General features: G+C 40.4%; 38 protein-coding genes. 19 read left to right on the top strand and 19 right to left on the bottom strand.

Annotated elements, in window-relative coordinates:
* Positions 1-652 precede the first annotated feature (652 nt).
* The 10 genes from HMPREF1321_RS08630 to HMPREF1321_RS08590 all read left to right on the top strand — a co-directional run bounded on the left by HMPREF1321_RS08630 (position 653) and on the right by HMPREF1321_RS08590 (position 15,363).
* The gene (locus tag HMPREF1321_RS08630; RefSeq protein ID WP_009417090.1) at positions 653-901 is read left to right on the top strand and encodes a ferrous iron transport protein A; all 249 of its coding nucleotides are present in this window, start codon (positions 653-655) and stop codon (positions 899-901) included.
* A 133-nt stretch (positions 902-1,034) separates the two neighbouring features.
* Positions 1,035-3,197 carry a ferrous iron transport protein B gene (gene feoB, locus HMPREF1321_RS08625; protein ID WP_009422240.1) on the top strand — a complete coding sequence of 721 codons (2,163 nt, stop codon included), beginning with the start codon at positions 1,035-1,037 and terminating at the stop codon, positions 3,195-3,197.
* 71 nt (positions 3,198-3,268) lie between these two features.
* Positions 3,269-4,144, top strand: coding sequence for a hypothetical protein (locus tag HMPREF1321_RS08620; protein ID WP_009422224.1), 876 nt, complete (start codon positions 3,269-3,271; stop codon positions 4,142-4,144).
* A gap of 31 nt (positions 4,145-4,175) precedes the next feature.
* Complete coding sequence (locus tag HMPREF1321_RS08615; protein WP_232205441.1) at positions 4,176-5,975, top strand: O-antigen ligase family protein; 1,800 nt, start codon at positions 4,176-4,178, stop codon at positions 5,973-5,975.
* 280 nt (positions 5,976-6,255) lie between these two features.
* Positions 6,256-7,065 carry a hypothetical protein gene (locus HMPREF1321_RS08610; RefSeq protein WP_009422233.1) on the top strand — a complete coding sequence of 270 codons (810 nt, stop codon included), beginning with the start codon at positions 6,256-6,258 and terminating at the stop codon, positions 7,063-7,065.
* Positions 7,062-7,568 carry a hypothetical protein gene (locus HMPREF1321_RS08605; protein ID WP_034575949.1) on the top strand — a complete coding sequence of 169 codons (507 nt, stop codon included), beginning with the start codon at positions 7,062-7,064 and terminating at the stop codon, positions 7,566-7,568. The genes HMPREF1321_RS08610 and HMPREF1321_RS08605 overlap by 4 nt, the downstream gene beginning before the upstream one ends.
* 28 nt (positions 7,569-7,596) lie before the next feature.
* Positions 7,597-7,815 (top strand): PLDc N-terminal domain-containing protein, encoded by a 219-nt coding sequence (locus tag HMPREF1321_RS12450; protein ID WP_083832745.1) that lies wholly within the window; start codon positions 7,597-7,599, stop codon positions 7,813-7,815.
* A gap of 52 nt (positions 7,816-7,867) precedes the next feature.
* Positions 7,868-9,808, top strand: a complete 1,941-nt coding sequence (locus HMPREF1321_RS08600; RefSeq protein ID WP_034575948.1) for a hypothetical protein — start codon at positions 7,868-7,870, stop codon at positions 9,806-9,808.
* A gap of 133 nt (positions 9,809-9,941) precedes the next feature.
* Entirely contained in the window at positions 9,942-12,206 is a 2,265-nt protein-coding gene (locus HMPREF1321_RS08595) for an NADP-dependent malic enzyme (protein WP_009419984.1), read from the top strand.
* An 865-nt stretch (positions 12,207-13,071) separates the two neighbouring features.
* Positions 13,072-15,363, top strand: a complete 2,292-nt coding sequence (locus HMPREF1321_RS08590; protein ID WP_009422236.1) for a TonB-dependent receptor — start codon at positions 13,072-13,074, stop codon at positions 15,361-15,363.
* Positions 15,364-15,580: 217 nt separating this feature from the next.
* On the opposite strand, the gene HMPREF1321_RS08585 is transcribed toward HMPREF1321_RS08590, so the two are convergent.
* From HMPREF1321_RS08585 to HMPREF1321_RS08505, 17 genes are all read right to left on the bottom strand, one after another.
* Positions 15,581-16,747, bottom strand: coding sequence for a cell division protein FtsB (locus tag HMPREF1321_RS08585; RefSeq protein WP_009422223.1), 1,167 nt, complete (start codon positions 16,745-16,747; stop codon positions 15,581-15,583).
* Between the two features lie 588 nt (positions 16,748-17,335).
* The gene (locus tag HMPREF1321_RS08580; RefSeq protein WP_009422217.1) at positions 17,336-17,752 is read right to left on the bottom strand and encodes a CBS domain-containing protein; all 417 of its coding nucleotides are present in this window, start codon (positions 17,750-17,752) and stop codon (positions 17,336-17,338) included.
* Between the two features lie 278 nt (positions 17,753-18,030).
* The gene (locus HMPREF1321_RS08575) at positions 18,031-18,288 is read right to left on the bottom strand and encodes a DUF6952 family protein (protein WP_002674192.1); all 258 of its coding nucleotides are present in this window, start codon (positions 18,286-18,288) and stop codon (positions 18,031-18,033) included.
* Positions 18,269-18,580 carry a thioredoxin family protein gene (locus HMPREF1321_RS08570; protein ID WP_009409976.1) on the bottom strand — a complete coding sequence of 104 codons (312 nt, stop codon included), beginning with the start codon at positions 18,578-18,580 and terminating at the stop codon, positions 18,269-18,271. The genes HMPREF1321_RS08575 and HMPREF1321_RS08570 overlap by 20 nt, the downstream gene beginning before the upstream one ends.
* A gap of 132 nt (positions 18,581-18,712) precedes the next feature.
* Positions 18,713-19,348 carry a peroxiredoxin gene (locus HMPREF1321_RS08565; RefSeq protein ID WP_002674187.1) on the bottom strand — a complete coding sequence of 212 codons (636 nt, stop codon included), beginning with the start codon at positions 19,346-19,348 and terminating at the stop codon, positions 18,713-18,715.
* Positions 19,349-19,467: 119 nt separating this feature from the next.
* Positions 19,468-19,686: a YgjV family protein gene (locus tag HMPREF1321_RS08560; RefSeq protein WP_009417104.1), complete on the bottom strand. Its 219-nt coding sequence runs from the start codon at positions 19,684-19,686 to the stop codon at positions 19,468-19,470.
* Positions 19,686-19,868 (bottom strand): hypothetical protein, encoded by a 183-nt coding sequence (locus HMPREF1321_RS08555; protein WP_009409979.1) that lies wholly within the window; start codon positions 19,866-19,868, stop codon positions 19,686-19,688. The genes HMPREF1321_RS08560 and HMPREF1321_RS08555 overlap by 1 nt, the downstream gene beginning before the upstream one ends.
* A 14-nt stretch (positions 19,869-19,882) precedes the next feature.
* Entirely contained in the window at positions 19,883-20,455 is a 573-nt protein-coding gene (gene lptC / locus HMPREF1321_RS08550) for an LPS export ABC transporter periplasmic protein LptC (protein WP_009422225.1), read from the bottom strand.
* A 5-nt stretch (positions 20,456-20,460) separates the two neighbouring features.
* Positions 20,461-21,804, bottom strand: a complete 1,344-nt coding sequence (locus HMPREF1321_RS08545; protein WP_009422220.1) for a hypothetical protein — start codon at positions 21,802-21,804, stop codon at positions 20,461-20,463.
* Between the two features lie 14 nt (positions 21,805-21,818).
* Positions 21,819-23,099 (bottom strand): membrane protein, encoded by a 1,281-nt coding sequence (locus HMPREF1321_RS08540; protein ID WP_009422227.1) that lies wholly within the window; start codon positions 23,097-23,099, stop codon positions 21,819-21,821.
* A 6-nt stretch (positions 23,100-23,105) separates the two neighbouring features.
* The gene (locus HMPREF1321_RS08535) at positions 23,106-23,870 is read right to left on the bottom strand and encodes a type III pantothenate kinase (RefSeq protein ID WP_009422218.1); all 765 of its coding nucleotides are present in this window, start codon (positions 23,868-23,870) and stop codon (positions 23,106-23,108) included.
* A gap of 71 nt (positions 23,871-23,941) precedes the next feature.
* Positions 23,942-25,096 carry an ABC transporter permease gene (locus HMPREF1321_RS08530; protein ID WP_009422239.1) on the bottom strand — a complete coding sequence of 385 codons (1,155 nt, stop codon included), beginning with the start codon at positions 25,094-25,096 and terminating at the stop codon, positions 23,942-23,944.
* Positions 25,097-25,213: 117 nt separating this feature from the next.
* On the bottom strand, positions 25,214-25,924 hold the full coding sequence (locus HMPREF1321_RS08525) for a Fic family protein (RefSeq protein ID WP_009422216.1): 711 nt from the start codon (positions 25,922-25,924) through the stop codon (positions 25,214-25,216).
* Position 25,925: 1 nt separating this feature from the next.
* Positions 25,926-26,924: a virulence RhuM family protein gene (locus HMPREF1321_RS08520; protein ID WP_009422242.1), complete on the bottom strand. Its 999-nt coding sequence runs from the start codon at positions 26,922-26,924 to the stop codon at positions 25,926-25,928.
* Between the two features lie 32 nt (positions 26,925-26,956).
* Complete coding sequence (gene rbfA, locus HMPREF1321_RS08515; protein ID WP_002674172.1) at positions 26,957-27,349, bottom strand: 30S ribosome-binding factor RbfA; 393 nt, start codon at positions 27,347-27,349, stop codon at positions 26,957-26,959.
* Positions 27,350-28,095: 746 nt separating this feature from the next.
* Positions 28,096-28,719: a beta-phosphoglucomutase gene (gene pgmB, locus HMPREF1321_RS08510; protein WP_009422222.1), complete on the bottom strand. Its 624-nt coding sequence runs from the start codon at positions 28,717-28,719 to the stop codon at positions 28,096-28,098.
* An 8-nt stretch (positions 28,720-28,727) separates the two neighbouring features.
* The gene (locus HMPREF1321_RS08505) at positions 28,728-29,612 is read right to left on the bottom strand and encodes an NAD kinase (RefSeq protein WP_002674060.1); all 885 of its coding nucleotides are present in this window, start codon (positions 29,610-29,612) and stop codon (positions 28,728-28,730) included.
* A 321-nt stretch (positions 29,613-29,933) separates the two neighbouring features.
* Between HMPREF1321_RS08505 and HMPREF1321_RS08500 the strand changes: the two genes are divergently transcribed.
* From HMPREF1321_RS08500 to HMPREF1321_RS08460, 9 genes are all read left to right on the top strand, one after another.
* The gene (locus tag HMPREF1321_RS08500) at positions 29,934-31,517 is read left to right on the top strand and encodes a hypothetical protein (protein ID WP_009422232.1); all 1,584 of its coding nucleotides are present in this window, start codon (positions 29,934-29,936) and stop codon (positions 31,515-31,517) included.
* A 19-nt stretch (positions 31,518-31,536) separates the two neighbouring features.
* Positions 31,537-32,097 carry a calycin-like domain-containing protein gene (locus tag HMPREF1321_RS08495; protein WP_009422229.1) on the top strand — a complete coding sequence of 187 codons (561 nt, stop codon included), beginning with the start codon at positions 31,537-31,539 and terminating at the stop codon, positions 32,095-32,097.
* A 175-nt stretch (positions 32,098-32,272) separates the two neighbouring features.
* Positions 32,273-32,824: a four helix bundle suffix domain-containing protein gene (locus tag HMPREF1321_RS08490; RefSeq protein ID WP_009413984.1), complete on the top strand. Its 552-nt coding sequence runs from the start codon at positions 32,273-32,275 to the stop codon at positions 32,822-32,824.
* A gap of 67 nt (positions 32,825-32,891) precedes the next feature.
* A complete protein-coding gene (locus tag HMPREF1321_RS08485; RefSeq protein ID WP_009422230.1) occupies positions 32,892-33,992 on the top strand; it encodes a DUF4903 family protein in 1,101 nt (366 codons plus the stop codon).
* Between the two features lie 4 nt (positions 33,993-33,996).
* Positions 33,997-36,339: a TonB-dependent receptor plug domain-containing protein gene (locus tag HMPREF1321_RS08480; protein ID WP_009422226.1), complete on the top strand. Its 2,343-nt coding sequence runs from the start codon at positions 33,997-33,999 to the stop codon at positions 36,337-36,339.
* A gap of 77 nt (positions 36,340-36,416) precedes the next feature.
* The gene (locus HMPREF1321_RS08475) at positions 36,417-37,964 is read left to right on the top strand and encodes a leucine-rich repeat domain-containing protein (RefSeq protein ID WP_050977213.1); all 1,548 of its coding nucleotides are present in this window, start codon (positions 36,417-36,419) and stop codon (positions 37,962-37,964) included.
* A 12-nt stretch (positions 37,965-37,976) separates the two neighbouring features.
* Positions 37,977-39,080, top strand: a complete 1,104-nt coding sequence (locus HMPREF1321_RS08470) for a DUF4903 family protein (RefSeq protein ID WP_009422234.1) — start codon at positions 37,977-37,979, stop codon at positions 39,078-39,080.
* Positions 39,081-39,159: 79 nt separating this feature from the next.
* On the top strand, positions 39,160-39,849 hold the full coding sequence (locus HMPREF1321_RS08465) for an HmuY family protein (protein ID WP_034575951.1): 690 nt from the start codon (positions 39,160-39,162) through the stop codon (positions 39,847-39,849).
* 72 nt (positions 39,850-39,921) lie between these two features.
* A complete protein-coding gene (locus HMPREF1321_RS08460; protein WP_009422244.1) occupies positions 39,922-41,181 on the top strand; it encodes a putative DNA modification/repair radical SAM protein in 1,260 nt (419 codons plus the stop codon).
* Here HMPREF1321_RS08460 and HMPREF1321_RS08455 read toward each other — a convergent pair whose 3' ends face one another.
* Complete coding sequence (locus tag HMPREF1321_RS08455; RefSeq protein ID WP_009422235.1) at positions 41,182-42,570, bottom strand: RagB/SusD family nutrient uptake outer membrane protein; 1,389 nt, start codon at positions 42,568-42,570, stop codon at positions 41,182-41,184.
* 59 nt (positions 42,571-42,629) lie between these two features.
* Positions 42,630-45,935 carry a SusC/RagA family TonB-linked outer membrane protein gene (locus HMPREF1321_RS08450; RefSeq protein WP_009422219.1) on the bottom strand — a complete coding sequence of 1,102 codons (3,306 nt, stop codon included), beginning with the start codon at positions 45,933-45,935 and terminating at the stop codon, positions 42,630-42,632.
* Between the last annotated feature and the right edge of the window lie 216 nt (positions 45,936-46,151).

Genomic DNA, 46,151 nt, shown 5'->3' with positions numbered 1-46,151 from the left:
TTAATCAACTTTTTACATACCCTTTCTATACCAATCGTCCAAGATTCGTATAAGCTTCCTATAAGCTCTCTATAAGCTACCCCCACCCTCCTTACACCCTTTTTTCACCAAAATCTCTCCCTCCCTTCTTCCGAACTTCTCCGTTTCCTTCCGAATTCTCCTAACAGTCCCAACGCATCGCTTTTTCATCTCAAACTTTGGCAAAGTTGAATAAACTAACAAAACCTCCGCTTGTGCTTTTCTTGTAGCTCGCACCCCATTTGCTAATTCCCTCATTTCCAAATTCTCTAATTTTCCTCTCCTGTGCGGCTCGCACCTTTGCCAAAGTTGAATAAACTGACAATACCTCCGCTGGTTTACAAAGCGTAGCCTTGATTTTGTTTAAAATTTGTTTGATTTCTGACGCACAGCCTCATTTCCCTAACACAACCTCACACCCCATTTACCAATTCCCTCATTTTCTAATTCCCTCATTCTCTAATTCTCTAATTTTCTAATTTCCTCTGTCTGTCGCTTTTGCGTCGCCATTCCTAGTGCCTATGGCCTATGCCCTAAGGCCTCACATCTAAAAACCTAAAATAATTTTGTCAATTCAATAAAAGTTTGTAATTTTGCTTGTCTAAAAATATATTTTGATAATACAAACGCTTATATGACCATTACCTTAGCCTCACTGAAAATAGGACAAACCGCTGTCATTACCGGATTTATCCCTGAATGCCGACAAGAAGTAAGGCAACGCTTGCTCGACTTAGGTTTCGTACGCGGGTCAAAAATCAAGATAGAAAACGTCAGTCCTCTATCCGACCCCGTTGCGTATAGCATTCACAACACCCAAATCGCCCTCCGCAAAACCGATGCCCTCTGTGTGCTGATTCAAGTGGCAGGAGATAGAGGTTAGGTGTCAGATGTGCTACACTTTACCAAAGTTTTTGCCTGTGTGGCTCGCACCTTTGGCAAAGTTGATAATCCTTGTAAATAAGAAAAAATAAATATAAACAAATCAAACAAGCGTTCGGCTTTATACTACAACTATGAAAAACACTTGCGATATTTGTGCCCTCAACCCCTCCGCTTCCCTAAAACCCTTAGGCGAAGAGGCAGGCACTTATAACTATACCATTGCTCTCGCAGGGAATCCTAATACCGGCAAAAGCACCGTCTTCAACGCTCTTACTGGCTTGCGCCAACACACCGGCAACTGGCCTGGTAAAACCGTAACACGTGCCGAAGGCAGTTTCTCATTCCATAAGGAACGATATCGCATCATCGACCTACCTGGCACCTACTCTCTGCTTTCTACTTCCGAAGACGAAGAAGTAGCACGCGACTTTATTCTCTTTGGCAAACCCGATGTAACAGTCATCGTAGTAGATGCAAGTCGTTTAGAACGCAACCTCAGCTTGGCACTCCAAATACTCGAAATCACCGATAAAGCAGTGCTTTGTCTCAACCTGATGGACGAGGCGCGCCGGCATCACATCAATATCGATACCCGCACCCTTTCACGCGATTTGGGCATTCCCGTAGTGGCAACATCTGCACGTACCAAAGAAGGTATCGCCGATTTGCTCTTTGCTATCGAAGAAGTGGTAAGGGGTAAATTCCAAACGAAAAAACAAACCTTTATCGACCTTCCTAAGCAAAATGCCGAAGCCATTGCTGAGTTACAGTTGGAACTTTCTGAACTAAATCCCGATTTACCGAATACACGTTGGCTCTCAATGCGACTCATCGAAGGCGATGAGAGCGTGCAAAAAGGTATAGAAGAAGGAGCTTTTTCTGCTGAAAATAACCCCGAAAGGCAGTCGCGTATCTTGCGTATTGCCGAAGAATATCACCATCTCTTAGGCGATACGTACCGCAACGATTTGGTAGAAGCAATCTACGCCCAAGCTACTGCCCTTACCAATGCCTCCGTCAGTACCGATTTTACTGCGCGCTCTTTCCGCATCGACCGCGCGATAGATAAAATCGTAACACATAAAATTTGGGGTTTCCCTATTATGTTTCTGCTCTTGGCAGGTGTGCTGTGGATTACCATTATCGGGGCTAATTACCCTTCGCAATGGCTCTCCGATTTATTTATAGGGTGGCTCTATCCGCTCTTGAAAAATGGAGCGAATGCCTTGCATTTCCCTTGGTGGCTCAGTGGTTTCCTTATCGATGGAGTGTACTTGGCTACGGTATGGGTCATTTCAGTGATGTTACCCCCAATGGCTATATTCTTTCCGCTGTTCACCCTCCTCGAAGACTTTGGCTACCTACCTCGTGTAGCTTTTAATCTCGATAAGCTCTTTCGCACAGCAGGCGCTCACGGCAAGCAAGCCCTCACAATGAGTATGGGCTTTGGTTGTAATGCCGCAGGAGTGGTAGCAACGCGTATTATCAACAGTCCGCGTGAAAAACTCATTGCTATTATCACCAATAACTTTTCGCTTTGCAACGGTCGTTGGCCTACCCAAATACTCATCGCTACATTGTTCATCGGGGCTTTAGTGCCCAAGCAGTGGAGCGATACAGTAGCAATGCTTGCTGTCATAGGCATAGCCGTGTTGGGGATTGTCTTTTCATTTTTTACCTCGTGGCTGTTGAGCAAGACACTTCTCAAAGGCGAATCGTCGTTCTTTGTATTGGAGTTGCCTCCCTATCGTCCACCGCGTTTCTTTCAAACGCTCTACACATCGCTTATCGATAGAACCCTTATTGTACTCTGGCGCGCTGTTGTATTTGCTGCGCCTGCGGGAGCAGTAATATGGCTGATATGCAATCTCCAAATAGCTCACCAACCCATTGCTCTCTGGCTCATTCAAGGGTTAAACCCCATAGGCGTGTTTATAGGCTTAAACGGCGTAATCCTGCTTGCCTATATCGTTGCCATTCCAGCCAACGAAATCGTCATTCCCACCGTGCTGATGCTCACCACTATGGTCTTAGGGCAAACAGCAGTAGGCGAGGGGGCAGGCGTACTGATGGAAGCCTCAACCTCTCAAGTAGGTACCTTGCTACACGCTGGGGGTTGGACGCTCCTCACCGCCGTAAACCTAATGCTCTTCAGCTTGTTACATAATCCTTGTAGTACTACTATCTACACGATATACAAAGAAACCCATAGCAAGAAATGGACGCTCATTGCTACACTCTTGCCCGTACTATATGGCATAGTAGTGTGTTTTTTGGTGGCAAAACTGTGGTAATAACCTAAAAAACATTTGCTTTTTTAGTTAAAACAGGCTATCTTTGCACAGATATTTTAATAAGCAATGATATGAAACGCTTTCTTTTACTCTTTACACTCCTAACTGCTACAACTTATGCGCAACTCTCTTCTTACACCTATAAGCAAGAACTGAAAGGTGTAAAGGGGAACGCTTGGCATAAACTTATTCTACCCGACCACATCTTTGCACAATTCCAAAGTTATGGCACAGACCTCCGTATTTATGGCGTATCGGCTACTGATACCATCGAAGTCCCTTATACAGTAATCGACACTAATAACATCGTAAAACACAAGGTCAATTTCTCAGTAATAAACAGTAAAGAAACCAAATGCAGTTACATAAACTTCAGTCTGCCTCAGGCTCTTCGCATCTGTAAGATACGCGTTGTCCCTCAAGCCTCTTATGATTATTACAGGAAGCTAAATCTCGCTACTTCTGTTACCGAATCGTATGCGCAAAAACGTTGTGATAGTTATTGTTCTTACGATTTAAGAGAAGCGCCACTTAGTTCTAAAACCAATAATACCTTCTCCTTTGATGATATTCTTGTGAAATACGGACAAATAATAATAGAAAACGGAGATAACGAGCCTCTTCCTATTAGCGAAGTCGTAGTGTATGCAATACGTTATACCTTAGCGGCACGTTTTTTAGACCCTAATCGCACCTATTATTTAGCTTATGGCAAAGAAGATGATTATACCCCCGAATATGATATAGAGCACTTCATAACCGATATCCCAAAACAACTCACCGAATTGCAATATGGCGAAGTGCTCAAACAACCCCAAACAGAAAGCGCTTCTGTAAAAGCATCTTCCACTCCTGCCGAAAAATCTCATCAGCAACTCCTTTGGTGGGTAATGGGAGTGATTGTACTGCTTATTTTTATATTTTCAGCAAAGATGATGAAGAAATAAGCAGAACTCCAAGCAAAAAAAAGAATACAAAATGCGCATAACACTAAGTAATTCGTTTTTGATAACTACTTTAGTAAGTTTAGTTACTTTTGACTGCTATCAAAATAATACTTTCGCTTCTAAAACAATAGTTTTTACAATTCTCTCTGTAGGATTCATTTTTTACTTCATTTGGCAAATAATCTTGTCAAAAAAGAATTTATTTGTCTCATCGATAGATCTTGTTGTATTTGCACTGCTAGTTCATATCATTTCTAATGCCCTTATAAAAGGTACAATCAACTCATTGCGTTATTACGACCTTATCAGCTGTTATGCTTATTATTTGTTCTTGAGGAATGTCATAAGAGCAGAAAAGACAATATTAGCTATTGTATTAGGAGTCAGTTTAGCTATTTTTGTCAATACACTATACGGGTGGGGACAATATTTTTATGTATTTGAGTCTTTCCATTCTAACTATGCACTTACAGGTAGCTTTTTCAATCCTGCTCCTTTCGCTGGACTTATTGCGGTAGGTAGTATGTTTAGTGTATTTCTAATATTGTACAGAAAGAGTCTTTATAGATATATTACCAATATAAAAGCACGAAAAACAATTGTAAAATTCCTGTATTATCTTACTGTTTTAAACATTTTATTGAGCATAGGTGTACTCATTATCCTGCAGTCAAGAGCTTCGTGGTTAGCTTTTATTATAGGGACGTCTTATATGGTTTATACAAAGGTAACTCAAAAGATAAAATTCTCTATCAAGCGATATGGATATATTGCAACAGCATTTGTGCTTATAGCCGTATGTACTTTCTTTTTCTACACTATGCGAAAAGACTCTGCCGATGGACGCGTATTAGTATGGAAAATAAGTACTGAAATGCTCAAAGATTTTTCTCTCACAGGCACAGGTCTTGATGGTTATAAAGCTCATTATATGGATTATCAAGCGCAGTATTTCGCTAAAAACAAAGCTTCTAAACAAGAAATTGCTTTGTCTGACAATGTAGTATATGCCTTTAATGATTTTCTGCAGTTTTTTATAGAAGAAGGCATTCTAGGATTTTTGTTGCTCGTAACGCTTATATGGTTCATATTCAAACAGCCTAAAAGTATAGTTCGTAACATAAGTACTTGCCTTATACTTGTTTTATCAGCATTTGCGTGTTTTTCATATCCTTTACAGATTCTCCCCCTTAAACTGATAGCTTTCACCGCAATAGCATTTATTGCTTTTGGCGCAAAAAACAAACAAGAATTCAAACTGCCTTATGCTTTTATGCGTTGGCAAATCCTTTCAATAACCATTGCTTGGATAGGGTTACAACTCTATAATGCTCACAGTTTGCATATGGGTTATAGTATTTGGAAGAAAGCATTCGATGCTTATCAAGAAATGAATTTTAAAGAAAGTATATCATTATATAAAAGCTCTTGTAAATATTTAAAAACAAATGGTGAGTTTTTAATGCACTACGGAAAGGCTTTAAGCTTAGCAGAACAACCTCAATGCTCCAATTTTGTGCTTCACCAAGCAGAGCAATATTTAAACAATACGGTTGTTCAAACCTCTTTAGGCGATAATTACACAGCTTTGGAAGGCTATCCACAAGCTATACAACACTATCAAAAAGCCTGTGATATGATACCTAACCGTCTCTATCCTCACTACTTATTAGCAAAGATGTATGAGAAACAAGAAAACTTTACCAAAGCAAAGCAAGAAGCTACTATCATATTGCAAATGCCTGTAAAAATACCTTCTATCGCCACTTATCAAATACGAGAAGAGATGAAAGAACTATTAAAAATGAATGATAAACCAGACACAAAATAACTATTTGTTGTTAATTTAATAACACAATAAATAATTAATATTTAGAAGGAATAAGAGCTGTATTTAAAAATATTTTATAATTTATTTGGAAGTTATCATTTTTTGTAGTATGTTTGTGCCGTAAAAACCAATAAATATTATACCGCAAACATTCACATTAGCTAAACAAGGATTTATATTTGTCTTTTAAGAAGACAAATAAATAACTAAGCTACGAGTTATTTCCTTATACGAAAACAGTGCAGAAATAAAACTAAGTAATTAATCAAATAAACTAAAGATGAAAAAAAATGTTTTTAAAATTGTAATTGCCTCATTAATTATTATAGGAGGTTTAGTATTCTATTCTTGTCAAAAAACAGAGGAAGACACTTCTCTTATTGAACAAGACTATTCAAAAGAAATCGCTGTAGCAGGAGAAAACTTCGCTAAACAACTACGAAAAATTATTACTGAAAAACAATTTCGTCGTGAATCTTTAGATTTTAATAGGAAGATATCAAAATCATTGGAGATTAAAAACAGTTCTATCGAAAAATTTAGCACAAAGCAACTTACAATACTATCAAAAATTGCATTGGCTAAACAGGAAAGCAAATCATATATTACTTTTTCCAATGAGTTATCAGAAATTAATAAGGAAATATTGAATCTACCCAAGACAGAGCAGACAGATTTACTATATATCACTTCTATTCTTTATTACGGATTAAGAGAAATTAATGAAATGGCAAAAGAAGGTCTAATCACAGGAGCACCAGAAGGAAAGAACAACTCTCTTACTTTAGCTCGTTTGAAAAGAGGATTAATAGCAGCTAATTTTGAAAATCCAGAGAATGGAGATAATAATAGTTGGTGGGATAATAATAGTTGGCTTGGTGCTGTATGGGGTGTTGCATTAATTGAACCGACTCCTATTGGAGAAGCAGTAGCAGGAGCTATAACAGGAGTAGTTGCTAGCTATTATGTATTGACTCGTGCAGAATGTATTGCTAAATATGTAGATTGTAGGAATTATGACAGTTATAAAAAACCTTGTAGTGATTGCCTTCATTATTGTATTGTACAAGGAAATTGGAATTGCCAATGATAGGATTTGAAGTTATCATTAATAAAAAATCTCTTGTAGGAGGAATTCAAGAAGGGATCACTTCTGTCATTGTAGACAGATTACTTTTAGACGCTCGTAATGAATTAACCATAAGCTTTGGAGGATATGATACTAAAACTAATAACTCTATTCATTGGTTAAAAAAGGAACTATTTATAGGAGATAGAATAACCATAAAAGTTATAGAAGTTATGGACAATATTTCTATTCCTTTTGAAATTGAGAGTTATAGAGAAACAAATTCTAAGCTTACTTCAAATATAAGTCTTTGGTTATTTGTCAAAGGAGAGGTTATACATGCTAATATAGCCAAAGGGAGTATCCACTTGATTGCAACAGTTCTAAATGAAAAAAATAAATCTGAAATAGAATTAGATTTTATAATAGTTGAGTACATAGATAATGAGGATACACCTAAAAAACATTGCTATAAAAATACTTTAGTATTAGGTGATGCACTTACCATTGAAGTAAAAGAATAATAAAAGATTATATTTAATTTATTATATTATGGAACCATTTTTAACTACAACTTTTTTAATTCTGCTTTTCCTTTTAATACTTTGGGGACTGTTAGATATTTTCTATCGTCATTATAAGAAAGACCCGAGCGTAGAAATGTATTGGATATTTATTATCTTATTATTTCCTTTTTTAGGTGCGCTCTTATATTTTCATAGAAAACACAGCCAGAGACGGAAAAACTGTCTTTTCTCACAGCGTATTTAATAAACCTTTAAAACAAGCCCTTGCCTTAAAGTAGGGGCTTTTGTACCTTTTTATGAAATATCTTATATTCGTTACTCTGTTTTTTCTTTTATTTTCTTGCTCCACCAAAAACGAGGCTTTAGAACTTGCTTTACAACAGGCGGGGACTAACCGCCCCGAGTTAGAAAAGGTATTAGCTCACTACCAAAACGACAGCTTAAAATATCAAGCAGCTGTGTTCCTTATAAAAAATATGCCTTATTATGAGTATCAGGTGAGCCCTGAGATAGATAGTATAAAAACGCTCTTAACACATATCTTAAAAAAAGGAGACTTAACTGAAGCGGAACGCCAAAAAGGAATAAACTGGCAAGAGGAGACCTCTAATGTTACTTATAAACAAGATATCAAAGAAGTAAAAGCCTCTATGCTTATTGAAAATATTGACTATGCGTTTAAAGTTTGGAAGGAAAAACCTTGGAATAAAAATCTCTCTTTTGAAGATTTTTGTGAACTCATATTGCCTTACCGTATTGCTCAAGAACCATTAACCAATTGGCGAAAACAATATTATCAAAAATATAACTATATCTTAGACTCTCTCTATCAAGGTACAGATGTAGTAGAAGCTTGCAATATATTGTGCCGTTATTTGAGAGAAGAAAAATATTTTTACTACTTTGATGATTTAAAAACTCCTAGGCAAGATGCTATTTTTCAATTAAATAATAGAATAGGCACTTGCCGTGAATCTTGTGATGTTGCTACTTATGTAATGCGTGCAGTAGGAATCCCCGTTACTACTGATATCTATCTTTATTCTCCTGAATTTCAACATAATCATCAATGGAATGTAGTTCGTGATACCACAGGTAAATATCTGTCTTTTTGGTATGAAAATTTTGATGCCACACGCGATTCCTCTTTTACTGATGAACGTAAAAAAGCAAAGGTTTTTAGAATGACCTATGGAATCCAACGCCCCTTTGAAGAGTTATCTCAACTACCTCCCTCATTGCAAAATCCTTTCTTAAAAGATGTTTCCCAAGAATACTTTGGTAAAAACAGAGCTATTATTTCGCTACAAAGCGAAGCTAAAAATGCTTTTATTGGGGTCTTTACCGCTCGTATGGGGTGGTTAGTCGTAGGACAAGGTAAAGTAACAAATAATACAGCCACGTTTGAAAATATAGAACCTTTTGTGATTTACCAGCCTCTGAGCTATGAAAACGGCGAACTCACGCCTATAGCCTACCCTTTTATGCTTCAAAAAGATAAGGTACACAGTCTTATTCCTCAAGAAAAGCAAGAAATAGTGTTAACCCGTAAATATCCTCTTAGAAAAGGGCATTCAGCTAATTACAAACAATGGTTACTCCTTTCTCGACTCAAAGCAAGTAATAATGTTAGTTTTTCTCCTTTTGAAACCTTGCATATAATGAAGTCTTTGCCTGCTCAAAATGTAATAGAAGTACCTATTCACTCTCAAAAAGCCTATCGTTATTTTCAATATGAAGTGCCCAAAGATTCCGTTCTTTCTATTGCTGAAATTCATTTCTTCGGGAAAGATAACAAAGAAGTTATCTTCGATACTATCTATAGCAATGGCAAACCTTGGAAAAATATTGCACTTTTTCAACTTAAAAATTGTTATGATAACGACCCAATTTCATTTTTTTGCGCAAAAGAAAAAGGCACAAGTCTATTCTTTAAATCCAGTACACCACAAAGCATTACAAAAGTAATACTCATTCCCCGTAATGATGATAATTTCATCAGAGAAGGTGATGTATATGAACTCTTCTATAACAAGGGTATTAAAGGGTGGGTGTCATTAGGCGAACAAAAAGGCACTAAAACAGAAAAACTATACTATCAAGCACCTAAAAATACGGTATTATGGCTTAAAAATAAAACCAGAGGCAAGGAAGAACAAATCTTCTTATATCAAAACAACCGACAGATATTCCCTATTTTTGAAGAAGAAAAAAACGTATCTCAAAATCTAAATTAAATAACTTTCTCACTATTCCTCATTCGTCATTCGTAATTATTTATTACCTTTGCCCCCTAAACAAATAATAGGTAACACGTAATTAGGTAACAAATGCCGTTACCTCTTACCTCTTACCTCTTACCTAAATCAAATGGATCAAAGAAAAAAAGAAGAGGCACTACATTATCACGAGTTTCCACAACCTGGTAAAATCGCTATTGTGCCTACCAAAAAACATTCTACACAACACGACCTCGCGTTGGCTTACTCTCCTGGAGTAGCCGAACCTTGCTTGGCAATTGCCGAAGATAAAAGCAACGCCTATAAGTATACTGCCAAGAGCAACCTCGTAGCCGTAATTTCCAACGGAACTGCCGTGCTCGGTTTAGGCGATATAGGCGCTGATGCCTCTAAACCTGTAATGGAAGGAAAGGGTTTGCTTTTCAAAATATTTGCAGGTATCGATGTGTTCGACATCGAAGTAGATGCCACCGATGTCGATAAGTTCGTAGAAACCGTAAAAGCTATTGCTCCTACCTTTGGGGGTATCAACCTCGAAGACATCAAAGCGCCTGAGGCTTTCGAGATTGAACGTCGCCTAAAAGAGGAATTGGATATCCCTGTAATGCACGACGACCAGCACGGTACAGCTATCATCTCGGCAGCAGCCCTTGTCAATGCTTTAGAAATTGTAGGTAAGGACATTGCCAAAGCGCAGATAGTAGTAAACGGCGCAGGAGCCGCCGCTATCTCTTGTACACGCTTGTACGTGGCTTTGGGTGCCAACCCTAAGAACATCGTAATGTGCGACAGTAAGGGTGTGATTCGTAAAGACGCTCCTAACCTCACCGAACAAAAAGCCGAATTTGCTACCGACCGCAATCTTCGTACTCTCGAAGAAGCAGTAAAAGGTTCTGATGTATTTATTGGTCTTTCTAAGGGAGATGTACTCACCCCCGAGATGTTGCTCTCTATGAATAAGGACGCTATTGTATTTGCAATGGCAAACCCTATTCCTGAAATCGATTACGATTTGGCGGTGAAAACCCGCAAAGATATCATTATGGCTACAGGTCGCTCCGACTTCCCTAACCAAGTGAACAACGTGCTCGGTTTCCCTTATATCTTCCGCGGAGCGTTGGACGTTCGCGCTACTAAAATCAACGAAGAAATGAAACTCGCTGCGGTACGTGCTATCGCCGATCTTGCCAAGAAAACTGTACCTCAGCAAGTAAGTTTGGTATACGGAGGTGAAAATCTCACCTTTGGTCGCAACTATATTATTCCTAAACCGTTCGACCCTCGTTTGATATACGAAGTACCGCCCGCTATTGCCAAAGCCGCTATGGAATCAGGGGTAGCACAAAAGCCTATTACCAACTGGGAAGCCTATAAAGGCGAACTAATGGACAGAATAGGTGTAGGTAGCAAAGAAATACGCCTATTGCAAGACCGTGCCAAACGAAATCCTAAACGCGTAGTATTTGCTGAAGCCGACCAATTGGAAGTGCTTAAAGCTGCTCAACGCATTTATGAAGATGGTATCGGTATTCCTGTGCTTTTGGGTAATAAAGAAGTGATAAAAGCGCTCAAATACGAAATAGGTTTCACCGGTCGTGTAGATGTAATCGACCCTAAAAGTGATGCCGAAAAAACACGTCGTGAGAAGTTTGTAAAGCATTATTGGAAACTGCGCGAACGTCGTGGTATCACCTACGAAGTAGCCGAACGCCTAATGCGCGAGCGCAATTATTTTGGTACGATGCTCGTAGAAACCGGTCAAGCCGATGCAATGATTACTGGTTACTCTCACGCTTATCCTAATGCGATTCGTCCAGCACTCGAAATCATCAAAAAAGACGAAGGTGTAGAGCGTATCGCAGCCACCAGCATTATGCTCACCAAGCAGGGGCCTTTATTCCTTTCAGATGCTACTATCAATATCGACCCTACTGCCGAAGAGTTGGCTAACATCGCCTTGCTTACGGCTCGTGCCGTGAAGTTCTTCGGTTTAAAACCTTCGGTAGCGATGTTGTCGTATTCTAACTTTGGTTCGGCAGTATCCGAAAGTAGCCTGAAAGTACGTGAGGCAGTAGCTTACCTCCACAAGCACCACCCCGATTTAGTAGTCGATGGTGAAATCCAAGCCGATTTTGCTCTCAATCCTGAGAAGATTGCCAAGAACTATCCGTTCTCTAAGCTCAACAAGGGCAAAGGGGCTAATGTACTCATCTTCCCTAACCTCGAAGCAGCAAATATCAGTTACAAGCTTCTCAAGGAAACGCAACACTTAGATACCATAGGCCCTGTGATTTTAGGTCTTTCTAAACCTATTCACATCACCACTATCGGTTCTACTGTCGACGAAATGGTAAATCTCGCTACCCTTGCAGTAATTGACGCTCAACAAAAATAGTACGAGTCGCACAAACAATTAGTGCAAAGTTATATAAACAATAAAAAAATGTTGTTTTCATATTATAAAAAAGGCTGTTCAATATTATTGAACAGCCTTTTTTATACAGCATCTATTTACAATTGCTTCCCGTTACTGTTCCGTGAAATTACTCAGCTTTAGCTGAGTAATCCGTGAAACGATAATGTTTTACAAAAAAATCATCTCTGCTAAATCCGTGTAATCCGTGCAATCCGTGCGAGATTTCCAGAAAGTTTCCTATCTATTTGTCCAATTTGTAAAGATTTGTAAGATTTCTGTAGCGTAAGTCACACTTCTCTTACATCAAACCTACGTTACTCCAAAGTATAGTAGCAAAGCCCCCTATTTTCTTCATAAACTCAATTAATCTTCAATTGTAATTTATTGTAGACCCACTGTAGACCCACTGTAGAGCCACTGTAGAGCCACTGTAGAGCCACTGAAAACCCACTACACTTCCGTTTAAAGTTTATTTAAAGTCCGTCAGAGGTCTCACAGAACAATTGCGCAAAATTATGAACTATAACTCAGTTCGATATGTACAAAGCGAATTAAGAGTTATGTTCTTTGTCTATGATAAGCATCGCTACTTCCCCCTTTGAAGGAAGTCAGCGAGCTGGCGTAGCTGAGTATGTGAATAGGGAGAAATGTTTATAATCGGCTAATATAGATGTAACCACACACAAGGTATATTTCGCAAAATGTAAACAACTACTGTTGATTTTCAGCCTCTAATGTTCTCTCTTTAATTATTTTTACATAAACCTAAAAATAATTTTTAATTTGTTTTCGTATAATCTAAAAATATACTACCTTTGCCCCAAAATAATGATATTAGTAATATATGAAAACTTTTTTATTAGCTATCTCTTTAGCTTTTAGTATTTTGAGTTTCTCTCAGGAAGGTACTATCAAAGGTACTATCACGGCAGAGGGGCAACCCTTAGAAGCCGTAACTGTTCAACTCGAAGGTAAAACCTTCAAAAAATGGACAACCTCCGACCGCAATGGTCAGTATTCTCTTTCCTTACCCGCTGGCGAATATAGGCTAAAAGTGCGTTCGTTGGGGTATATTCCTTATAACGATAAAGTTGTAATCACAGGAGAAGAGACCCTCTCTCAAGATGTCTCTCTCAAAGAAGATGTAGTCGGAATGGAAGAAGTGGTCGTAACAGCTACCAAAACCAAAGAAAACCGTAAGGACGCACCTGTATTGGTGAGTGTTACTACCAATCGCGAACTAGCAAACGTCAAAGCCCATACCTTGATGGAAGGTCTGGTATTCCAACCGGGTTTGCGCACCGAAGTAAATTGCCAGAACTGTGGTACTTCCCAAGTGCGTATCAACGGCTTAGAGGGTGCTTATTCCCAAATCCTTATCGATAGCCGTCCTATCTTTGGCTCGCTCAATGGTGTGTATGGCTTAGACCAAATCCCTGCCAATATGATTGAGCGCATAGAGGTGATTCGTGGAGGTGGTTCTGCCCTCTTCGGCTCTAATGCCATTGCCGGTACTATCAATGTGATTACTAAAAACCCTACTAAAAACGAGGCACAAGCAGGTATTGTGGGCAACCTCATAGGCGGTAAATCGGGCGATGTGGTGAGCTCTTTTAACGGTTCACTTGTGAGTGAAAACTATATGCGCGGTATCTCTTTCCACGCTATGCAACGCTCACGCCAGTCTTATGATGATAATGGCGATGACTTTACCGAAATCACTCGTTTGCGCAATCTCAATGCGGGTGCAAAACTCTTTAACGATTTCACCGACCGTCATAAGCTCACCGCCGAACTGAACGTGAGCAACGAAAACCGTCGTGGAGGTAATAAACTCGACGAACCTGAACACCTTGCCGACCTTGCCGAGAGTATTCGCACTCAAATGCTTGGAGGGAATGCAAGTTTCGACTACTTTTCGCCTGCTTATAACCATAAGTTCACCGCCTATACTAGTGCCGAACGCACTCGCGCCGATAACTATTACGGCAGCTTCGACGGCACCGATATAGTAGCCTCTTCTGGCAACTATGGGGTTACCAAAGAGAATATTTGGTTACTTGGCGGACAGCATACGGCTTATGTGCCTACGAGCAACGGCAATTTGCAATGGACGTCAGGCGCCGAATATCAATACGACAAGATAGCCGAAAAGCGTCAGAATCCTAATGTGCTTGCCGTAAACCAAAAAGCGAATACATTTGGTCTTTTCACTCAAGCCGATTGGCGTATCTCTCCCAAAATCAAAGTGCTCGGGGGTGTCCGATTCGACAATGTCAATTCCGATATAATGAAGAAAAGTGTTACTGCACTCAACCCTCGTGCGAGTGTCCTCTACAATATCGATGAGAATTTCATTGCTCGGGGTTCGTATTCACGTGGTTTTAGAGCCCCTTTCTTCTATTCAGAAGATGTACACAGCGAATTGCAAGGAGGTGAAGCACGACGCGTAAAACTCGCTGATGATCTTAAAAAAGAGACTTCCGATAGCTTTACTGCTTCTTTTGAGTATAACCACGCTCACGACAATCACCAATTTGTAGCGATGATAGAAGGATTTTATACAGCTTTGCACGACCGCTTTACTTACGAAGATGCAGGTTTAGAAAACGGATTGCCTATCCGTGAGAAACGCAATTCCGATGGTGCCGTAGTGAAGGGAGTAAATATAGAAGTGAAGTACAGCCCCGATCCCAAATTTATGGTTCAACTCGCCACCACTATCCAAAGTTCTAAATACAATAGTGTACAAAACCCCGAAGAAAACGTCTATACCGATGAAATTCTTCGCACGCCAAGTGTGTATGGCAACCTGATGGCAACCTATAAACCACGCCCTAATTGGGATATCAACTTTGTAACCGTATATACAGGTAGTATGAAAACCACTCACTTAAAGGGATATATTCCTAATACGCGTTTGGAGACCACTCCTGCAATGTGGGACGTAGGCGTGAACACCGCTTATGAGTTTAAATTCCAAACTTTCTTCCCCTTAGAAGTGAGTTGTGGTATCAAAAACCTCTTCAACCAATATCAAAAAGATTTCGACAAAGGTGCTGAACGCGACGCCGATTACATCTATGGTCCTTCGCTACCTCGCACTGTGTTTGTAGGTTTGAAAGTGAAGATTTAGTATTCGTTATCAACCTTACCAAATTTTCTAATAGCGTGTCGTGCTACGACCTTTGCCAAAGTTTCACACTTTGGCAAAGTTAAATAAACTGATGAATAGTTATATTTATATCGTTTTTGTAGGGGCATTTTGCAAACACTTTTCTAAGATACAAAAAAGCGACTCGAAAAGGAGTCGCTTTTTCATTATTTGTATATTGGAAACTTTGTTACAAATATTAGTAATTCAACTGATAAGTAGTAGTCATATCACTGTTATAACTAATATCAATACCAATATTATCTATTACTTGTGTTCCATTTTTAGTTTTAAGTTTGAAAGTGTGGCGAGCTACTTTATTCACTATTAAGTCGATAGTTTTACCATTCTTATCTTTCTCCACTTTTATAGGGATAATAATATCAAACACTTTTTCATCACTTTTATCGCTTACCAATTGGTACTTTTTGCTTTTCTCAGTACCATTTTGAATGTTAGTAATAAGTGTGTTTAATTTTGTTAAATAATCAACATCAGTAAAATAACCAAGACCTGTATTACTACCAGCTCTTGCATTTCGGGTTTCGTTGATAGTCTTTACAAAACCGTCGTTGTCAAAAGTATAAGTATAGTTATGAGTATAATTTAAAGCCGTGCCATCTTTTGTTAAAACCATTTGTTGTAACAAGTTCTTAGGAGCCACACCTTGTATCCAACCTATTCGAAAGTCAAAATACTGCATATAACTACCCACGATATCCCCTTCAAAGTTGTACAACAAAAACTTATTTTTGTTCAAGTTGTTGTTATAAGAAAGCTGATTTTCAAAGGTGGTAATTTTACCGTCCCAATTTCTCTTTTCACTAATCTTAGTCAAATTGTCATTTGTCCACTCAAAATCCCCTATTTTTGGAACATTTGTCAATCGTTCCTTGCTGTCGTAAGTTCCTAAACCTAACATATTACCAGCGGCATTGAGTCCTACTTCAAAATTTTCTACACCCCCTGTATCTTCATTGGGAAAAGTTATTTTCACAGAGCTATCTCCATAAATAAATGTTTTTACATTATCACTTTTGCCCTCTTCCTTTCTAGTAATCTTTTTGATTCTTCCTTTTTCATCGTATTCATAAGCGAAGTTCAAAGTTTTTGCTACAAATTTTTGACCGTTGAGAGAGGGTTCTAAGGTACTTTCAAGAGAAGGGGCAGGAGCACCACCTGTATAGTCTATTTCCACTATAATGAAGTTACAAGAAATAGTTCTTACTTTTTTAGTAGGCAAGTAGTCACTTTGGGTAGTAGGAGTAGTAGTACCATTACCGCCATTAGGAGGAGTATCATCGTCTTTACTGCCACAACCTACAAGCATTGCTATTGCTACGATACTGAATAAAATTTTTTTCATTGAATGTAATATTTTATGAATTTAGATGCAAAAGTAATAATAAATTGTTAATCAGCAAATTTTATTCATTAGTAGTTAGTTGTTAGAAATGAGAACAGCTGAGGGTAGCGAGGAAGTCAATGAGAGCTCATAGCCGAGAATCAAAAAAGCGACTCATTTTTGAGTCGCCTTTTTGATAAAAACGGTATAGCTATACTTCCCTACTTTCAAAGCACTCCGCAATACCTCAACCCCTTTATAAGGAGCGATTTCTTTCGCCTCGAAACCTCGTTTTTAGCATTTTTAGCCTTGTTGTATTATGGTATGAATCAACCACTTACACACCCTTTCTATACCAATCGTCCAAGATTCGTATAAGCTTCCTATAAGCTAACCCCACCCTTCTTACACCCTTTTTTCACCAAAATTCCTCTCAGCTACCTTTTGAATTTCTCCGTTTCATTCCGCTTCCTCAGATGTGTCACTTTTAGGGGTACACCCTCCGCTGGTGCGAGCTTGTAGCTCCTACTCCATTTACTAATTCTCTCATTTTTTAATTTGCTAATTTTCTCCGCCCGTGTGGCTCACACCGTCTGTGTGGCTCAACACTTAGTATTGTTCCAAAAGATATTTAATAAGGTCAGTGGTTGTAACCAATCCCACTAACCTGCCATTATCCACCACCGGAATAGAGTGAAAACTTTGGTCGGCTAGTATTTCAGCCACTTCTTTAATCGAGGTATCAGCACTTACTGTAAGAGGTGTTTTAGCCATAATTTGCGGAATAGTATACATATCATACACCACCGAAGTAACTTCTTCTTCGCCATCAGTCATATCAGCAAAACTAATGCGCAAAAGGTCAGAATAGCTTACGATACCTATAAGCTTATCTCCTTCTACCACAGGAATATGGCGAATTTTATGCTTCTTAAACAGTCGCTCAGCCTCATAAAGCGATTGAGTAGGAGTAAGAGTTACTAACTCCTTACTCATAATTTGTGATACAGGTACTCTTTGTTTCATAATATATACATTTTTAAAATGAATAATTCCGTTTTGTAATCAAATTACCCTACAAAGGTAGTTATAAAAGAGATATAAAGCAAAGTGTTTAACAAATATTTAACGTTCTAACATACCTCAACTCTCGAGCTTTGACAACTTACTTTAACTCAAACTGATGTTGTGTCGGTCTAATCTTTCTTCGTCTTACCTTCGGAAGTATATAAAATAGAAAAAGCCGTTCAGACATCTCTGAACGGCTCTTTCGTTTCTAGTTAGTGAAAGAAATAATAATAATTTTACTTGTCAATAGACCCTACTACACGCTTCATAAAGCTGTTAAGGGCGTCTTTCTGTGGAGTACCTTGTTTAATCATATTGTCTACCTCGATAGCTCCGTAGAAGTTGGAGAGCAATTCGCCTATTACGTCCAGCTCCTCATCTTTGAGTTGCTCACATTCAATGAGATTTTCGAGCGTTTCTACCGTCTCATTTACGTAATCTTGGTCGTTTGTCTCAATAAATTGAACGATGTGTTTAATTACCGGTAATCTCATCTATAAATAGCTTTAAGAGTTCGGCTTTATTCGTTTGTATTTGGTTCACCAAAGTACCGTTTTTAAAAGCTGCGAAGGTAGGCAAATTATCTACTTTGGCTAATTTGCGCGACTCTGCGAAAGCTTCTGCATCTACATAAATAAAAGTAGCATTAGGAGTTTCGCTGGCATACTTTTTAAACTTTGGTTTCATTATCTTGCAATTACCACACCATCCTGCGCCGTATTGTACGAATACAAGAGGGTTAGAGGCTATTATTTCTTGCAAGTTATCTTGGGTAAGTTCTGTCATTATAAAAATAAAATAGTGATGAGTTTTTTAGAGTGTGATTTTCTCATTCTCATCCCCCCTCTCGCAAAGAGAAGAGGGGGAGAATGAGTTCCTTACAATGATCAAGTTATCTATAAGAGTGTTGTTTACTTTTTAGTGAGAAGCCAAGTAGCTGGCTACTCCTTTGCGGTCGGCGTGCATAGCCTCTTTACCTTCTTCCCAGTTAGCAGGACATACTTCACCGTGTTGTTGTACGTGAGTATAAGCATCTACCAAACGCAAATATTCTTTTACATTGCGTCCTAATGGCATATCGTTAATACTTTCGTGAAATACTTTTCCCGTTTCATCGATAAGATAAGTAGCACGGAAAGTTACATCATCACCTTCAAGAAGATAAGCATCAGCTGTTTCGTCGTAAATTTCACGAGAGTCGAGAATACCTAAAATACGAGCGAGGTTGCGGTTGCTATCAGCAAGGATAGGGTAAGTTACGCCTTCTATACCTCCATTGTTTTTAGGAGTATTGAGCCAAGCAAAGTGTACTTCGGGAGTATCGCAAGAAGCACCTATTACTTTCACATTGCGTTTCTCAAACTCAGCCAAAGCTTCTTGGAAAGCGTGAAGCTCAGTAGGGCATACAAAGGTAAAATCTTTAGGATACCAGAAAAGGAGAACTTTCTTTTTGTTGTTTACAGCTTCTGAAAGCACATTTATTTTGAATGTATCCCCAAGGTCGCTCATAGCATTCACTTCGATATTGGGGAATTGTTTTCCTACAAATGACATATAATATTCTGTTTTGTTTTACGGGTGCAAAAGTAGGGTGTTTTTGTATAGGAAGAAACGTTTTTTTATTGAAAGATTTTATATGAAGATAAATAATAATTATGCAAGAAAAAGCTCTTTTACTTCTTCTTGCGCAATTCTCGCCAAATATATACTATTTGTACTATTATTAAAAAGCTGTTAGGCAGTATCACCGGAATACTATTGATTAAGTAACCGTAAACAACAAAGAGAGCACACCCTACCAAATTAGTAAGGCGTATATACACAAGATTATCTTTAATCAAAAAGCTGAGCACTACAAAAAGTGAAGCAGCATAACCAATAATATCAATCATTATTTTTTGCGTTTAAGCCGGGTTTGACGTCTGAACCAAAACATTGCCAAGGCTCCCAAAGCAAAGGCGATGTACAAATACCACTGAGTGCGGTCAGCAGTGCCCCACAAGTTATAAACCTCATAGGCACAGTAAAGAGCGATTGCCAAATAGGCATATTCAAAAAATATACGTGCGTTCATACTATTTTATATTGTTATTCTTCTTCGTTATCTTCAATAGCTAAGATACCTGTAGTTTTATGCGCTTTTACAGTCGAAAATTTCTTGTCGAAATCCATACCTATACCATTAGTAACAGTACCTTTAGTTTCATCGGTAAAACTAAATTCTCTATCGGTAAAAATCCAATCTTCTTTTTGGTCCCAAAAAAGCTGTTCTGTTTTAAGGCGCTTACCGTCATAAGTAGTGAGTACTACATTGTCGCGCAGTTCTACCATATCGGAGCTCGGATAGATAATACCGTAATTAGCCTCTACGATATTTTTATGTCGTGCTTGGTCGTAAAACTCTACTTTTACCCCTTCGGGAAATTCAGAGTACGGCATACGCTGATTGGTAAAATCTTTATTTAATTTACTGGTAACAACAGCAACCACCTTAGTAGAATCGGTGTATACCAGTTTAAAATCAAAGGCTTCTCCTTGCGGGAATTTCTTTTGAATGCTCAGCTGTTGGAGATTGCGCATATCGTTATTACACGAAAAAAGCATTGCCATACTCATTAGTACGGCAATACTTTTCGTAATATCTAAAATCAATACCTTCATATGTTTTACAAACGTGGCACTGTGATAGATTGACCTATCCAGCATTTAAAAGTAATGTTTTTACCTGCTAAACCAGATTCAAATACATCTACTTTTGAAGGAGCTAAAGCATCGTAACGAGCAGCTAAACTTTCCAAACCTCCTTTACGAGCAGTTTTGGCAGCTAACCAATATACGGCTCTTTTCTCAAAAGGAGTACTACCACATTCATTAGCTGAGCTTGCGTAGGCGTGTGCCATAATACGATAAGCGTCGGAGTTTGAAGGGTTGTAAGAAAGTGCTTTTTGAGCATAGGCAACCGCTTGTGCTTTGCTGTGTTTAGAGGCGATACGAATGAGCAATTTTGATTTCTTAAAGTTATCTGTCTCTAAGTTCACTGACTCATTGTAATACTGAATAGCTTTGGCAGAATTTCCTGCTTTATCATTCATTACCCCTAAATAGTAAGCTGAGTTTGCTGACGGTTTTACGTTGTGCAATGAGGTTACGATTTTCACGAATAGAGGGTCTTTGGTACAATCTTTATCTGACATTTTACCTGCTGCACGGCGTAACCATTCTTCATTGTTCTTATTTACCTCAAAGTTCTTGGTGTAAAGAGGAATAAGGTTTTTACAATCAGCAAGCTGACCGAGTTTAGCATCTACACTCTCTGCAATAGTTTCGTAGTTATCTACGCGTTTACGACAACCGTCCAAGAGCCTTTTGTCCTTTTCGCTAAGAGTACCTGCTTCTTCTTGAGCTAAATACTTGTTGATAGTTTCAGAAAGCTCATTCTTTTCGTCTTGAATTTTATCGGATACGTTGTCATAAGCATCGAATACTTCTTGCAATTCTTTCTGTCCTTTTTCGTGTAAAGAAACCAATTCAGAGAAGTACAAATACAGAGCCTTTTCGTTTTTAAAGTTAGCTTTATCTTCGGTAAAGGCTTTGTGCAAAAGGTCGTAAATCTCTTTATCTGTTCCTATTTTTTCATCGAACATCAAAAGGGCTTGACGAATACGCATTTCAGTAGCTGAAAGACGTGTAGGGAATGTTTTGTTATAATCGGTGTAGAGTTGTAACAATTCTTTGGCATTTTGAGTCTTTTCAGCACCTGTGGTTGTATTCATTTTGTCTTGCAAGATGCGTTCGCCATAGGCAAAGGTAGCATAGTGTAAAGAAGGGCATTGGGTATATACTTCCTTCCATACAGGATAAGCCTCTTTGTAATTTTTGGCTTTGGCATACTCACTAAATATAGAGAGTTTTTGCTTTAATTCTTCGTTGTTTTTGCAATCTTGTGCTTGTGCATAGGCAGCATAAAAGAAACTTGCAACTACTGTGGCTAATAAAATTCTTCTTCTCATTCTTTGTTTGTTTTTTATTGATATTTTGTTCGTTGGAACCACTTATCGTTTAAAGTGAAACCTATTTTTAAGTTGAAATAATTTTCCTTTACTAAATTGGCTGAGGTAGTACCTCTTATGCCGTATTCTCCCACAAGGGTAAGATTTGAAAATCCTTTTACGGGTAAACTAAGTCCAAAAGACGTGCCAAAGTCGTTTATGTTTTGATTATTGAGCACAATTCCTGTATTTTCATAGCGCAAACCTATACGATAGGTTACTCTTTTCCAGTAACTTGAATAGGAATTGTAGTTAGGAATCCAAAAACCTCCTAAGGCTATTTTGTATCCGTCGGTATAACTGACATTTGTGGTAGTAAGGAACGGATTTGAAAATGCTTTTGTATTGGCATAGGTATATTCAATCCCTGTAAACCATTTTTGGTGTTCTCCTAAACCTAATCCAAACTCTATTTGAGTGGGCAAGGTAAGTGAGGTATTTTTGAGCCCTAAGGCTTCTAAATCTAAAGCACGTGTTTCGCGTATTGCCAATTGTGGTGCTGAACGCCTATTATTTCCTGCTACATAGCCTAATGTAGAGATATTGCGTTGGTTTTCAGAAGATAGTTTACTTTGTGGTGTATATACCAATGAGGTATACAAACGCAAGCGGTGTTTCAAAGTCTCTTCGTAATACAAACCTAAGTTAAAAGCACCTCCTTTTAGGCGTGATTTGCTAAACTCTTGGGTATAGAATTGTACGTCTTTTTGTTGCAAGAGGTCGGTCATATCAATGGTTCCAAAGTTATAACGGAAAGAAGCTCCTAAACTGAATCCGCCGAATATCTTTACCCCAGAGGAAAGAAAAAACTGATTCACATTTCCTTTTCCTTCAAACTGGTTTACTGTTTCGCTTGTGGTGTGCTTCAGTTTATAACCTACCGATGAGTAAGGCACCAACCCAAACGATACCCCAAAGTTTTCGAGAATAGGGAACCCGAGTGTAAAATAATCGAAGGCGGAGGATTTAGTACCTATTTTTGTTTCATTTGTAACAATATTTTTGCTTTGCATTGTAAATCCGGCTGAAAAAGCGGTGAATTTTAAGTGCGAAAGTGAGGCAGGATTCTGCATATTGATACGAGTAGAATCGGCATAAACACCAATTCCGCCCATAGCACTTTCCTCGGCTATACCGTTAAAATTGCGTTCACCGACTCCGTAAAAAGAGTAAGGCGACTCAGTAGTTTGTTGCGCAAAACTCACGTAAACGGTTGTAAATAAAGCACTAATAAGTGTGATTAGTTTCTTGTTCATAAATATTTATCCAATATTAGTAACGTGTGCCTCTCCTTCTTTTGTTTGATATTCTAAGATGGCATTGAGCCCCTCGAGCAACACGTATGAGCCTGCAAATATCTGATTTTTTATTCTTTCTTGCAAATAATTTTGATTACCCCCTGTTAAAATAGAGATAAGCGAAGGGAATTTTGCTTCGTATTTTTTAATCACTCCCTCTATTTCGCACACCACATTGTGATAGACACCTGAGAGCATACAGCTTTCGGTAGTATTTCCTATAAACTGTTCAGTATCAAAAAACTGTTCGGATACTAATGGCAGTTTGGAAGTGAAATGGTGCATCGCTTTTAGGCGCATTGCTATCCCTGGGGCGATAGCTCCCCCGAGGTACTCTTTTCTATCGGTAACTATATCGAAAGTAATGCAGGTACCCGCATCGATGATGAGTACGTTGCGGTTGGGAAAACGTGTCACCGCACCTGCTACCAGAGCCAAACGGTCGATACCTAACGAGTGAGGGGTTGCATACTTATTGACGAAAGGCACAGGGGTTTCAGCAGTGAGGTATAACACATCTGGCAGGAGTTGTTCTAAAAAAGAGAAACGCTCTTTAACCCCAGTTACCACCGAAGCGATGATGCAATGAGTTACCTCGTTTAAAGCTACTTTGCTTAAAAAAGATTCTTGAAAACCCTCTTTGGCAAAGGAAAGAAAGAATGTTTGTATTCCTTTTTTGAACAGCGCTACTTTTATGGACGTATTACCTTCGTCTATTATTAAATTCATTTTCAAAAATCAATGGGTGTGTGATTGTCCTGCAATAATTGCGCCAAAAAAAGAAGGTCTCCTGTTTCCTTTTATTTTACTCGTACTCTTGAGGAAGCTACTAATGAGGCTAAAACGCCCAAAACTACAATGGTAGCCAATACAATGAGTAAATTTAAAGGAGTAATAGCAACAGGGTAGGCTAAGGTAGGGCTTATCATTACAAACTCGAAATGCTGTTGTAAGAGGACTACCGCAACGCCTAAGGCAATACCTATCAGAGCGCCGATTACCGATGCCATAGTGCCTTGCCAAAAGAATATCTGTCGCATTTGTTTTTCGTTCATACCGAGCGCATAGAGCGTTTGCAGGTCGTCTTTCTTGTCGAGTATCATCATAATGATAGCACCTACGAGGTTGAAAAGCGCAATGATGAGCACCAAGATGAAAATCAGATACACCGCTATATTTTCGGTATTGAGCATACGGTAAAGCGCATCGTTTAGCTGTGCGCGGTTCTTCACTACTACGGGCTCTTGAAAGAGGTGTAAGAGCTGTTCGGCGACTTGCTTTTCATCAGCATTTGGGGCTAATTTCACTTCTATCGCTGAGACCTGCCCCTTACTTAGCCCCAATAAGAATTGGGCTTCGTCTAATGATGAAAATACGTATTTCTTATCTAATTCTTCCGTGAGTTGGTAGATGCCTTGTACTACTGAAAAGGCTTGACGGTAGGGCATAGGGTCGTTTAGGATACTGCCTTTGCCTGCCTTGGGAACTACTATTTGTAGAGGGGAAGAACCATCGAGGAGATTTAAACCGAGATTATTGAAAATAGTAGCACCCACTATCACACTGGGAGGTGAGAGCTCCCAATTGCCCAGCACGAGGATACTATCGACATCGTTTACTTTGGGGTACTCAGCATCTACTCCCTTGATATAGGCGATGTGGTTTTTTTGGTTGTGAGTGAGAAACACCTGTTCTTCTAACACTTTGGTAAAGTGTGCTACCGATGAGAGTTGGCTTAATTTGAGCGTATCTTGATTGGTGAGTGATAGGTATTTGCCTGTTTTAGGAAACACTTTTAGGTCGGGGTCGAAAGTAGAGGAGAAGGAAAGCGTAAAGTTTTTGAGACCTGCGAAGCCGGCGAGCACAATAAAGAGGGCAGCACCACCCAACACCACCACAAAAGCCGTAACCCTATTGATGATGTTGATAACGTTCTGCGAACTTTTGGCGAACATATAACGCCTTGCTATGTAGAAAATTGAAGTCATTGTTAATGATTAGTGATTAATGGTTAGTGGTTAATGAAAAGTGCAAAGGTATGGAGTAATTAGCAAAAAGGCAAAATTTGGAAATTAGCAAATTCTAAAATAGGCCATTACTGCCTTGTACTCATCTTGTGCTGTTAAGCAAGTATCGAGCAAAAAGCCTTCTGTTTGTTGCCAATTTTGTAGCCCGCGATAGTAGAACCAACGGAGTTGTTCGGTAATGATAAAAGGCACTATGTTGTTAGCTAAACATTCTTTAAAGAGCAACAAACGCCCTATGCGTCCGTTGCCGTCTTGAAAGGGGTGAATGGTTTCAAAACGCCAATGAAAATCGACCAAATCACGAAAGGTTTTGGTTTGTTTTTGGTGGTAATCGACTAACAAAGCGGTCATTTCCTGTTCTACATTTTCAGGCAGAGAGGTGGCATTGCCTCCTACTTCGTTAGGTAGTTTCTTATAGTCGCCTATGGTAAACCAATCTTTATTGCTATCGGAAGTATCTGCTTTGAGAATGCCGTGAAAGGTTTTAATCATCTCTTGGGTAAGAGGTTCAGTAGCGCATTCTAACATTGCATCAAAAGCCTTAAAATGATTAATAGCTTCGAGAATATCATCAATTTTTACTGCTTGCTGGGTAATGCCAATGGTATTGGTTTCGAAAATATAGCGCGTTTGCTCGTGTGTGAGCTGGCTACCTTCTATATGATTGGAATTATAGCAAAAATCTATTTGAGTGCGGTGATAAATACCGCCCTTTAGCTTTGTTTCTTTCTCTTGTAATAATTGTTTTAAAAGCATTTTATTTCTTTAATAATTTAGCGGTGTTCTTTTCTAATACTTTTAAACTCTCTAAGTATGATTCTTCAATAGGTGAAAGGGTTCTGGCTTCATAAGTGCGGTATTCTCGTGTTGCTTTTTTCTCGGCTTCGTCGTGACTAATAGATCCCGCTCCTTTTAATACGCCTTTGCCATAATTGGCTGAAAATTTATCTAATTCATCTACCCAATCTTGCATATACATAGGGCTTTGTGTTTGTGCTTTAAGTTCAGCCAAATCAAAAAAAGCTGAAACAAGACGGTTTAGGCGAAATAATTCTTCTTCAGTGAGATAGTTTTTAGCGATTTTAGCTTCGTTCAAAGTAGGTAATGCTCCTTTAAAAGTAGTGAGTCCCATAAAATCTTTGGTACTATCAGCTCTGTTATAAATGAGTTCAGCCGAAGTTTGCAGGCTACTGGCGTAATGCAGTTTGTTTTGTACTACTTTGAAAAAAGTGAGGGTTGTTTCACTTTTAGGGTCGTAATCTTTACTGGTAGCATACAAATCTAACACTTGGCGGTATAAAGCTTTTTCACTTGAACGAATATCGCGAATTCTATTGAGTAGTTCTTTCCAATAATCACCTCCTCCATTGCCTTTGAGGCGCTCATCGTCCATCGTAAAACCTTTTATGATGTATTCTTTCAGTCGTTGTGTTGCCCATTGGCGAAAGCGAGTAGCAATATTACTTTTTATCCGATAGCCAACAGAGATAATCATATCAAGATTATAGTGTTTTGTAATGTAGTTTTTCCCATCAGGAGCAGTTGTTCGGAAATTCCGAACAACTGAATTTTCGATGAGTTCTCCTTCTTCAAAAATATGCTTAATGTGTTCACTTACATTAGCTTTGCTGGATTGATATAGTATAACTAATTGTGCTTGTGTAAGCCATACGGTATCCTCTTCAAGTCTTACATCTATTTGGGCTGACCCATCTTCTCGCTGATAGAATAAGATTTCTCCTTTTTGGTTTTCCATTTTTTGCAGGTTAAATTAGCAAACTTTTATTTTTACGTCATTTTTCTTTTGTAGAGCAAGTCTCGGTTTTCGATGGGGTTTTCTTCCTCTTTGAGGGATTGCTCAATACCCTCGATGTATTGCAAAGAATCGTCGATATAAAAATACAACTCGGGCATACGACGGAATTGGTGTTTGGTGATTTGCGACAGTTCGTGCTTGATGAGGGGCGCATTGGAGGTTACGCCTTTGAGCACCTCAGCTGCCTTTGCTTCTGGGAAAACACTGAGGTACACCTTGGCTACTGATAAATCGACGGTTACATTTACTTTGGTTACCGAGATGAGTAGGTTTTGTTGCCCTGCATCGCGTATGGATTGCTGCAACACTTTGGCTAATTCTTCTTGAATAATGCCTGCTATTTTCTTTTGTCTGTTGTTTTCCATTAGTTTGTTTATTTATGGTGCAAAGATAGGGAATAATACTGATAATACCAAAAATGCCAAAAGAGCGGTAAAAATTAGGAAATGAGGAAATGAGAGAATGAGGAAATGAGAGAATGAGGAAATGAGAGAATTGGTAAATGGGGTGTGAGGTTGAGTTAGAGGAATGAGGCTGTGCCTCAGAAATTAAACAAATTTTAAACAAAATCAAGGCTGCGCCTTGTAAACCAGCGGAGGTATTGCCAGTTTATTCAACTTTGCCAAAGGTGCGAGCCGCACGGGCGAGGAAAATTAGAGAATTTGGAAATGAGGGAATTAGCAAAAGGGTAGTGATAAAAATGGTTTTTTGACAGGTCTGACTTGTCGGACAAATTGGACTGGTTAGGAGCATTCGGAAGGAAACGAAGATTTTCATAAGAAGACTAGGAAGTCTTTTGATGAAAAAAGGGTGTAAGGAGGGTGGGGGTAGCTTATAGAGAGCTTATAGGAAGCTTATACGAATCTTGGACGATTGGTATAGAAAGGGTATATAAATAATTGATTAATAGTGTAATACAACAAGGCTAAAAATGGTAAAAACGGGGTTTCGAGGCGAAAGAAAGAGGAATAGGCAATAGGCCTTAGGCCATAGGCAATAGGGGGAGTATGACAGAAAAGAGGGAGTGTGGTGGAAAAAGAGGATTAGAAAATTAGGAAATTAGTTGGAGAGACTCTGAGAGGCTTCTCCAACTATTAGCTATGTTGGGTGCTTATATCTTCATATTTAAAAAGTTGGGAATCACGGTGTCGGCGGCTTTAAGAACTTTGGGATTGCCGACTCCTATTACTTTCATTCCGGCACTCTTGGCGGCTTGTATGCCTGCGGGAGCGTCTTCGAATACGCAACAATCAGCAGGGAGAAGCCCTAAACCTTCGGCGGCTTTGAGGAATACTTCGGGGTTGGGTTTGGCTTTGCTTACCATTGTGCCATCGACAATAGCATCGAATAGGGGGAGAATGCCGGTGCGCTCCAACACTAAACGCGCATTACGACTTGCGGAGCCCAAGGCTATCTTTTTGTGATGGGCTTTGAGGAGCTGTAAGAAGTTTAACACACCAGGGAGTAACTCGGAGCTATCGATACTACTGATTTGCTCTAAGTACAATTTGTTTTTGCGCAAGGCGGTATCGGTAAAGTCGGTTTCGGAGAGTGTTTTGCCTGCCCATTGAAGGATTTGGTGCAAGGAGACTTCGCGCCCGATGCCTTTCAGCTGTTCGTTATGCTGAGGAGTGAGCTCAAAATTGAATTCTTTGGCGATGGTTTTCCACGCGATATAGTGGTATTTTGCGGTGTCGACGAGCACACCATCTAAGTCGAAAATATATCCTTTCATTTTTTTAGTTACTTGTTACGTCGGTCTTCACCCCAGAGTAGTTTATAGCGCAGGGTGTTTATAAAGCTGTCTCCGTCGAGGCGTATCATTTTCACGACAAAGGGAGCTTTACGGACTATAATAGAGTGTTTGTTAGCAATGGGCTTGATATGTGAGTCGAGCGACATTAAAAACTTCTTTTCTCTGCCTGATACAGTGAGTTTTACTTCGGTATCTTCGGGGATTACCAGCGGGCGTGCGTTGAGGTTGTGAGGGGCGATGGGGGTAATCACAAAGTTTTTGGCGGTAGGGAGTATTACAGGTCCGCCACAGCTAAGAGAGTAGCCTGTGGAGCCTGTGGGGGTGGAGATGATGAGCCCGTCAGCCCAATAGGAGGAGAGGAAATCGCCGTTGAGTTCAGTATCGATAGTAATCATAGAGGCGGTATCCTTACGAGTAAAGGTTATTTCGTTCAGAGCGAAGTTCACAGGGGCTACGGGTTCGCCTGTATCGGCGTAAACGGCTTCGATAACGGAGCGTTCTACTACTTTGTAATTTCGTTCGCGGAGTTGTGTTAGTACGTTTTTCAGGTCGTCTTTATGTGCATTTGCCAAGAAGCCCAAGCGTCCTGCATTGATACCGAGAATGGGTATTTGCAGGTTTCGTACATAAGTAACCCCTTTGAGCAATGTGCCGTCGCCACCAATAGTGAGCATTACATCGTAAGAGGAGTTGAGGTCTTCGAAGGAAGCAAAAGATTTTGCTTTGAGGAATTGCTCGGAGCGATCGTTGAGGTCGCTGAGGATTTCACGTTCTATAAACACCTTATCGGAGGGCAATAGAAGGGTAAAAAGCTCATTGAGAATGGCTTCGTTTTCCTCGGAGTACTGACGTATGTAAATAGCAATCTTCATTTTAAGCAGAAAACTAAGAATTTTTGGCAAAGATAGGGATAATTAGTGAATTAGCAAATATGAGAATTAGCGAATGAGAACGAGCGGAGTGAATAGGCAGGTAGAAGTTGTATAAAGAAATAATGAATGATGGTGAGGTAAAAGAAAAGAGCAAGATAGCGAAGATTGTGATATGCGAATGCTATACTTTATCGGATGTCAATAAAAGAATGATAAATCTTTTACCACTTCTTTATTATTATTCTAAATAATATTTGTATCTTTGTCCCCAAAATTTTAAATCAATTCGTTTTAACAAACACATTTATTACATTTTATCGTATGAAAAATTATATCCAACATTCAGTAAAAGTGATGATAGCTATAACGCTCATCGCTTTGGGCAGTGCTTGCAAGAAAAGTGATAGCCCAGAACCTCCAAAACCAGAAAATGGCAAAATAACTATTGAAAACGCTGCTTTGGTAACTGCCTTAAAAGAACAAGGCTTTACTTTTGAAGGCAATACTCTTGTGGTAAACGACAAGGTGCGCACCACTACTTCACTCAACCTCAGTGGCAAACAGCTTACCGATGTAAAAGGCTTGGAGGCGTTCCCAGTACTTAGTGAGGTAAACCTCAGCAACAACAAGTTTGCACAAACGTTTGATTTTGGCACATTGCCTGCTACGGTAAAGAGCGTAAACCTCAGTGGTAATGAGCTGTACGACTTTAAGAATCTCGCCACTACCGATTATAGCGACAATGCCCAAGAGCCTTATAAGCTGATTCGCAGTTTTGATAAGCTGGTATTGCCTGCAACCGCTAAATACAATATGGACGTATTGCCTGCCTACGTAAAACTTGCTTCTAAGAGTGATGTACAGATGCTCAACGAACAGGGTACAGCTGAGAAATATACTACCTTGCGCGAGGTGCCTGACCCTGTGTTGTTGCAATATTTGAAAGCTAATTTTGCAAGTGTGTTTAGTGGTGATAAGATTGATATTAGCAAGATTATAAAAGTAGATGAAAGAGCCAATGCTGTAAAAATATTAAAAGGTGAAGAAGGTTATAATGAGCCTGAATTTGCTAATCTTAAAAACTTAGAAGGCATTATTTTTATTACAAATAATCCTTTATTTCGCGGAGATGTAGAAATACGAACCTTACCTGATGAAAATTTTGTAGTGGATAATTTAAAGATATCACCCAAAACAGGAAGTGTTGTCCTCTATGGGGTTAGTACACCTAACCTAAACTTAACCAGAGCAGAAGATCTTTTTGCTTTTTGGGCTGTTCATAATAAAGGTATTACTAATGTCAATTTATCAGCCTCTAAAAAAATTATGCAACGAGGAGAAACAAGTCATTTGGGTTTTGTAGGTGATTTTATTATAATCGCAGATTGCCCTAATTTAAAAACTTTTACCTTGCCTGATGTTTCTAAAAGTACCGTTTCTCCTATTTCAATATTTGCAATCTCTCTTTTAGAATTACCTAAGCTTACTTCTACTATTGATTTAAGTAAAATACAAGTTTTTTCTTCTCTTCAATTAGCTAAAATACCAGCAACTACTAAAATTATATACCCTACTGAAATAAAATATTTTACAATAGGAGGAAATAAAGAAAAAGAAGGTCAGTTTGGAAAATTAAATTTAACTATTACAAAAGATATATACGACAAAGAGGAAACAAAAGCTTTTATCCAAAAATATCTTCCTAATAATAGAATTACAACTTCATACAATTTTGTAGATAATTTATTAGAGGATTCAGAAATTTATGACTATACTGACACCAATAATGAAAGTGGCCGACCTTCCATCCACAGCAGAAGCTCTTTAAATAGAGCCAACAATAAAGAACTTACTCTTAACGAAATCGTAAAACTTAGATTCGGAAACTCTAAACATAAAAAGTAATTATCTAAATTTAATAACTATGTCAAATTTATTTAAATCGATAGCTTTTGTAGTTATCATAGGAATGGCATTAGTAGGATGCCAAAAAGAAGAGTTGAACATTGCTGATAATTCAGCCGATGGAGGGAACTCACAAAAAGCTAATACAGTGGCAGTGGTTAGCGAACGTGCCTCTGTTACATCTAACTTTACTGTAGATGGTGTAGTGGGAAATTACAAAGGTGAAATTAACCAAGTAAAAATGAACGGAGAAAACAAAGCCTCTGTTTCTGATAGAACGGTAAAAATCACCAAAAACAGTAATAATAAGTTTAACCTAAGAGTTGATGGTTTTAAAGTAGGAAGAATGCCTGCTAAACTAACTATCAATGTTAGGGGTATCACTTTAAATAGTGACGGTACTTTTTCAGGAAGTTTTTCTAATGGAGTAAACTTACTGTTCACTGATTACCCTGCCAATATTAGAGGTAAGTTTTTTAAGAAAGATAATGCAACAAAAGTAGAATTTACTTTGGAAAGTAGCGGAACCTATCTTTTATTTGTAAATTTTGATGCTTCTGTACACTTTGACACTTACTAAAAAGTAGTAACTTTAAGCCTAAGAAGAAGCGCTAACTTTCTTCTTAGGCATTTATTATCGAATTGATAGGATAAATCATAAATCAGATTGATAAGATAAGTTAGATTGATAGGATTGGGGGGTAAATCAAAAAAAATCTTACCTTTGCAGGAGCTAAATAATTATTAATAACGTTATGGAAACTTCCTTTCTAAAAACCAAAGGAGGATATAGGCACTTGCGTTGCTACCAAGTAACGGAAGTTATTTACGATATTACTTTCTTCTTTACCAAGCATTTTCTAGAAAAAGGAGACCGTACTATTGACCAAATGGTGCAAGCTGCACGCTCTGGAAAACAAAATATTGCCGAAGGGAGTGAAGCAGCAAGTACTTCTTATGAAACACAAATTAAACTCACGAATGTTGCAAAAGCCAGTTTGGAGGAGCTCCTAATAGACTATGAAGATTACTTGCGCGTGCGCAATATTCCACAGTGGAATGCAGGACACCCTCGCTTTAACAAGATGCGAGCTTTTGCTCGTAGTGAACAAATATTCTCGCAATACCGTTCACTACTTGATAAGTGTAGTGATGAAGAAATAGCAAACTTGTGTATTACTCTTATTCATCAGGCTACTTATATGCTCCGCCGATTGCTCGAAAAACAACAAGAAATATTCTTGAAAAAAGGAGGCATTAGGGAGCAAATGAGGAATGCAAGGCTAAGCTATAGAGCGGGAAGTTAAATCATAAATTATCGGATTAATCTGATAAGTCAGACAAATCGGATTGATCAGAAAAAATAACCTTACTATGAAAAAAATACTTTTATTATTTATAGGGCTTGCTATTTTGGCTTGCAAAAAAGAAGAACAAAACAAGCCTATTGAAAATACCGACCCTAAACTGCAAACAGCTATCAGCGTACTAAAAGGCGATATGGTATTAGGGCAACACGTAAAAATGGCGGGTACGGACAGATCATTATTACCTTCGGGCGTACCTACCAAATTTACTTTTACTTGGGACGAGCCCAGCAAACGCCTCAAAATGCATCTTGAGAAAATACAACCGGGCACTATGCCTTTTGCCGTAACAATGCACGCCTCCTTGGAGGCAATGGAACTCAGCTATTGGGACAAACAGGAATACGTAGGCAATTGGATAAAATTCTACGACAAAGCTGCCGTAACTACCCCTTATATACCTGACAATTACCAAGGTCCCACTATCACTAAAGAAGGGAGTACCATTGTTACGGGCTTCTTCAACGTAGATACACACGAGGTGTATTTCTTAATCCAATACAATATGGTGAACGTAGTGGGCACGGTGTTTAAACAAAAAATTGACCGCTCTCGCTTAGCTCACTTTCAGGAAGAACTCGATGCCTACGAAGAGGCGTTGGCAGAAAAAAAATTAGACACAAGGGGTGAAAGATTTCGCGGTGATAACAACCAGCAAGCTATTACGCTTTTGGGTGCTACTCAAACTATTACGGCTAAGCTCACCTACGAGGGTAAAACTACAGAGGTAGCCTTGCCTATCACCTTTGTGTGGGACGGTAAAGAGCCTAACAATGTAACAGGGCGTATGCAACTATCGCTTGCCAAAACGGAAGTGAGTGGGGGGAACTTGCAATTGGCATTCAGTGGCAAAGCGCGTTTTATAGATGTGCTTACCAAAAGTGAAGAAGCTATTTACGGGCAAGGCAATACCGATAAAACCAAACTCAAAGCAGCGGACGTAACCACTACCCTTTGGGATGCTACGGGTACACAAACGCTTAAAACTTCTGCTAAAGGCGAAGTGCGAATGATTGTGAATGTAGAGAAAAAAATAACCTCCTTCTCTTACCTTAACAAAGAATTGGGGCTTACCATTTATGCCAAAGAAGTAGCTATAAGACCTTAATTTAATGAGAATCACCATATCCATTTTACTATTTCTATTAGGAGGAATCCTCTCAGCCCAACAGGTGCGTATGCGGGTGCTCGACAAGAGTACCCGCTTGCCTATAGTTGCTGCTGTGGTGAGTTATACTGAGCCTGCTTATAGTGACAAACTACAACACAGCATTGCCGATGACAATGGCATTGCCCTCCTGAAAAGGCGTAAGGGGAGTGTGCTATACTACACGGTACAGTCGCTGGGCTACACACTGCTAAAAGGTACGCTAAACGCAGAAAACGAGCTCACAGTATATCTCAGCGAGGAAACTACCCAATTGGCGGGCACTACGCTCACAGGTAGAACGATGGGTGCTACCGTGCGCCCCACCAAAGAAACACCTACGGTGGTGCAGGTCATCACGGGACAGGAGTTAGTGAAAGCGGGTTATAGCAATATCCAGCAGGCGCTGATGCAGGAAACCCCTGGGATGAATATCCAGAAGGTGGGTTTCGGCAACGAGATAAGTATGCAAGGCTTGGATGCACGCCATATCCTCTTCTTGATGGACGGCGAGCGTATGACGGGTGAAATGGCGGGCAACCTCGATTACGAGCGCTTCAACCTGCACGCTGTAGAGCGCATTGAGGTGATGAAAGGGGCGTCGTCTACCCTCTACGGTTCGAGGGCAGCAGGAGCAGTCATCAACATTATCACCAAGAAAACAGATAAGCCTTTTGCTATTACGATAGGTTCGCGACACGCCGAGATGAATGAACGCAATTACCACAACCCTGAGCGGCGTGATTTTCTCTATATGTTTGAAAAGAATGCCGATAAGCCCAACCTGCAATCGTGGGTGTCGGCAGGGGCTAAGATAGGGAAGTTCACTACTCAAACGGATGTGTGGTTCAGCAGTCAGGATGCATATTACCTTTACCAAAAAGAACCCGATCGCAAGGTGTATACCAAAGAAGCCAATCCGTTTCTCAGTAAAGATACTGTAGTGCAAGCCACCTTTTTGCGTCCGCCAATGGGTATTGAGGGGGTTGAGCATCTCTCGGCTTCACAAAAACTGTATTACGACAGCAAAAACTTAAGCGTACAGCTATATGGCACGGGCTTTTTGATGAACTCGTATGATATGGTGCAAGACCTCTATTTCTCGCAAACCAAAGACTTCACCGGAGGGCTAAAACTCTCCTACCGTCTTAAAAACTATTTCGCACTACACGGCACTTTCCATACCGACTTTTACGAGCGCTACAAACGTCACGAACGCCGTGATGTAGATAAAAAGGTGTATGACTCTAAGATTATGCAACCGCGTCTCACGCTCACCTCGCAATACTTCAAAAAGCACGACCTCATTTTGGGGATTGACTATTTTCAAGACGACCTCACCAGCGACCGCTTTGCAGCCAATCGTATGCTCACACGAGGGTTGAAGGAATGGGAGTTCTTCTTTCAGGACACCTATACGATAAGCCCTAAGTGGCAAGTGGAAGCCGGATTGCGCACTAATTACAGTCTGCAATTTGGTACGATGGCACTGCCGAAAGTAGCCATAAAATTCTCGCCTACCGAAGCCCTTTCGTACCGATTGAATTACGCCAAAGGTTATCGTTCGCCTTCTATTAAAGAGTTGTTTTTTAATTGGGATCACTTAGGAATGTTTCAAATTGTAGGCAATGAGATGTTACAACCCGAGAAAAACCATTACTTTTCGGTAGGAGCTGAATATGCGGTACCTAAATTCTTTATTTCGGGGAATGCCTTTATCAATCAGTTTCAGGATAAGATAGAGGGGGTGTGGAAAATCTACGAGTTTCAGTATAACTTCGAGTATATGAACCTCAGCCAGCAACGGCTCTTAGGCTTTGACCTGCTCACCCGCTGGAAGATAGTGCCCGCCCTTACGCTCAACGCTTCCTATTCGTATGTAGATGTAAGTAAAACAGAAGGCTTGCGCATCAACACTACCTCGCCTCACGCCGCTACCGCAGGGCTTGAATACAAATGGTATCGCGACAACTACGACCTATCGGCAAACCTGACGATGAGTATGATGGGCAAGAAAACCTTTGATGTGCAAGATCGCATTACGGTGCAGGAAGAAGTACCTTTATACGGTGGTGGTACGCAACGGCGCCCTGTGAGCAAAGAGGCGTATTTCCGTTGTGAATTGCCTGCTTATGCTCTTTTTAACTTCAATGTACAACAACGTTTTTTGAAGCATTACAAGTTGAATATTGGGGTGAATAATATTTTCAATTATATTCCTTCGACTTTAGGCTCTGGAGTAACGATGTTTAACATTCCAGCTACGCCGGGGCGCAGATGGTTTGTGCAGGTGGAGGGTGTGTTTTAATTTTAGGGGATAGTTTTTTAGGTAAGAGGTAAGGGAATAGATTAGAAAATGAGAAAATTAAATAATCTTTATAAAAGATGATTCATATTATCCATCAAACTAAGAAATGCTTGTTCGCTCTGGCGGTATTGACGCTGGGAGCTTGTAGCAAGTCCGACAGTGAGGATACGCCTCCTGTTGATGAAGTAAAACCGGTGCAAAGTGAGGCGCTTCTCACGGCACTTAAAGCCGAAGGGTTTTCATTTGAAGGAAATCGTTTGGTAGTGAATGATAAGGTGAAGAACACCACTACACTAGATCTATCGGGGAAAAACCTTACAGATGTTACGGGACTTGCTTCGTTCCCTAACTTGAAAGAGGTAAACCTTTCTAATAACAAGTTTGCGAATGTATTTGACTTTGGTCAGCTGCCTAAATCGGTAACTTCGGTCAATCTCAGCAAGAACACTATCTATGAATTTGAGCACTTGGCACAGTTCAATTACGAGGAAGACGCTGCTGAGAAGATAACGCTTTTCCACTCTTTGGATCGTTTGATTCTTCCTCAAAGTGCGAAATACAATATGCTTAACATACCTGCTTTGGTGAAGTTGTTGCCTAATGCTGATGTGCAGATAGAGAACGCCACAGGGAAGGTAGAGAAATATACTACCTTGCGCTCCGTGCCCGATGCTATCTTTAGAAAGATACTCAAGCGTCAATATCCTACGGTGTTTGAAGGGGATAAGATAGATATCAGCAAGCAGATGACTATGGAGAGTGCCTCTTTGGCAGTGATTATCAGTCAGGAGGCACGCAATCCTTCGGAGCCAGAGATAGATGAGCGTTATGATGTAGTAAGCATTGAGGGGGTAGAGTATATCATTAATCACCCACAATTTGCTGGTAATATAATCTTGGAGATGAGCGAAGAGAAGCGTTATACCTTGCCTTACTTTAGGATAGCTAAGAAGACAGAATTGCTTTCTTTACACTATGTAAATACAGGATATATCAATTCCTCTGAGGCACAAATCTTGTCGGATATTACTATTCGCTACGATAACACTATCAAGAATCTTGATCTTTCGGCTTCTAAACAGATGTGCCAGATACTCAGAAGCAGACAGAGTCCATTCTGGAGTGCAGATAAGTTGGAGCTTATAGGATTGCCTAAGTTAGAGAGCTTGCAACTACCTAACTTTTCTCAGTCTAAAAACCCTCTTACTTTCTTGTCTTTCCATTTAGAGTCCTTACCTAAGCTCAAAGCTACCTTAGACCTTAGTGAGATGACAGCAGGAAATGCTTTAGCTTTTGCCAAAGTGCCAGGGGTAAAAGTTATCTTCCCTAAAAAGATACTTTACGGTTTTGACATTATGGGAGAAGCGGTGAAAGAAGGTCATAGTCTATGGAAAGAGATGAAGCGAGATTACTTTGGCGATCCTGATAAATGGGATGCTGCAGCGGGGGCTTTTATTCTTTCGGTAACACCAGACTTCTACAAGCGTCATCCCGACATCAAAGATTTTGTGAACAACCGCAAGCGTGTAGAGCGCATTCTCTCTTATAGCCTTTTTGAAGACAATACGCTTGACTTTGTAGAAATTAAAAGAGGGGTACTCCAAGAACCTACTAATAATAACTAAAGATTTGTATCCATGAAAAAGTTTATATACACCAGTGTGCTCGCCGTACTTACTTTAATGACGGCTTGCAAAAAAGAAGAACAAAACGAAATTATAGATAAAGGGTCGGATAAGATAGCCCAGCTCAAGAAAGACCTTTCGGGGTATACTATCTTGGGGCAACACGTGAAGATGGCAGGGGTAGACAAAACACTCCTTTCAACAGGTTGTCCTACGCAATTCACCTTCAAATGGGATGAGGCTACCCAAAAAATGGGGATACTGATCTCCAAAACACAGCCAGGGAATATGCCTTTTCCTATTTCGGTAGTGATGCGTGCTAGTGTAATGGAACTCAACTCTTGGGACAAAGACCTCTATAAAGGGAATTGGGTGAAACTCTATGACGACAACGCTGTAACGACTACCTACGAAGATGAGGTGAACTACAAAGGCGACAAGCCCGTACGCGGAGGAAACAGTATGGTGAAAGCCTATTACAATCTCGATACCCACGAGATAGAGATGAACTTGAACTATAACATAATGAACGTAACGGGGTATGTGTTCCGCCAAAAAGTAGTGGGCAACCGCACCGAAGCCGAGTTTGAGGAAGCACTCTTTACTTATGAAGAAGCCTTAGCTGAAGAGAAACTCAAGCAAAACCTACAAGTATTTAAAGTTAATCCACAAGATGCCATCGATAGCTTGGGTACCCAAAGGATTTTTGATGCTACCGTAACCTATGAAAAGAAGGCTACTAAAGCACAATTGCCCCTTAGCTTCTCTTGGAATGGAAAAGAAGGACGTGACCCTGCAGGACGCCTTACCGTTACCTTAGCTAAAACTAAGGTAGGCAAACAGCAAATAGAGCTGAGAGCTGTAGGCAGGTTTCACGATATTATCACCAAGCGTGAGTTTGCTAAGTATGATAATATTGCTACTCACAGTACTTGCAAGCTCAAAGCGGTAGAGGTAACTTCTACCATATATAGTACGGATGGAAAAACGAAGTTAAAAACTTCTACTAAAGGAGTGTTGCGTATGTATATCAATGCAGCAAATCCTAGCGCAATACTTACTTTTCTCGACCCTGAGACGGGATTGCAGATAGCTGCTACTTTTGTTAAGAAATAAGAATATTAGACATTTTTCAGCTTTACCAGAGGTTCTACATTACAAGCTTTTGGTAAAGCTGAAAATAAAAATGAACAATATGAAAAGGTGCATATATAGTATATTAATAGCCTTCTTGTGTATGGCTTGTGTGAAGTATGAGGCGCTCCCCTTTACGGGGAAGGTGCTACCGCGTCGTTCGGGGTATATCAATGAGGTAACCAATGACTGGATATATTACAACCTGCGGACGGGGGAGATATTCAACGCACAGCAAGTAAACAGTGATATCAGAGAGGGAGAGCAAAAGACACGGATGGACTGGGATCTGGCTTTCTGTGGCAATAAGCTTCGCACCAACAGTGGCACCAGTGGTAATGGACGAGGGGGTGTTGCCGATATGGGTTTTCAGGGGTATGACCGCTGGACGAGTGTTTCGCAAGTGCCTCGTGATATAGTATGGGTAGTGGATACTAACAATATATCCATCACGATGTCTCAGCGTGAATGGGTGAGCTATACCGTAGCTCATAACATCACGGGGATACCTTGGTTTGACCCCAATAAAGGTCCCCAACAAACCAAAACCAATGCTAATCCGTTACTCAATAAGGCATTGGTATTCTCAGGGCCACCCCCCTCTTATACCCCCTCGTTTCACACTTATATCATCCGCACAGCCGATGGGTTGCGCTATTTTAAGTTACAAGTAGTGAGTTGGTATGACGAGAGTATTGAAATAGGCGACACAGGGGGACGTATTAGTTTTTATTGTGATGAGTTGAAGTAAGTTTGTTTGTGTAGTATTTCAATAGAAAGTAGTACATTTGCACTCGTGATTCGTTATACTAAAATAAATTAAATGGATTTTGAACGTATCAAAGAAAAGCTGGCTATCCTTGCCGATGCTGCCAAATACGACGTATCTTGCTCGAGTAGTGGGAGCACTCGTAAGGCGGTGAAAGGTGAATTGGGCAACGCTGCGAACTTCGGTATCTGCCACTCGTTTACTGAGGACGGCAGGTGTATTTCTTTGCTCAAAATCTTACTTACGAACCACTGTATCTACGATTGTATTTATTGTGTGTCGCGACGCAGTAACGATATACAGCGCGCTGCTTTTAGTGTGCAGGAAGTGGTAGACCTTACTATTAATTTCTACCGACGGAATTACATCGAGGGGCTCTTCTTGAGTTCGGGAGTGTTCAAAGACCCTAATACTACGATGGAACGATTGGTGCGTGTAGCTAAGAAGTTGCGGACAGAAGAGCGCTTCAATGGTTATATTCACCTGAAAACAATACCTGGGGCAAGCGAAGAATTGATTCACGAAGCAGGGCTTTATGCCGACCGTCTGTCCGTTAATCTTGAAATACCTACCAAAGAGGGGTTGAAACTGCTTGCGCCAGAGAAAGACCACCGGCAGATGCTTACCCCGATGCAACAGGTGAAGAACGAGTTGGCAATGCATTCGCTTGAAAAGAAGAAGTTTAAGCATACGCCTAAGTTTGCGCCTGCCGGACAGACCACCCAAATGATTATAGGCGCGACTGACGAAACCGACCATAAGATTATAAAGGTTGCCAGCTATATGTATGACAAGCTTGAAATGAAGCGAGTGTATTATTCGGGTTATGTGCCGGTATTGCAGGACAGTAGGTTACCGTCTATCCACAGCCAAGTGCCCATAGTGAGAGAAAACCGCCTATACCAAGCCGATTGGCTGATGCGTTACTACGGCTTTGCTCCTGATGAGATTTTAGATGCTCGGCAACCGTTCCTCGATTTGGAGATAGACCCTAAATTAGCGTGGGCATTGCGTCACCCTCATCTTTTCCCCGTAGATGTGAACACGGCTCCGCGTGAAATGCTCTTGCGCGTTCCGGGGGTGGGAGTACGGTCGGTACAGAAGATACTAGCGGCGCGTACTTTTCAGAAGCTCACGTATTACTCGCTCAAACAAATAGGGGTAACCTTAAACAGAGCAAAATACTTCATCACTTGTAGCGGGGCTACGCCGTTGGCAGGCAGTATGGAACCCGCCAAACTTCGCCATTTGCTTATCGCTAATAGCCACAACAAGCATAAGGAGCTTTTCGGTGGACAGTTGTCGTTATTTTGATTAATAATTCTGTGTAAGCGATGGGTTCTTCTCCATTACGTCCTTAGGAAACGGAACGATGTACATAGGCGAATTGGGAGGCAGGGTATAGGTGCGTTGCGGTACGGTGGTATTCACCAGAGGGAAGGTGCGTTGCAAGGTTTTGGCATAAGCACTCTCGGTGTTCAATCGTTTTAAATCGAAAAAGCGATTAAAGCCCATAGCGAGCTCTCTACGGCGCTCGTCGATGATGAGTTTTACGGTCTCCTCAGTAGTAGCAGGGGTAGCGAGGGTTACACCACTGCCTTTTATGCGTTTGCTACGGAGGATATTTAGCGTTTGCATCGCCCCACTGAGGTTGCCCAAGCGCGCTTTGCACTCGGCTAAAGTAAGGTACATCTCACCTGTTTTCATTCCCACCGTAGGGTAGAAGAACTTAGTGGCGGGCATATCCCAGTTGGCAGTACCCGAACCTTTATCGTTATAACGGTGGTTTTTATTGAAGAAGAGCTTGAAGCGCATATCGTTTTCGGTATCGAAAAGGTTGCAAAACTCAGGACTCACGGGGTAGATGTACCAAATGTTCATTTCGGTATGTCCATTCATATAGGCTAAGTTGAGCACTTCGGGGTTTTTATCTACCGTGATAGGGGTAGGACTTGCCTCATAAGCCACCATATCTATCAGTTGGTTGTTGTACGACAGACTCTTTTGGGCTGCCACTAATGCCTGCTGATATTCTCTTCTGAATAGGTGCACTCTGGCTTTCAAGGCATAGCCAAAAGCTAATGAGGGGTGATATACATTCACAGGGTGTTCTTGCAAAAGGGGCAATGCCGCCTCAATATCTTCTTGAATAAAGTCATACACTTCTTTTACGGTAGCTTTTGTAGGGTGAGCTTCTAAGTCGAATTCACGCATTAGGCACACACCACCATCGGTAGCTGCTGTGGTAGGGTCGTAGCCTTTGGCGTAAACGTTTACCAGCATAAAATAATCAAAAGCTCTTAGCAAGCGCGCTTCGGCTTTGGCACGTGCTTTTAGTGAGGCATCGCCTTTGGCATTATCAACGGTAGTGATAATCATATTCCACCTACCTATATAGCTGTATACATTGTTATAAAAGGGAGACGACTCGATGTAATCGGCACGTGGGGCACTTTCTTCGTAATAGAAGTTGATGCTGTTCAAGTCGGGTGTCTTACCGATGATACTACTTTCCTTTACCCAATTGTCGTCTACCAGAGTGCGGAAGTTAAAAGGAGGGTAGTTTTTAGTGGGGAGTACTACCAAATCGTAGTATTCCTCGGCGGTGTTGATAATCTTTTCACCTTTGGGCGTAAGGTCGGTGTATTTGTCACAAGCGCTGAGAAACAGGGCTATGAATATGATGGTTGCAATTCTTTTCATTGTAAAATTATTAAGGTATAAAAACTGTCTGCCTGCCGTGCCACGGCTGCTACGGCTGGCTAAAAACTAAATGATATACCGAAAAACGCTGCTGTTGCTACGGGCAAAGCGCGACTTCCAGAGTTGAGGTGATAGGTTTCGGGGTCTATATCGTCGCCAGCAGCACACCAAGTGAGTAGATTGTTGAGCTGAGCGGTGATTTTAGCCTCTTGTAAGCGCAATTTCTCACAAATGTTTTTAGGAATATAACACGAAAATAACACATTGCGCCATTTGATATAATCGGCGTTTACCACGTGATTGTCGCCGAATTGCCAAAGAGTATTCACCGTATTAGCAGTGCGTCTCAAAGTGGCTGGATAGTCGAACGACATACGGGGCATATCGGTGGGTTTCGTAGCTGTCCAACGTTGGGTAATATCGCGATGGGTTTCGCTTTCTTGATTGATGGAATAAGTGTCTTTGCGAAGTTTATGTCCACCCGCATATATAAACATCGTACCGAGCTCAAAAGCCTTATAGCGCAGTTGCAAGCTAAGAGCTCCGTTAAAGGTGGGGTTCATCGTTCCTAATCTTACGAGGGCATCTTCGCTTTTAATATCTTTAATAGTGGGCACACCATTGGCGTCGAAAGTCGTATTAGGGTTGCCGTTTTCGTCTAAATAAATAGGGTAGCCATTGGTGGTTTCCTTGTACCGATAGGCATAAAGCGAGTTAAAGTCGTCTCCTTGTTTGTAATAACGCAAGGGGTTACGAGCGTATTCTACGGCATTAGTAGGCTTGCTACTCACTTTCTCAATGGTATTTTTGTTGTAGGCAAAAGTAGTTCTTACAGTAAGTTGCAAATCTTTGGCTAACTCACGCGTAGCATTCAAACTCACTTCTATTCCTTTGTTTAGTAAAGCTCCGTTATTGATGAGTCGTCTTTGAGCACCTACGGTAGGGTCGAGTTCGGTCAGTACCAACAGGTCGGAACTGTAACGACGATAAAGGTCGATACTTCCTGAGAGCCAATACCACATACCGAAGTCAATACCTAAATTGGTGGTTTCAGTCTTTTCCCAACGTAATTTAGGGTTAGGTAAATCGGTATCGTTGAACTGTAAATACTGTTGGCTAGGGTAAGCGCCTCGCACATCGGTAAGCAAACGTCCGCGTAAGAAAGGGGTAGTAGTTTGGTCTACATTACCACTGACACCATAGGTAAGGCGCAGTTTTAGCAAGTTTACCACATTACCATAGAAGAAATCTTCGCGATGCAAATTCCAGCTGCCGCCTACTGACCATAGCGGACGATATTTGTACTTGGGGTCTGCCCCAAACATATCAGCTTGGTCTACGCGCACACTCCCTGTGAGGTTGTATTTCTGATGGTATGAATAGCCCAACGTGCTATAAAAAGAGATAAAGCGGTGTTTGGTTTCGCTTTGCTGATTACGGCTCAGCGATAGCGACTGCCTGCCGTAGAGATAGCTAGTAACACCAGGATTGTAGAGGTCTTTCCAGTTCAGGGTAGGGAAGGAGAGCGTTTGCTCGTCGTAACCATATTGCATTTCCTTAGTATTGCGCGGGGTGTAGTGCTGACGCATCTCGAAGCCCAATAGCGCTGTCACATTGTGTGCCTCCGCAAAAGTGCGATTGAAATCCAACTGCTGACGGAAGGTATAATGCTGTGTTTGCCCTTTCTCCTGTTCGTAATAACCGCCTTCGGGCAGTTCAGAAGAGAATTTTTGAGTAGTAGCATCTTGTTTTACCAATTGGTTGTGGCGCAAACGCATATAATAAGTGTCTTTGCCAAAGAAAGTTTCACTGTTGTGAGTGTTTAACTCATATTGAAAATAGCTTTGGTATTGCAAGCCTTTGAGGATAGATACTTGCAGATTTGCAAACGGACGCAAACTGAGGTTGTACTGTTTTTGATGCTCTTGTGCTATCGATTCCAATAAATTGAAGCTATACGGGCGGAAAGCGTCGTTGCCCGCAATTTGTTCTAAAATATGTCCGTTTATGGGGGCAACTAAATTAAAACCCGCATACGGATTCGTACCCAATAGCCGAGTGTAACGCGGTTGCTTTAAGTAATCGGTATACAAATTCCGCACTTGTTCAGCCACGGCATCAACAGCGGTATATCTGCCATTCACCCCTATGGTACTTTTTAGCCAAGGTGTGAGCTGGTAAGTGTTTTTTAAATAAAGGTTGAGAGCGCGGGTCTTTTCGGTAACGATACGCTCATCGGTGTCTTCATATTGCAACGAAGCGTAATTCTGACTGCGGTTATTACCACTTTCTACGCTTATATTGTAGCGTTTGCTGATGATAGGTTGCCACACATAACGCTTGAAGTCGCGAAGGTAATCGCGGTTGCGCCACTCGTTAAGCGTGCTGTTCACCTCTTGCTGGCTGAGTTTTCCTTTGGCTTGGTCGCGGTATAGCTGGAAGAGAGGCGAGTAATACCTCACTGTTTGCCTGCCCCCAATTTCTCCGTAGGAAGCAAAAAGGTCATCTACATTACCATTGCTATCAGCCAATTTGCTTTGGTAGAAAGCCGTTTCGAGGTCGATAAGGTCGGACGTCGAAGCGTAGCGCATACGGCTCATATTGGGTTTGAAAGTATAGAACAGGTCGGTATGCACGTTGATACGCAAACCATTCTGCAAGCCCTTTTTGGTGACAATCACAATCACCCCATTGGCAGCGCGCACCCCGTAGATAGCCGTCGCAGCAGCGTCTTTCAGTACCGTTACCGACTCGATATCTTTGGGGTTGATATCCTCTAATGGCGTATCGGTAGGAATGTTGTCAATCACCACCAAAGGCGAATAGCCCACATTGCCCGAAAAAGTACCTACCCCGCGCAGTATAGGCACCTCTTTCCCTGTAAAAGGGTCTTTTGTAAAGCGCACACCCGCTATTTGTCCCTCAATAGCTTCTTGTACGGTTCTATTAAGCTGACGGTTGAGCTGGTCTGTCCTTATTTTGGTATAAGCCGAAGTAGTTTGCTCTTTGTGAAGATTTTGGTAGCCCGTAGCTACTACATCGGTAGAACTTAAAGTGATAATCTCCGGTTCCAAATGCACTTTTAAGAAAGGTTGTTCAGCCGAAACGGTAAATTCACAAGATTTCATACCTAAGTACGAAATCCTTATCACTTCTCCTGCTTTTGCAGAAATCCGAAATTCCCCTTTGATATCGGTAAGGGTTCCCATAGATAGCAGTATGTTGTCATTTTTAACCACTACTGCTGCTCCTTCCAAAGGGTGGTTTGTCACATCGGTTACTTTACCCGATACACTAATCATTTGGGCGAAAGCGCCCACAAAACAGCAGAGGAAGAACCCCCACGCTATTACATATTTTTTCATAAACGGTCTTATTGGTAAACAATACCTCTTATATACATTAATAAAGTCATCGCTCTCGTCCCACTCCTCTCATAAGTCCGACAGGTCAAAAAACTATCTTTCAATCGCTTTTCCACCGCCACACTCCCATTAAACTTCTCCTACAAATTTTCTAATTTACTAATTCTCTTTCCCGTCACCACATTCCTCCTTTGAAGGTAGCCAGCGATAGCTGGG

The organism is Capnocytophaga sp. oral taxon 412 str. F0487, assembly GCF_000271925.1.
Taxonomy (GTDB): domain Bacteria; phylum Bacteroidota; class Bacteroidia; order Flavobacteriales; family Flavobacteriaceae; genus Capnocytophaga; species Capnocytophaga ochracea.
This window is presented reverse-complemented; position numbering and strand designations above follow the sequence as displayed.

Excerpts from the sequence above, each read along its gene's own strand:
- HMPREF1321_RS08530 (WP_009422239.1), bottom strand. The coding sequence starts at position 25,096 with ATGTTCGCCAAAAGTTCGCAGAACGTTATCAACATCATCAATAGGGTT.
- HMPREF1321_RS08580 (WP_009422217.1), bottom strand. The coding sequence starts at position 17,752 with ATGAAACAAAGAGTACCTGTATCACAAATTATGAGTAAGGAGTTAGTA.
- HMPREF1321_RS08480 (WP_009422226.1), top strand. The coding sequence starts at position 33,997 with ATGAGAATCACCATATCCATTTTACTATTTCTATTAGGAGGAATCCTC.
- HMPREF1321_RS08485 (WP_009422230.1), top strand. The coding sequence starts at position 32,892 with ATGAAAAAAATACTTTTATTATTTATAGGGCTTGCTATTTTGGCTTGC.
- HMPREF1321_RS08460 (WP_009422244.1), top strand. The coding sequence starts at position 39,922 with ATGGATTTTGAACGTATCAAAGAAAAGCTGGCTATCCTTGCCGATGCT.
- HMPREF1321_RS08560 (WP_009417104.1), bottom strand. The coding sequence starts at position 19,686 with ATGATTGATATTATTGGTTATGCTGCTTCACTTTTTGTAGTGCTCAGC.
- HMPREF1321_RS08545 (WP_009422220.1), bottom strand. The coding sequence starts at position 21,804 with ATGAGAAGAAGAATTTTATTAGCCACAGTAGTTGCAAGTTTCTTTTAT.
- HMPREF1321_RS12450 (WP_083832745.1), top strand. The coding sequence starts at position 7,597 with ATGGAACCATTTTTAACTACAACTTTTTTAATTCTGCTTTTCCTTTTA.
- HMPREF1321_RS08465 (WP_034575951.1), top strand. The coding sequence starts at position 39,160 with ATGAAAAGGTGCATATATAGTATATTAATAGCCTTCTTGTGTATGGCT.
- pgmB (WP_009422222.1), bottom strand. The coding sequence starts at position 28,719 with ATGAAAGGATATATTTTCGACTTAGATGGTGTGCTCGTCGACACCGCA.
- HMPREF1321_RS08630 (WP_009417090.1), top strand. The coding sequence starts at position 653 with ATGACCATTACCTTAGCCTCACTGAAAATAGGACAAACCGCTGTCATT.
- HMPREF1321_RS08555 (WP_009409979.1), bottom strand. The coding sequence starts at position 19,868 with ATGAACGCACGTATATTTTTTGAATATGCCTATTTGGCAATCGCTCTT.
- HMPREF1321_RS08605 (WP_034575949.1), top strand. The coding sequence starts at position 7,062 with ATGATAGGATTTGAAGTTATCATTAATAAAAAATCTCTTGTAGGAGGA.
- HMPREF1321_RS08500 (WP_009422232.1), top strand. The coding sequence starts at position 29,934 with ATGAAAAATTATATCCAACATTCAGTAAAAGTGATGATAGCTATAACG.
- HMPREF1321_RS08565 (WP_002674187.1), bottom strand. The coding sequence starts at position 19,348 with ATGTCATTTGTAGGAAAACAATTCCCCAATATCGAAGTGAATGCTATG.
- HMPREF1321_RS08535 (WP_009422218.1), bottom strand. The coding sequence starts at position 23,870 with ATGAATTTAATAATAGACGAAGGTAATACGTCCATAAAAGTAGCGCTG.
- HMPREF1321_RS08600 (WP_034575948.1), top strand. The coding sequence starts at position 7,868 with ATGAAATATCTTATATTCGTTACTCTGTTTTTTCTTTTATTTTCTTGC.
- HMPREF1321_RS08615 (WP_232205441.1), top strand. The coding sequence starts at position 4,176 with ATGCGCATAACACTAAGTAATTCGTTTTTGATAACTACTTTAGTAAGT.
- HMPREF1321_RS08590 (WP_009422236.1), top strand. The coding sequence starts at position 13,072 with ATGAAAACTTTTTTATTAGCTATCTCTTTAGCTTTTAGTATTTTGAGT.
- HMPREF1321_RS08620 (WP_009422224.1), top strand. The coding sequence starts at position 3,269 with ATGAAACGCTTTCTTTTACTCTTTACACTCCTAACTGCTACAACTTAT.
- HMPREF1321_RS08490 (WP_009413984.1), top strand. The coding sequence starts at position 32,273 with ATGGAAACTTCCTTTCTAAAAACCAAAGGAGGATATAGGCACTTGCGT.
- rbfA (WP_002674172.1), bottom strand. The coding sequence starts at position 27,349 with ATGGAAAACAACAGACAAAAGAAAATAGCAGGCATTATTCAAGAAGAA.
- HMPREF1321_RS08520 (WP_009422242.1), bottom strand. The coding sequence starts at position 26,924 with ATGGAAAACCAAAAAGGAGAAATCTTATTCTATCAGCGAGAAGATGGG.
- HMPREF1321_RS08525 (WP_009422216.1), bottom strand. The coding sequence starts at position 25,924 with ATGCTTTTAAAACAATTATTACAAGAGAAAGAAACAAAGCTAAAGGGC.
- HMPREF1321_RS08505 (WP_002674060.1), bottom strand. The coding sequence starts at position 29,612 with ATGAAGATTGCTATTTACATACGTCAGTACTCCGAGGAAAACGAAGCC.
- HMPREF1321_RS08455 (WP_009422235.1), bottom strand. The coding sequence starts at position 42,570 with ATGAAAAGAATTGCAACCATCATATTCATAGCCCTGTTTCTCAGCGCT.
- lptC (WP_009422225.1), bottom strand. The coding sequence starts at position 20,455 with ATGAAGGTATTGATTTTAGATATTACGAAAAGTATTGCCGTACTAATG.
- HMPREF1321_RS08610 (WP_009422233.1), top strand. The coding sequence starts at position 6,256 with ATGAAAAAAAATGTTTTTAAAATTGTAATTGCCTCATTAATTATTATA.
- HMPREF1321_RS08570 (WP_009409976.1), bottom strand. The coding sequence starts at position 18,580 with ATGACAGAACTTACCCAAGATAACTTGCAAGAAATAATAGCCTCTAAC.
- HMPREF1321_RS08470 (WP_009422234.1), top strand. The coding sequence starts at position 37,977 with ATGAAAAAGTTTATATACACCAGTGTGCTCGCCGTACTTACTTTAATG.
- HMPREF1321_RS08540 (WP_009422227.1), bottom strand. The coding sequence starts at position 23,099 with ATGAACAAGAAACTAATCACACTTATTAGTGCTTTATTTACAACCGTT.
- HMPREF1321_RS08575 (WP_002674192.1), bottom strand. The coding sequence starts at position 18,288 with ATGAGATTACCGGTAATTAAACACATCGTTCAATTTATTGAGACAAAC.
- HMPREF1321_RS08585 (WP_009422223.1), bottom strand. The coding sequence starts at position 16,747 with ATGAAAAAAATTTTATTCAGTATCGTAGCAATAGCAATGCTTGTAGGT.
- HMPREF1321_RS08495 (WP_009422229.1), top strand. The coding sequence starts at position 31,537 with ATGTCAAATTTATTTAAATCGATAGCTTTTGTAGTTATCATAGGAATG.
- HMPREF1321_RS08450 (WP_009422219.1), bottom strand. The coding sequence starts at position 45,935 with ATGAAAAAATATGTAATAGCGTGGGGGTTCTTCCTCTGCTGTTTTGTG.
- HMPREF1321_RS08475 (WP_050977213.1), top strand. The coding sequence starts at position 36,417 with ATGATTCATATTATCCATCAAACTAAGAAATGCTTGTTCGCTCTGGCG.
- HMPREF1321_RS08595 (WP_009419984.1), top strand. The coding sequence starts at position 9,942 with ATGGATCAAAGAAAAAAAGAAGAGGCACTACATTATCACGAGTTTCCA.
- feoB (WP_009422240.1), top strand. The coding sequence starts at position 1,035 with ATGAAAAACACTTGCGATATTTGTGCCCTCAACCCCTCCGCTTCCCTA.